The sequence below is a fragment of the Acinetobacter sp. AM genome, from assembly GCF_003105055.1.
Taxonomy (GTDB): Bacteria; Pseudomonadota; Gammaproteobacteria; order Pseudomonadales; family Moraxellaceae; genus Acinetobacter; species Acinetobacter tibetensis.
Window position 1 is genome coordinate 1 of record NZ_QETG01000027.1, and the last position, 48,694, is coordinate 48,694.

The 48,694-nt window shown below is 41.1% G+C and carries 49 protein-coding genes and 1 pseudogene; 10 read left to right on the forward strand and 40 right to left on the reverse strand.

Annotated features, from left to right (window positions below; genetic code table 11):
• The 5 genes from DCO44_RS13475 to DCO44_RS13495 all read right to left on the reverse strand — a co-directional run.
• On the reverse strand, positions 1-99 hold a 99-nt coding region (locus DCO44_RS13475; RefSeq protein ID WP_009586195.1), incomplete at its 3' end, for a GTP-binding protein.
• Positions 100-193: 94 nt separating this feature from the next.
• Positions 194-2,332 (reverse strand): elongation factor G, encoded by a 2,139-nt coding sequence (gene fusA, locus DCO44_RS13480; RefSeq protein ID WP_116762744.1) that lies wholly within the window; start codon positions 2,330-2,332, stop codon positions 194-196.
• Between the two features lie 130 nt (positions 2,333-2,462).
• Entirely contained in the window at positions 2,463-2,933 is a 471-nt protein-coding gene (rpsG, locus tag DCO44_RS13485; RefSeq protein WP_016167282.1) for a 30S ribosomal protein S7, read from the reverse strand.
• A gap of 177 nt (positions 2,934-3,110) precedes the next feature.
• Complete coding sequence (gene rpsL / locus DCO44_RS13490) at positions 3,111-3,485, reverse strand: 30S ribosomal protein S12 (RefSeq protein ID WP_002050319.1); 375 nt, start codon at positions 3,483-3,485, stop codon at positions 3,111-3,113.
• Positions 3,486-3,639: 154 nt separating this feature from the next.
• Entirely contained in the window at positions 3,640-5,085 is a 1,446-nt protein-coding gene (locus DCO44_RS13495; protein WP_116762746.1) for an EcsC family protein, read from the reverse strand.
• 271 nt (positions 5,086-5,356) lie between these two features.
• Here DCO44_RS13495 and DCO44_RS13500 point away from each other — a divergent pair, with 271 nt between their 5' ends.
• Positions 5,357-6,586, forward strand: coding sequence for a beta-ketoacyl synthase N-terminal-like domain-containing protein (locus tag DCO44_RS13500; protein WP_116762748.1), 1,230 nt, complete (start codon positions 5,357-5,359; stop codon positions 6,584-6,586).
• A 23-nt stretch (positions 6,587-6,609) separates the two neighbouring features.
• Positions 6,610-7,062: a CopD family protein gene (locus DCO44_RS13505; RefSeq protein WP_005011820.1), complete on the forward strand. Its 453-nt coding sequence runs from the start codon at positions 6,610-6,612 to the stop codon at positions 7,060-7,062.
• A gap of 81 nt (positions 7,063-7,143) precedes the next feature.
• Here DCO44_RS13505 and DCO44_RS13510 read toward each other — a convergent pair whose 3' ends face one another.
• The 5 genes from DCO44_RS13510 to DCO44_RS13530 all read right to left on the reverse strand — a co-directional run bounded on the left by DCO44_RS13510 (position 7,144) and on the right by DCO44_RS13530 (position 12,833).
• Positions 7,144-8,250, reverse strand: a complete 1,107-nt coding sequence (locus DCO44_RS13510; RefSeq protein WP_116762750.1) for an acyltransferase family protein — start codon at positions 8,248-8,250, stop codon at positions 7,144-7,146.
• 186 nt (positions 8,251-8,436) lie between these two features.
• The gene (locus tag DCO44_RS13515; protein WP_171304986.1) at positions 8,437-9,867 is read right to left on the reverse strand and encodes an amino acid permease; all 1,431 of its coding nucleotides are present in this window, start codon (positions 9,865-9,867) and stop codon (positions 8,437-8,439) included.
• Between the two features lie 186 nt (positions 9,868-10,053).
• Positions 10,054-10,413 carry a RidA family protein gene (locus DCO44_RS13520; protein ID WP_116762754.1) on the reverse strand — a complete coding sequence of 120 codons (360 nt, stop codon included), beginning with the start codon at positions 10,411-10,413 and terminating at the stop codon, positions 10,054-10,056.
• A 12-nt stretch (positions 10,414-10,425) separates the two neighbouring features.
• Positions 10,426-11,529, reverse strand: coding sequence for an alanine racemase (gene alr, locus DCO44_RS13525; RefSeq protein WP_116762756.1), 1,104 nt, complete (start codon positions 11,527-11,529; stop codon positions 10,426-10,428).
• Positions 11,530-11,573: 44 nt separating this feature from the next.
• On the reverse strand, positions 11,574-12,833 hold the full coding sequence (locus DCO44_RS13530; protein ID WP_116762758.1) for a D-amino acid dehydrogenase: 1,260 nt from the start codon (positions 12,831-12,833) through the stop codon (positions 11,574-11,576).
• A 140-nt stretch (positions 12,834-12,973) separates the two neighbouring features.
• Between DCO44_RS13530 and DCO44_RS13535 the strand changes: the two genes are divergently transcribed.
• Together DCO44_RS13535 and DCO44_RS13540 are read left to right on the forward strand one after the other, a co-directional pair.
• Positions 12,974-13,438 carry an Lrp/AsnC ligand binding domain-containing protein gene (locus tag DCO44_RS13535; protein WP_116762760.1) on the forward strand — a complete coding sequence of 155 codons (465 nt, stop codon included), beginning with the start codon at positions 12,974-12,976 and terminating at the stop codon, positions 13,436-13,438.
• Between the two features lie 112 nt (positions 13,439-13,550).
• The gene (locus tag DCO44_RS13540) at positions 13,551-14,294 is read left to right on the forward strand and encodes a sporulation protein (RefSeq protein ID WP_116762762.1); all 744 of its coding nucleotides are present in this window, start codon (positions 13,551-13,553) and stop codon (positions 14,292-14,294) included.
• Positions 14,295-14,354: 60 nt separating this feature from the next.
• On the opposite strand, the gene DCO44_RS13545 is transcribed toward DCO44_RS13540, so the two are convergent.
• Positions 14,355-14,999, reverse strand: coding sequence for an HAD-IA family hydrolase (locus DCO44_RS13545; RefSeq protein WP_116762765.1), 645 nt, complete (start codon positions 14,997-14,999; stop codon positions 14,355-14,357).
• 82 nt (positions 15,000-15,081) lie between these two features.
• On the opposite strand from DCO44_RS13545, the gene DCO44_RS13550 reads away from it, so the two are divergent.
• Entirely contained in the window at positions 15,082-15,849 is a 768-nt protein-coding gene (locus tag DCO44_RS13550; RefSeq protein WP_116762768.1) for a hydroxymethylpyrimidine/phosphomethylpyrimidine kinase, read from the forward strand.
• A gap of 54 nt (positions 15,850-15,903) precedes the next feature.
• On the opposite strand, the gene DCO44_RS13555 is transcribed toward DCO44_RS13550, so the two are convergent.
• From DCO44_RS13555 to rpe, 8 genes are all read right to left on the reverse strand, one after another.
• Positions 15,904-16,557 (reverse strand): nuclease-related domain-containing protein, encoded by a 654-nt coding sequence (locus DCO44_RS13555; protein WP_116762770.1) that lies wholly within the window; start codon positions 16,555-16,557, stop codon positions 15,904-15,906.
• A 36-nt stretch (positions 16,558-16,593) separates the two neighbouring features.
• Positions 16,594-17,076, reverse strand: a complete 483-nt coding sequence (locus tag DCO44_RS13560) for a methylated-DNA--[protein]-cysteine S-methyltransferase (RefSeq protein ID WP_116762772.1) — start codon at positions 17,074-17,076, stop codon at positions 16,594-16,596.
• A gap of 40 nt (positions 17,077-17,116) precedes the next feature.
• Positions 17,117-17,434: a DMT family transporter gene (locus tag DCO44_RS13565; protein WP_016167297.1), complete on the reverse strand. Its 318-nt coding sequence runs from the start codon at positions 17,432-17,434 to the stop codon at positions 17,117-17,119.
• Between the two features lie 253 nt (positions 17,435-17,687).
• Complete coding sequence (locus DCO44_RS13570) at positions 17,688-18,695, reverse strand: copper resistance protein B (RefSeq protein ID WP_116762774.1); 1,008 nt, start codon at positions 18,693-18,695, stop codon at positions 17,688-17,690.
• Positions 18,682-18,993, reverse strand: a complete 312-nt coding sequence (locus tag DCO44_RS13575; protein WP_116762776.1) for a hypothetical protein — start codon at positions 18,991-18,993, stop codon at positions 18,682-18,684. Before DCO44_RS13575 ends, DCO44_RS13570 begins: the two co-directional genes overlap by 14 nt.
• Positions 18,980-20,845: a copper resistance system multicopper oxidase gene (locus DCO44_RS13580; RefSeq protein WP_116762778.1), complete on the reverse strand. Its 1,866-nt coding sequence runs from the start codon at positions 20,843-20,845 to the stop codon at positions 18,980-18,982. The genes DCO44_RS13575 and DCO44_RS13580 overlap by 14 nt, the downstream gene beginning before the upstream one ends.
• Before the next feature lie 49 nt (positions 20,846-20,894).
• Entirely contained in the window at positions 20,895-21,350 is a 456-nt protein-coding gene (locus tag DCO44_RS13585; protein ID WP_133243161.1) for a hypothetical protein, read from the reverse strand.
• 381 nt (positions 21,351-21,731) lie between these two features.
• On the reverse strand, positions 21,732-22,418 hold the full coding sequence (gene rpe, locus DCO44_RS13590) for a ribulose-phosphate 3-epimerase (protein WP_116762782.1): 687 nt from the start codon (positions 22,416-22,418) through the stop codon (positions 21,732-21,734).
• Positions 22,419-22,574: 156 nt separating this feature from the next.
• Between rpe and DCO44_RS13595 the strand changes: the two genes are divergently transcribed.
• Positions 22,575-22,850 (forward strand): DUF2218 domain-containing protein, encoded by a 276-nt coding sequence (locus DCO44_RS13595; RefSeq protein ID WP_116762784.1) that lies wholly within the window; start codon positions 22,575-22,577, stop codon positions 22,848-22,850.
• A gap of 16 nt (positions 22,851-22,866) precedes the next feature.
• Here the strand turns inward: DCO44_RS13595 and fghA are convergent, their stop codons facing one another.
• The 7 genes from fghA to DCO44_RS13630 all read right to left on the reverse strand — a co-directional run bounded on the left by fghA (position 22,867) and on the right by DCO44_RS13630 (position 28,850).
• A complete protein-coding gene (fghA, locus tag DCO44_RS13600; RefSeq protein ID WP_116762786.1) occupies positions 22,867-23,703 on the reverse strand; it encodes an S-formylglutathione hydrolase in 837 nt (278 codons plus the stop codon).
• 13 nt (positions 23,704-23,716) lie between these two features.
• Positions 23,717-25,126, reverse strand: a complete 1,410-nt coding sequence (locus tag DCO44_RS13605) for a C13 family peptidase (RefSeq protein WP_116762788.1) — start codon at positions 25,124-25,126, stop codon at positions 23,717-23,719.
• A 117-nt stretch (positions 25,127-25,243) separates the two neighbouring features.
• On the reverse strand, positions 25,244-26,056 hold the full coding sequence (locus tag DCO44_RS13610) for a class I SAM-dependent methyltransferase (RefSeq protein WP_165815721.1): 813 nt from the start codon (positions 26,054-26,056) through the stop codon (positions 25,244-25,246).
• Positions 26,056-26,877, reverse strand: a complete 822-nt coding sequence (locus DCO44_RS13615; RefSeq protein WP_116762790.1) for an undecaprenyl-diphosphate phosphatase — start codon at positions 26,875-26,877, stop codon at positions 26,056-26,058. The genes DCO44_RS13610 and DCO44_RS13615 overlap by 1 nt, the downstream gene beginning before the upstream one ends.
• Positions 26,878-26,885: 8 nt before the next feature.
• Positions 26,886-27,554, reverse strand: coding sequence for a tRNA (adenosine(37)-N6)-threonylcarbamoyltransferase complex dimerization subunit type 1 TsaB (tsaB, locus tag DCO44_RS13620; RefSeq protein WP_116762792.1), 669 nt, complete (start codon positions 27,552-27,554; stop codon positions 26,886-26,888).
• A gap of 133 nt (positions 27,555-27,687) precedes the next feature.
• Positions 27,688-28,218, reverse strand: a complete 531-nt coding sequence (locus tag DCO44_RS13625) for a gamma carbonic anhydrase family protein (protein WP_116762794.1) — start codon at positions 28,216-28,218, stop codon at positions 27,688-27,690.
• A 2-nt stretch (positions 28,219-28,220) separates the two neighbouring features.
• Positions 28,221-28,850 (reverse strand): NUDIX hydrolase, encoded by a 630-nt coding sequence (locus DCO44_RS13630; RefSeq protein ID WP_116762796.1) that lies wholly within the window; start codon positions 28,848-28,850, stop codon positions 28,221-28,223.
• Positions 28,851-28,972: 122 nt separating this feature from the next.
• On the opposite strand from DCO44_RS13630, the gene DCO44_RS13635 reads away from it, so the two are divergent.
• Positions 28,973-29,521: an NUDIX hydrolase gene (locus tag DCO44_RS13635; protein WP_116762798.1), complete on the forward strand. Its 549-nt coding sequence runs from the start codon at positions 28,973-28,975 to the stop codon at positions 29,519-29,521.
• Positions 29,522-29,591: 70 nt separating this feature from the next.
• Here DCO44_RS13635 and DCO44_RS13640 read toward each other — a convergent pair whose 3' ends face one another.
• The 6 genes from DCO44_RS13640 to DCO44_RS13665 all read right to left on the reverse strand — a co-directional run bounded on the left by DCO44_RS13640 (position 29,592) and on the right by DCO44_RS13665 (position 37,772).
• Entirely contained in the window at positions 29,592-31,520 is a 1,929-nt protein-coding gene (locus tag DCO44_RS13640; protein WP_116762800.1) for a hypothetical protein, read from the reverse strand.
• 22 nt (positions 31,521-31,542) lie between these two features.
• Positions 31,543-32,904, reverse strand: a complete 1,362-nt coding sequence (filE, locus tag DCO44_RS13645; RefSeq protein ID WP_165815722.1) for a putative pilus assembly protein FilE — start codon at positions 32,902-32,904, stop codon at positions 31,543-31,545.
• 32 nt (positions 32,905-32,936) lie between these two features.
• On the reverse strand, positions 32,937-34,601 hold the full coding sequence (locus tag DCO44_RS13650) for an OmpP1/FadL family transporter (protein WP_116762804.1): 1,665 nt from the start codon (positions 34,599-34,601) through the stop codon (positions 32,937-32,939).
• A 12-nt stretch (positions 34,602-34,613) separates the two neighbouring features.
• Positions 34,614-35,708, reverse strand: a complete 1,095-nt coding sequence (locus DCO44_RS13655) for a hypothetical protein (protein WP_116762806.1) — start codon at positions 35,706-35,708, stop codon at positions 34,614-34,616.
• Positions 35,709-35,749: 41 nt separating this feature from the next.
• Positions 35,750-36,583: a C39 family peptidase gene (locus DCO44_RS13660; RefSeq protein ID WP_116762808.1), complete on the reverse strand. Its 834-nt coding sequence runs from the start codon at positions 36,581-36,583 to the stop codon at positions 35,750-35,752.
• Between the two features lie 199 nt (positions 36,584-36,782).
• Positions 36,783-37,772: a DUF6160 family protein gene (locus tag DCO44_RS13665; RefSeq protein ID WP_116762810.1), complete on the reverse strand. Its 990-nt coding sequence runs from the start codon at positions 37,770-37,772 to the stop codon at positions 36,783-36,785.
• A 257-nt stretch (positions 37,773-38,029) separates the two neighbouring features.
• Between DCO44_RS13665 and pabB the strand changes: the two genes are divergently transcribed.
• Complete coding sequence (gene pabB, locus DCO44_RS13670; RefSeq protein ID WP_116762812.1) at positions 38,030-39,367, forward strand: aminodeoxychorismate synthase component I; 1,338 nt, start codon at positions 38,030-38,032, stop codon at positions 39,365-39,367.
• Here the strand turns inward: pabB and hisC are convergent.
• From hisC to DCO44_RS13710, 8 genes are all read right to left on the reverse strand, one after another.
• Entirely contained in the window at positions 39,364-40,455 is a 1,092-nt protein-coding gene (gene hisC / locus DCO44_RS13675; protein WP_116762814.1) for a histidinol-phosphate transaminase, read from the reverse strand. The two genes, pabB and hisC, sit on opposite strands and share 4 nt — an antisense overlap.
• A gap of 157 nt (positions 40,456-40,612) precedes the next feature.
• The gene (gene hisD, locus DCO44_RS13680) at positions 40,613-41,914 is read right to left on the reverse strand and encodes a histidinol dehydrogenase (RefSeq protein WP_165495574.1); all 1,302 of its coding nucleotides are present in this window, start codon (positions 41,912-41,914) and stop codon (positions 40,613-40,615) included.
• Positions 41,915-42,032: 118 nt separating this feature from the next.
• Entirely contained in the window at positions 42,033-42,695 is a 663-nt protein-coding gene (locus DCO44_RS13685) for a DUF4272 domain-containing protein (RefSeq protein WP_116762816.1), read from the reverse strand.
• A gap of 138 nt (positions 42,696-42,833) precedes the next feature.
• Entirely contained in the window at positions 42,834-43,535 is a 702-nt protein-coding gene (gene hisG, locus DCO44_RS13690) for an ATP phosphoribosyltransferase (protein WP_116762818.1), read from the reverse strand.
• Entirely contained in the window at positions 43,532-44,791 is a 1,260-nt protein-coding gene (gene murA, locus DCO44_RS13695; RefSeq protein ID WP_116762820.1) for a UDP-N-acetylglucosamine 1-carboxyvinyltransferase, read from the reverse strand. Before murA ends, hisG begins: the two co-directional genes overlap by 4 nt.
• Before the next feature lie 6 nt (positions 44,792-44,797).
• Positions 44,798-45,049, reverse strand: a complete 252-nt coding sequence (ibaG, locus tag DCO44_RS13700) for a BolA family iron metabolism protein IbaG (RefSeq protein WP_016167324.1) — start codon at positions 45,047-45,049, stop codon at positions 44,798-44,800.
• 139 nt (positions 45,050-45,188) lie between these two features.
• Entirely contained in the window at positions 45,189-45,521 is a 333-nt protein-coding gene (hpf, locus tag DCO44_RS13705) for a ribosome hibernation-promoting factor, HPF/YfiA family (protein ID WP_116762822.1), read from the reverse strand.
• A 168-nt stretch (positions 45,522-45,689) separates the two neighbouring features.
• Positions 45,690-47,141: an RNA polymerase factor sigma-54 gene (locus DCO44_RS13710; protein ID WP_116762824.1), complete on the reverse strand. Its 1,452-nt coding sequence runs from the start codon at positions 47,139-47,141 to the stop codon at positions 45,690-45,692.
• A 473-nt stretch (positions 47,142-47,614) separates the two neighbouring features.
• On the opposite strand from DCO44_RS13710, the pseudogene DCO44_RS17010 reads away from it, so the two are divergent.
• Positions 47,615-47,713 (forward strand): annotated as a pseudogene (locus DCO44_RS17010) (transposase family protein); the annotation flags it as partial.
• A gap of 27 nt (positions 47,714-47,740) precedes the next feature.
• The gene (locus tag DCO44_RS13720; RefSeq protein WP_133243162.1) at positions 47,741-47,986 is read left to right on the forward strand and encodes a transposase; all 246 of its coding nucleotides are present in this window, start codon (positions 47,741-47,743) and stop codon (positions 47,984-47,986) included.
• The last annotated feature ends 708 nt before the right edge of the window (positions 47,987-48,694 follow it).

Genomic DNA, 48,694 nt, shown 5'->3' on the forward strand with positions numbered 1-48,694 from the left:
TGCAATCGCAGCAGTTAAAGTAGTTTTACCATGGTCAACGTGACCGATTGTGCCCACGTTTACGTGTGGCTTATTACGTTCAAACTTAGCCTTAGCCATTTGATTTTCCTTTTTAAACTACTCATGCAGGATTACTGCATGAGCAACTGGTTATTAACTAAAAAATTAGTTTGGGCTTATAGTAATCGAAAGATTACTCGTCGTCACCTTTTTTACCGCCAGATTGGAACTTAGCGATAATGCCTTCCGCCACGTTACGTGGAGTTTCAGCATATTTAGCAAATTCCATAGAGTAAGTCGCACGACCTTGAGACATAGAACGCATTTGAGTCGCGTAACCAAACATCTCAGCCAATGGTACTTCAGCTTTAATTGCTTTAGTTCCACCAGGTAAATCGTCCATACCTTGAACCATACCACGACGACGGTTTAAGTCACCCATGATATCGCCCATGTAGTCTTCTGGAGTTTCTACTTCAACTTTCATGATTGGTTCAAGCAAGATAGGATCTGCTTTCATGAAACCATCACGGAATGCGTAAGAACCAGCCATTTTGAACGACAATTCGTCAGAGTCGACATCGTGGTAAGAACCGTCAAATAATGTCGCTTTAATACCCACAACAGGGTAACCAGCCAAGACACCATTCTTCATACGTTCTTGAATACCTTTATCAACCGCACCGAAGAATTCTTTAGGTACCGTACCACCTACAACTTCTTCAGCGAATTGGTATTCTTTACCAGCTTCTTCAACATCCATAGGTTCTAAACGAACATATACATGACCGAATTTACCTTTACCACCTGTTTGACGAACGAACTTACCTTCTTGCTCAACAGTCTTTTTGATTGTTTCGCGGTAAGCAACCATTGGTTTACCAATGTTCGCTTCAACACCGAATTCACGCTTCATACGGTCAACGATGATGTCAAGGTGAAGCTCACCCATACCAGCAATAATGGTTTGACCAGATTCTTCATCTGTACGAACGCGGAATGATGGATCTTCCTTAGCCAAACGACCTAAAGCAATTGACATTTTTTCTTGGTCAGCTTTAGTTTTTGGTTCAACAGCCAATGAAATTACTGGCTCTGGGAATTCCATACGTTCAAGCGTAATGATGTTTTTCTCATCACATAATGTATCACCCGTTGTAACGTCTTTAAGACCTACACACGCTGCGATATCACCTGCACGGATTTCATCAAGATCTTGACGTTCGTTCGCATGCATTTGCACGATACGACCGATACGTTCACGCTTAGATTTAACTGGGTTATAAACAGGATCACCTTGTTTAAGAACACCAGAGTAAACACGTACGAATGTCAAGTTACCTACGAATTTGTCGTTCATGATTTTGAACGCTAACGCAGAGAACGGAGCTTCGTCAGATGCTTCACGAGATGCTTTAGTTTCAGCTTTGTCGTCAAGAACACCTTCAATTGCTTTAACTTCTGTAGGAGAAGGTAAGAATTGAATTACAGCATCCAACATACGTTGAACACCTTTGTTTTTGAACGCAGAACCACAAAGCATTACTTGAATTTCAGATGCTAATGTACGAGCACGTAAGCCAGCGATGACGTCTTCTTTAGAAAGATCGCCTTCTTCTAGGTACTTGTCCATTAATTCTTCTGAAGCTTCAGCAGCAGCTTCAACCATCTTGGTACGCCATTCATTAGCAGTATCAACGAGGTCAGCCGGAATATCGCCGTATTCAAACTTCATACCTTGAGATGCTTCATCCCAGATAATCGCTTTCATTTCGATAAGGTCAACAACACCTGCAAACGTATCTTCAGCACCGATTGGCACAACGATAGGAACAGGATTACCGCCTAAACGAGTTTTAACTTGTTCAACAGCACGGAAGAAGTTTGCACCAGTACGGTCCATCTTGTTCACGAATGCTAAACGAGGCACTTTATATTTGTTAGCCTGACGCCATACAGTTTCAGACTGAGGTTGTACACCACCTACCGCACAGTAAACCATGCACGCACCGTCAAGAACACGCATAGAACGTTCAACTTCGATTGTGAAGTCTACGTGTCCCGGTGTATCGATTACGTTGATACGGTGTTGTGGGAATTGGCTACTCATACCTGACCAGAAACAAGTTGTCGCAGCAGAAGTAATGGTAATACCACGTTCTTGCTCTTGTTCCATCCAGTCCATTGTTGCTGCACCATCATGTACTTCACCAATTTTGTGAGATACACCTGTGTAGAACAAAATACGTTCAGTCGTAGTTGTTTTACCTGCGTCAATGTGCGCAGAGATACCAATGTTACGGTAACGAGAAATTGGAGTTTGACGAGCCATGATTTCTAGCATTCCTAAATTTTGTTGTTAAAACAGGACGCTTTAAGCTGCTTAGCAACTTAAAGCGATTTGATGACAATTATGTGAAAACATAATTGTCATTGTCCTGATTAAGGCCTGTTTTATCCGCTTAGAAACGGTAGTGAGAGAAGGCTTTGTTGGCTTCAGCCATACGGTGCACATCTTCACGTTTTTTAACAGCTGCGCCTTTACCTTCAGCTGCATCAAGCAACTCACCAGCAAGACGTAAAGCCATAGTTTTTTCAGAACGCTTAGCAGCAGCATCTACTAACCAACGCATAGCCAAGGCAGTACGACGGGATGGGCGCACTTCCATAGGTACTTGATAAGTAGCACCACCAACACGGCGAGCTTTTACTTCGACCATAGGACGAACTTTTTCAAGAGTAGTCTCGAAAAATTCAACTGGGTCTACTTTGTTTTTTTCTTGAACGCGGTCTAAAGCACCGTAAACGATACTTTCAGCAATAGATTTTTTACCATCTTGCATTACGTGGTTCATGAATTTAGCGATTGTTTGGCTACTGAACTTAGGATCCGGAAGGATTTCACGAGCAGCAACTACGCGACGTCTTGGCATTTTAAACTACCTATAGATATGACACTTCAGGTTAATCCAGCAGTGGTACAAAGTGTCATGTACCTTCGCTGGCCTTACTACACGTCGCTTGAATTTCACAAAATAAATGCAGAAATCAGACAAGCGAGACGATAAAGGATTGCAGTTCTAATGAACTAAGATTTTAATCTCGAAAGATTATTTCTTAGGACGTTTAGTACCGTATTTAGAACGTGACTGGTTACGATCTTTCACGCCAGCACAGTCTAAAGAACCACGAACGGTATGGTAACGTACACCTGGTAAGTCTTTAACACGACCACCACGGATAAGAACAACACTGTGCTCTTGTAGGTTATGGCCTTCACCACCGATGTAGCTAGAAACTTCAAAACCAGAAGTTAAGCGAACACGGCAAACTTTACGCATTGCTGAGTTAGGTTTTTTAGGTGTAGTTGTGTAAACACGTGTACAAACACCACGACGTTGTGGACAAGCCTTCAACGCAGGAACTTTAGATTTTTCAACTAAAGTCGTACGACCCTTGCGGATCAACTGATTTGTTGTTGCCATATGGCAATTCTCCCGTTAATAAAAAGCCCCAAAAAATACTACTTTTTGAGGGCATGCAATTGTAAGTCAAGATGCAAAAATGGTCAACATTCGAGAGCCCTTTATCCGTAAACCATCTTGCTTTTCTTAACGTTTTTTGAACAATTTTCGAGATTTATTTTTCATTGGGCGGGATTGGCTTTTTTGTAACCCTTTTTATAGGCACCTTACGTGGACGCTTTGCAGCCACTGTTGGCTCTGCCAAAGGGTTTTCAATTTTTTCCGAAACACCATCCACAATAACCTCTATAGCATCACTACTTGAGGTTAATGCAGGCTGTTGAAGCTTTACTTCTGCCCGTGGTTCAACCAAATGATCGGCCAATTTTTCTAAGCCTTGCTCAATTTTCTGTTGCTGCTCAGCTTCATGGCTTGGTTTTGGCGTAGTTTTTTTCTTTACGTGAACTTTGGTAATATTTTTATTATTTTCCAATGTGGTCTCAACTACAGCATTGATGGACTCTGCCTCAAGTAAACTGGGTTGAACCGTTTCGGTAAATAGTTTTGGTGTCGCTTGTGACAATAACGTCAATGAACGTTCATAGGCAGTGACCACTGAGAGTTCAAGGTCTTTATGTTGCTGGATATATTGACGTGCTTGAGCAAAAACCACTTGTGCTTTTTGATTGACATCTTCTATTAGTTTCCAACTATATACTGCACTTAACGTTGCACTTGCAACAGGCGTCAATTTGCTTAGGAAGCTATAGTTCGGGACTTTATTCATCCAAGCCCATTTATAATCGCCCTGCTCATTGTGTAGCCATTTTCTAAGCATTTCAATGTCATTGCTTGAGCCCAATAAATACTGCAACTGCCCAATATCATGTGTTTGCAACATTTTAGACACGGTTTTAACCGCCATTAATAAGGCTTGCTTCTCTGCAATAATTCCTAAATCAATTTGTTTGAAAATAAATTGAATAATTTCTTGTTCAGTATCTTTATTCAGCTCAAAGCCATAAGATCGCCCGACCTGATAAATGGTTCTCAGTGACAAAATTAAAGACAATGGAATATCGACACTTGAGCCAATGGTTCCCGTTGCCCCTGTAAGCAGGCCTTGTAAAGATGCAATCCATTTATTTTGTTCTGCTAAAGCCTGACTAATGCGTTTAGAACGATCAATATCTTGCGTTAAGCTTTCCAGATCACGCACCCCAGCCTGATCCAAAACATCATCGACAGAACTGATATCTGAACTAAAGGCATTCAGTTTTTCAAAAAAATAGTCGCTAATTTTGTCGGTATATTGTGGTGCAACAAAATTCGCCACATTATTCACTTTTGAATAATGACGCCCTAAAAGTTGTCGGGAAACTTGCGGAAAATGTTCTCGTAAAATCTGCTGTGCATCTTGATATTTTTGGGTCTCAAAAGCAGATTTAGAATGTGCTTTCCCCTCAATAAACGCTGAATTTCCCACGCCTTGCGGATAAGCTGAAATAGAGCCTGGTGCAACATGTTGCAAAACATCGATTCCAGTTTGGCTGAGCTTTTTAGCCACTCCAAAGGCATTTGAGAGGAATCCTGTTGATTGTTTATTATTAGCTTCTGTCATTCTTGACCCTTCTTGTTCAATTCTTTCATTTCTCGCTAAATACTAGGTATAGTCTAAGTTTATCTCAACATCAAACTGTTTCTTTTAGTTAAGAACTTTGCCTAAATTCACTTTTTTCCTTTCTTCCAAATACACATCATATTTGCCATAAGAATTCAAAATTCTTTCTGCTATCATGATTGCAAATCAAACATATGAAGACTTGTAGCATAAAGGCTCTCCCCTGATTGCATACAGTCATGCGAAATATCACCATATAAGGGATCTGTAGATGAAACGTGTTGTAATTACGGGTATGGGTATCAACTCATGCATCGGTAACACTTTAGAAGATGTCACTCATTCATTGCAAAACGGGATTTCTGGAACACGTTTTAACCCGACTTATGCTGAACTTAATTTCAAAAGTCACATCAGCGCAGCAGCAGAACAAAATTTTGACCACATTGACCGCAAATTAAAACGCTTTATGGGCGTATGTGCAATGTATGCGTATAACGCTGCAGTTGCTGCGGTAGAAAATGCTGGTCTGACCGCAGAGCAAATTGGTGGCAATCCTCGCTACGGTATTGCAGGTGGTTCAGGTGGTGGTTCAACAGCATCTGTCATCGAAATGAAAGAATTGCTCGACACTAAAGGTGCGCGTAAAGTTGGTCCTTTCTTCGTGCCACGTAACATGTCGAACACCATCACTGCAAACGTCGGTGTGGCATTTAAAATGCAAGGCGTTGCTCATACCATTACTAGCGCTTGTGCAACCTCTGCTGATGCAATTGGTTATGCCTACAACCTGATTCAATTGGGTAAACAAGACTTAATGCTGGCAGGTGGTGGTGAAGAAGATCACTGGTCTCAAAGCTTGTTGTTTGATGCGATGGGCGCACTTTGCTCGAAGTACAATGACACGCCAGAAACAGCTTCTCGTCCATATTCAGCAGACCGTGACGGTTTTGTCATTGCTGGCGGTGGCGGTTTCGTGGTGCTTGAATCGCTTGAACACGCTCAAGCACGTGGTGCCAACATTTTAGCCGAAGTAGTGGGCTATGCTGCAAACAGTGATGGTGCAGACATGGTTGCCCCGTCTGGTGAAGGCGCAACACGTTGTGTACTTATGGCGCTAGAAGAAGCAAAACAACACGGCGTAGACAAGATTGACTATGTGAATACGCATGGTACGTCGACACCTGCGGGTGACGTGACTGAATTATTGGCAATGGAACGTGCATTTGGTGAAGGTCAAGTTCCTCCACTTAGCTCGACCAAGTCAATGACAGGTCATAGCTTGGGTGCTGCTGGTGTACAAGAAGCGATCTACTCAGTACTGATGATGCAAAATGACTTTATTGCACCAAACATCAACGTGACTGAACTAGATGAAGGCGCAAAACCATTTGATATCGTGCTTGAAAAACGTGACGCAAAATTGAATACTGTGATGAGTAACAGTTTCGGTTTTGGCGGCGTAAATGCATGTCTCATTTTCAAAAAGTGGGAAGGCTAAGCCGCCCATTTTAGGGTGACTTGATGGATGCTCCTTCTGATGCTTTCTTGTGGGTAAAAGCATTACATATTATTGCCGTGGTGTGTTGGTTCGCTGCATTGTTCTACTTACCACGGCTCTATGTTTACCATGCCATGAGTGATGATGCCGTTAGTCATCAACGTTTCGAGGTCATGGAACGTAAATTGTACCGTGGCATTATGTGGCCATCGATGATTGCGACATTGATCACGGCACATTTTTTGGTGGATTGGGGTGATGCAACGCGCCACTACCATGAAGCATTATGGTTTTACCTGAAAGTCGGCTTGGTTGGACTGTTGGTGATTTACCATTTTGTCTGCGGTTATTACCGTAAGAAATTAATTGGTCACGCACATTACAAGTCACACAAGTTCTGGCGCTTCTTTAATGAAATGCCGACCCTAATTTTATTTGCTGTGGTGATTTTAGTCGTAGTCAAACCGACATTTTAAAATCCCACAATTAAAAAGCCCCGATTGATTCGGGGCTTTTTAATGTCTGTAAAAAATCAACAGCACAGCTAAAGATCAGCGCTATGACCGTATCCAAGCTTGACGAATTTTTAAATTGAGCGGGGTCGAATAATACTTTTCAATCGCCCAACTCAAAATAAACACTGCGATAAAATAAACAGGCAACAACATCAGCTTTTCAGCCGCTACAGTTTCTTTGGGGAAATACACCACTTTCATTAAGCCGAGAATAATCAAATGAAACAGATACATTTCATAGCTACGCTGTCCAATCCAGACCAAACTCCGTGCCGCGTATGAGACAGGTTTAACTTTGGGATCTTTGGCAAAACATAATATCAGTAACGCCGTAAATAGCGCAAATACACTGATGCCCCAAGTACTTACCTCTTTGATCGGTGCATAAAAATATAAAGCAGCCATCAGTAATATGGTCACAACAACGATCACTCTTGGACTGTACATGGCAGCTTTAAAATGCTGTACATACATTGCGGTGAGGCAGCCAATCGCAATGCCATCAAAACTAGAAAAATAGTGATACAGATAAGCGCCGCTTTCCTCGCCAAAATGTAAAGTACGAAAATACGGAGCATAAGCGATTGCTGCGAGTAAAAAAACAATAAAGCCTTTGCCTCGACCAAGCCCTAAACACAGTACAGGAAAGACTAAATAGAAAACCTCTTCAACCGATAAAGACCACAATACGCCCAAAGCATAGTTGACCCAACCGTATTTGATAATCAGTAGATTCATCCAGAAGCTAAAAGCGGAAAGGACAGTCACAGCATAGGACACCTCTACGCCATTGGGCGACTGATTGAGAAAAGGTTGTAATCCTAAACTCCCAAGCACACTGACCATCACGACCAATAACACCAGACACGGCATAATTCGGGCAATACGACGGATATAAAAATCTTTCAGCTTAATCTGCGCCAAAGACCCACTGCGCTGCAAGGTATGCTGGGTAATCAAAAAGCCCGAAATGACAAAAAACATGGTCACACCATAGTTGCCATTTCTTGCAATTAAGGTACTGAAGCTTTCGCCCCCAATTTGGATGCCGAGAAAGGTATCGTGTAATTTATATGGAATATTAAAATGGTGAATCAATACCAAAAGGATGGACACTCCGCGCAGGATGTCGATTTTATAATTACGCATAAACCGTTGTTAAAATTTTAAAGTGCTTCATTAAAAGTTAAACCACCTGATTTAAACAGCTTTTATGCATAAAATCATACAATTATCTAACACTCCATTAGCATCTATTTATTCAGCTCAAACAAAAAGAAAGCCCTGCTTACGCGGGCTTTCTCTCAGATATCGCTAGTGAAGGATCAGTTTTACTTAGCTATCGAGTTGCTGTCTTAACATACGTTTTTTCACACGTGGTAAATACAACACACGATAAGTAGTGGCCAAAATAATTAACCACACTGGACTAATGATTAAGGCACGTAAAGTATCGGGTTCTAAACTTAAAATGACCAAGGTAAAGAAAAGGAAAATCAATACCACATAAGACATCCACACCCCACCTGGCATTTTAAACTTCGATTGTGCATGTAATTCAGGACGCAGTTTACGGTAGCGTAAATAGCACACCATAATGAGTCCCCAAATACTGATAAATAGAATTACACACAATGAACTTGCTAAGGTAAAGGCTTCCACCGTGTTCGGCACGAAATACTGCAGCGCTGCACCTGCCATAATAAAGATGCAAGAAAATAACAAGCCTTTGGCTGGAACCGCACGACTGGATAATTCACCCAAACCTTTAGGTGCTTGACCATCACGAGATAAGCCAAACAGCATACGACTGGTCGAAAACACGCCACTATTCATCGAAGACATGACGGAAGACAGTACCACCAAGTTCATAATGATGGCAGAAACTGGAATACCCGCATGTAAGAATAAGCTCACAAATGGGCTTTGATCCGCTGGAATCTGATTCCAAGGTGTTACTGACATCACAATAAATAACGCCAATACATAGAATAAAATGATTCGGGTTGGAATTGCATTCACCGCTTTCGGTAAGTTTTTTTCTGGATCTTTGGCTTCAGCCGCCATGGTTCCAATTAATTCCACACCCACAAAAGCAAAGAGTGCAATCTGGAAACCTGCCAAGAAACCACTGGTACCTTTAGGGAACATTCCACCATTTGCCCAGACATTACTAAAGCTGGCAACTGAGCCTTGTGGTGCTTGGAAATGACTGAACACCATAAAGCCGCCGATGACAATCAAGCCTAAAATGGCTAAAATTTTGATCAGTGCAAACCAAAATTCGATCTCACCAAAGAGCTTGACAGTTAGAAGATTCAGTCCAAGTACAAACAATACACAACCCGCACTGATCAACGCTTGCCCTATGGGCGTAAACGCCATATCGGGTGGTAACCAGAAATTCAGATAATTAATAATGGCCGCAAGGTCAGCTATACCGACCAAGACCCAACCTAGCCAATACGACCAGCCGATATAATAGCCCGCTGCAGGACCAATTAAATCGTGTGCCATATCGATGAAAGATTTGTAATGCAGATTGGAGAGTAGAATTTCACCTAATGCACGCATAAGGAAAAAGAACATACCACCAATGATCATATAGATCAGTAAAATTGAAGGTCCAGCGAGGGAGATGGTTTTCCCTGAACCCATAAATAAACCTGTACCAATAGCTCCGCCAATTGCAATCAATTGTAAATGACGATTAGAGAGCTTGCGTTGCAACTCGTGGGTCGCTTGTTCAGCTTTTGGCTCACGCATTGTGGTCATAACTCAACATCCTTTTTTAATTCCTTTATATGACTTAACCCAGATCTAGCTCCTCTCGAGCAATAACATTGATCTAGGGCTAAGCCCTTATCCTTAACAATGTAATCCTTAACCTTCGTGGTTAGTCAGTTGATCACTTTGCTCATTACTTGCGTCCTCCATTCCATGGATGATTACTTACTTTTGTGCCGCAATTACCGCAATTTCAATGAGCCATTTTGGATTGACCAAATCGGCTTGAATGGTAGCGCGTGCAGGCGTTGCATGGTCTTTTAACCAGTCAATCCAAATTTCATTCACCACTGAAAAATCAGCCAAATCTTTCAGAAAAAGTTGTGTCGACAAAATACGGCTTTTATCACTGTTGGCTTGTGCCAAAAGCTGATCAATGGTGTTTAATACATCTTGAGTTTGCCCCGTAATATCCAAATCAGGATTTTTAGGCACCTGACCCGATAAATACACCACGTTGTTAAAAACCGTCACAGCACTCATTACAGGAGTGGTATTAAAGCGCTGAATATCTTGTTGTGACATGGTTAAAATTCCTTATTCCTGAATTGAAAAATTGACGCGTGCAGTGACTGCACACATCAGTTCATAGCCAACGGTGCCAGAGGTTGCTGCAACCTCATCAATCGGCAATACCGCCCCAGTGCTCGATTGCCCCCACAACACCACTTCACTGCCAATTTGGGCATCCAGAATTGGATCAAGGTCAACGGCAAGCATGTCCATGCTGACACGCCCTAAAGTACGGGTACGAATGGAGTTCACCAGTACAGGGGTGCCTGTCGGTGAGATGCGTTGATAACCATCGGCATAGCCACATGCGACAATACCAACCCGCATTGGTCGGTCTGCGACAAAACTAGAGCCATAGCCAATACTGTCATTTGGATTTAACTGTTGAATCGAGATGATTTCACTGCGCAAACTCATACTCGGTTGTAAATTCCAGTCTTGAATCGTATGACGTGGAAAATCAGGAGAACTGCCGTAAAGCATGATGCCGCTACGCGCATAATCCGAGCGTAACTGGCTAGAGTATCTTAAAATTGCGGCACTATTACTGACCGAACATGGCCCTGGATACTGTTGCAAAATCTGCTGGAACACTTGATGCTGATATTCAATCCCAGATTGCCCTTGACGTTCACCATCGGCATCTGAGAAATGCATCATGTGTACCAAGTCTTTAACCGAAGCTAAACCTTTCAGTTGTTGCCACGCGTGTACGTAGTGTTCTGGCGTAAATCCTAAACGATTCATGCCATTGTTCATTTTTAAGAACACTTTAAATTGTGCGGCAACAGGAAACTGCTGTAACCATTGAATTTGCAGTTCATTATGTACAGTAAAACTCAATTGATACTGTGCACAATCATATAAATCTTGCGGCGAGAAAATACCTTCCAGTAACAAGATTTCTCCTGTCCAGCCCAAAGCACGAATACGTTTGGCTTCTTCGATATCAAGCAATGCAAAACCATCGGCAGATTTAAATGCCTGATATACGCGTTCAATGCCATGCCCATAGGCATTGGCTTTGACCACGGCAAAAACTTGGCTGTCTGGCATTGCGGCACGCGCAATTGCCAGATTATGTTTGAGTGCGGATTGATGAATCACCGCAGTAATTGGACGTGGCATAACCCTTCTTCCCTAAAGTTCAAACAATTCCCTGAATTCAGGAATTATGCTGCACTTAAATAACGTTCAATCGACAGACCATCAATGCTGATATCTGGTTTATGGTTCATCACCAAGTCACTGATCAGCTTGCCTGAACCACATGCCATGGTCCAACCTAAGGTGCCATGTCCTGTGTTCAAGAACAGATTTTTAAAGCGAGTCGCCCCAATAATTGGCGTACTGTCTGGGGTCATTGGGCGTAAGCCTGTCCAGAACGTTGCATTAGGTAAATCACCGCCAGGGAATAAATCTTTGGTCACCATTTCTAGTGTGCCACGGCGATCATCATTCAGTTTCAAGTTGAAACCGCTTAACTCTGCCATACCACCGACACGGATACGTTGATCAAAACGGGTAATCGCAATTTTGTAAGTTTCATCCAGTACGGTTGATTGTGGTGCAAATGCAGGATCGATAATTGGCACCGTCAATGAATAGCCTTTGACTGGATAGACAGGTAGATTTAACTCAAGTGGTTTTAAGAAATCACGTGAATAACTACCGAATGCCAACACATAACGGTCTGCGGTCAATACTTGACCATTCACCACTACACCTTTGATTTCATCGCCTTCAACCACTAAACGCTCGACGTTCTGGTTAAACAAGAACTTCACACCTTTGGCTTTGGCAATATCTGCAAGCGAATTGGTGAACTTATAGCAATCGCCCGTTTCATCATTTGGCAAGTGTAAACCACCAACCAATTTATCTTTGGCAAAGCCCAGTGCAGGTTCTACGCGAGCCAAGTCATCTTTCAATAACAATTCATGTGGTACGCCACACTCTTTTAATACTTGAATATCACGTTGTACCGCTTCTAATTGCGCTTCATTACGGAACACCTGTAATGTGCCTTTTGAACGGTTTTCATAACTGATTCCTGTGTCTTTACGCAATTCACGTAAACAATCACGGCTGTATTCCGCCACACGGGTCATACGTTCTTTATTGATTGAATAGCTTTGCGCATTACAGTTTTTCAGCATTTGTGCCATCCACTGTAACTGCCACATGCTGCCATCCATATTAATCGCCAATGGTGCATGATGCTGGAACATCCACTTCACGGCTTTAAATGGAATGCCCGGTGCTGCCCAAGGGGTCGAATACCCTGGCGAAATTTGCCCTGCATTACCAAAACTTGTTTCTTCTGCTGGACCTGCTTGGCGGTCCAATACAGTGACTTCTGCTCCCTGCTGCGCAAGATAATATGCACTTGCTACACCAATTACACCACTACCTAGAACGATTACGCGCATTTCCTTTCTCTCACTGCTTCACCAGTTTATTTAACTAGTATATTTCTACATCAATAGTGAATTTGACTGATTTAATAGGTATAGTTGAGATATATTCATGCCAATTTCACTAAATAAAGGCTAAAAATAGGGAAAAACTTATGCGTAAATTAGACCGTGTAGATCGCCTGATTTTGGATATTCTGCAAATAGAAGGACGGATTGCGATTAGTGAATTGGCTTCTCGGGTCAATTTATCCACCACGCCTTGTTCAGAACGAGTCAAACGACTCGAGCGTGATGGCATTATTACGGGCTATCACGCGCGGCTTAATCCTGCGCTGGTCGACCGAAATTTACTGGTGTTTTTAGAGATTAAACTCTCTGCCAAGTCAGGCGATGTGTTTGACCAAGTGGCACGTGATTTGGTCGAAATTCCTGAGGTTTTGGAATGTCACTTAATCTCAGGCGAATTCGATTATCTGGTCAAAGCACGCTTAAAAGAAATGAGTGCTTACCGTCGCTTACTGGGGGATTTACTCAAAAAACTCCCCTCATCTGCTTCATCGCATAGCTATATTGTGATGGAAGAAATTAAAGAAACTTTATATTTAGATATGCGCTAAGCCTCGCCTAAATTATGCTAATCTCGAGCAGCTTTATTTTAGAAATCACTTATTTTTCATTTTCTAATTTTTCTTAATTTTCATATCTTTCTTTTTTAGGAATTTTTGCATCATGTTGAATAAACTCATGTCGAGCCTAGGTCTACAAGGCATTCAGGTAGACACCCGCATACACAACAGCCAATTACAAGCAGGTCAAGTCCTGAATGGAGAAGTAATTTTTACTGGTGCTTCTTCCAATAAACATATCAATGGCATCTATTTAAAATTAATGACCACAGCCGAAGTCGAATCGAATGACTCAGAATACAACACCAATTTAACGATTGCGGAATGGCATATTAGTGGTGCATTTGAATTACAAGCCAACCAGACCCACAGCTTCCCGTTTTCAATTCAATTGCCTTTTGAAACGCCTTTGACCGATCTGGCTTGCCACAGCAATAAAACCCGTGTTTGGTTACATACTCATTTAGATGTCGATTGGGGACTCGATGCCACCGATAAAGACTATCTACAGATCACCCCGACGCCTACCATGCACAGCTTTCTTCAAGCCATGCAACAATGTGGTTTTCACTTGGTGACTGCCGATGTTGAAAAAGGGCAACTTCGTGGCAATGGGTTTTACTCGACCCTTGGCTGTTATCAAGAGCTAGAGTTTAAACCTGCGCAGTTCTTTAGCGGCATCAATGAAATTGAAGTGTCCTTTGTGGCAGAGCAACATCAAACACACGTGTTACTAGAAGTAGATCGTAAATTTAGAGGGGATGGCTTTAAAAGTTTTAGCATTCCACATCAACATGCCAATCCCGCAGTTTTAGCCAATGAAATTCGCAGAACATTAGGCATATAAAACCAAGCACCTTACTTTTCAACAAGGGAAAGTAAGGTGCTTAAATGGATCAATGATTGATTAAATCAGATTCAGCAAATCGGCAAAACGTTGAATTCGAGCCTTGGGTTGAGCTGCATCAAGTTCAGCCATCGAGCCATAGCCATATTCCACGGCAATGGTTTCAATGCCATTGCTACGTGCGCCGAAAATATCATGCTCACGGTCACCCACCATCAAACACTCTTCGGCTTGAAGCTGCTCTTGTTCTAGAATATAAGCAATTAACTCCCCTTTATTGGTTCGTTCACCATTCAGTTCACTGCCATAAGGGTATTCAAAATACTGTAATAAATCAAAATGATCTAAAATCTGACGTGCGTAAACTTCGGGTTTTGCCGTTGCCAAAAACAAGCGATAACCTTTGTTTTTTAATGTCGCTAAAGTGTGTGCAACATCTTCAAACACATGATTTTCAAATAAACCTGTGACCGAGAAACGCTCGCGATAACCCAATAAGGCTTGATCCGCCAACACATCATGGGGGTCAACATTTAAAATTTTAGCCAAAGATGCTTTCAGTGGTGGACCAATAATCCAGTCAATATTCTCTGACTCAGGAATCAGGTGTCCCACTTTTGCCAAACCATAACGTGCAGAAGTGGTAATCCCGACTTTGGGATCTGTCAGTGTTCCATCTAAATCAATCAAGATATTCTTAATCATTGTCCAACCCAATAAATTACGCTCGAGACTTCGCTCAAAGTTGCCTATACTATCGCAAATCTCATGAATGAAGGAAATGTACATGCGCCCGACTGTACTGTGCTTTTCGGGTTTAGACCCTTCTGGCGGTGCTGGCTTACAAGCGGATATTGAAGCGATTGGTCAAAGTGGTGCGCATGCCGCAATTGCATGTACCGCACTGACCATTCAAAACTCACAACAAGTCTTTGGCTTTGAAGCAACCTCCAAAGAATTACTTTTGGCCCAAGCACATGCCGTAGTCGGTGATCTACCGATTCAGTGTGTGAAATCTGGGATGCTCGGTACCACCGACAATATTGCCGCTTTGGCTGAATTTTTACGTGAACATCCAGAATATCGTTATGTACTTGACCCAGTGTTGGTTGCGAATAGCGGTGGTTCTTTAGGGGATCAAGAAACACTGGTCAAAGCTTTTGTCGAACTCATTCCATTGGCCACTATTCTTACCCCAAATACAGTTGAATTACGTGCTTTAACGGGCGAACAGGACTTGGAAGCGGCCACACAGAAATTGTTTGCGATGGGGGCAAAAGCAGTTTTGGTGAAAGGCGGGCATGAAGATACCGCCGACTATATTCGCAATGCCTTATATATCGATGGTGAGTTTGTGGCTGAAAGTCATTGCCCACGTTTGGCAGGTGAATATCATGGTTCAGGCTGTTCACTCGCGAGCTTTATTGCAGGTCGTCTCGCGATGGGCGATGAGTTAAAAATTGCGGTGCAACATGCAGAAACATGGTTATTTGGCGTATTAAAACAAGCCGAAACACCTGTTCCGAATGGACAGAAAATTCCAAAACGTTTCTAAGTTTTCGCTTTCATTTATAAACCCACAGCTCTTGCTTGAACTGTGGGTTTATTTTTATTCACTGTGTTTGATCTTTAAATTTTCAATATGTTGACGATTGGTTTTCCACGACTTTTCGAGTACTTCTTTTTCAATCCGCAATTGAATACGTTTCAACTTCATCGGTGGAATCGTAACTTCTTGAAAATTTTTCACATAATCCGTCCAACCCGCTCCACGAAAAACATGCTGTGGCATCTGGGTTTTAAATTCACAATCAGGCATAAATACCACTAGTGAATGAATGAACTGAGGCTCAACAATATCCGATAACACAGCTTCTAACACCTTTTGGTGTTTATAGTTTTGATGTAATGGATTTTGAAACTTAAAACTCTTTTTATAAATTTTCTGTGTCCACATTTTTTGATGCTGACTGCCAAAAATCCAGCCTTTATAATTTTTAGTTTCAATCACAAAAATACCAAAAGGACTCAGCAAAATATGATCAATTTGGGTGGTCTGGTTTTGCTCATCTGGCAAAGTACAATCATTAAGTAGCGTATAACGATCTTGATCTAAATAAAGTTTGGCATGGGCTGCAACGGCAAATTCCCCCATTTTTCCTTTTAAATAAGGTTTAAATGCTTTGATGATGCCTATAACGATAAATAGCAATAATATCCACCAAAATGTGGACAAGAGCGGTGCGAAAATCTGTGCAATCATTTTGACTAGTTATTTTCAAGAATTAAGTCATCAAGTTTATTGAAGTTTTTCTATTTTTAAAAGAATCTCTTTATTACTTAAACCACCTGCAAAACCCACCAATTTACCGCTTGAACCAATCACCCGATGGCACGGCGCAATAATGGAAATTGGATTTTTACCATTGGCTGCTCCCACGGCACGTACCGCTTTGGGATTGCCCAATTGTTCTGCAATGTCTTTATAACTGCGAGTTTCACCAAAAGGAATATTGAGTAAAGCTTGCCAAACCTGCTTTTGAAATTCTGTTCCTTCAAAATCTAAAGGCAGGTCAAACTGCTGACGTGTACCTGCAAAATATTGCATGAGCTGTTGTTGTGTTTGCAGCAAAATTGGATGATCGCACTGTTCGACCAATTCCGCCAATCGTACGCGTTTAGGATTTTCATTTTCCCAAAGTACTGCAACCAACGCGGTATCATGCGCAACTAATTTTAACTGTCCAACAGGAGAAGCCATATACATAAATGCAAGTTTCATTGTCTGCTCCTGCGGTCTTTAGAAATAAATAGAGGACTGATTATGAAGATGAAAGCTTCATCAATACAAGCCCTGAAATAATTAAGATGGCGGCAAGCATCCGCATAGCCGTCGCAGGCTCACCTAAAATAAAAATACCTACCAGAAAAGAGCCGATTGCACCAATCCCCGTCCAAATCGTATATGCCGTTCCCAAGGGTAAAGTGCGCATCGCATACGCCAATAATGCAAAGCTTAAAATCATAAAAATGAGGGTGATAATACTCGGACCAATTCGGGTAAAGCCTTCTGACAGCTTCATGGAATATGCCCATACAATTTCAAAAATACCCGCAAAAATAAGTACAATCCAAGCCATGACAACCTCCAAATTTGAATCAAAAATCAGGTCGTCCTGAGGAATTTTCTTGGTGCATCTTTTAAAATTTAAGCACCAAGGGAGGTCGTTCCTCCTTATAATTACGCTCAATTATACTAAATGCCGCGCTTTTATGGTGCGAAACTGTCATGCAATAACATTAAATACACCTATAAAAAATAAGGCTTTAAAACCGAAGTTTTAAAGCCTTATGAATTTATTAAACTGAATAAAACGTGAGTAAACTCAGATCTTAGAACTTAAAACGAATACCTGCACCATAGAGCCAGCCTTTTTCAGAGCCACTCTCGGTCTGCCAAGGTGTTGCATCGTTACCTTTTGAATATTCATACGCAATGTCAATATAAGGCATGACCTTTTTACTGATTTCATAACGGGTTTCCAAACCTGCTGTCACATTACTCAAGCCTGTTTTTTGGGCATATTTAGAATCATCACTAAACACAAGATCTACATCTAGATAGGGTTGGAAAATAAGCTTTTGTGTCAACAACAAGTCTCGCTCTGTTTCCAGACTCAAGCCTGAATAATGATCTTCACCTACATACACATAGGCATCTGTTTCAAAGAAATACGGCGCCAAACCATGTAAACCAATTACGGCATCCCATTTTTCTTCCGTATCTTTACGGTGCTGATCTAACTCAACTTTTTCGACACGGTAACGTGTACCCATTTGCACATCCCAAAAGTCTGAAATCATTCGGCTATAAAGTGCCTTAACCTCATATTCAGCCGCATGTGACTCATGCTTATCTAAGTGCGCTTTAATAAAAAGTTTATTTTCATCCGTACCAATACGGGTTTCAAATTCGGATTTTAAAGTGCCTGTCCCCCCTTCATCAATCAACCACTTATTATCAAAAGTATTGACCATATAAACCTGCGCACCGTGTTCTGCACGATGATCATGCCCTGAGTGCTTGTTTTCAGATGGTTCTTCTTTCCCCTGAATTTGTTGATGGTGTGAATGATCGGTTGATTGTGATGCTTGTACTGGTTTGACCGAATCAGGAGTTGGGGGCATGCTAGGAGATGCCATCGGTTGCATACTGGAATGATGCATACTCGGCATATTATGCTGCATTTCAGAATGATCCATTTCGGCCTGCTGACCCTGTGATTCGCTTTGCTGTTGATGCACGGTATGGTCTTGCTGTGCTTGTGCTAAGGTCAACTGACTCAGCAACAACAAAGAACCCGCCAGAACAGTCTGTGGAAATACATTAATGCTGCGCATGTTGATCTCCCTGTGCCTGCTGTTCAGTATTCGCTTTTTCAGTTTTAGCGTCGCGAGATTCTTGTTTTGAAGATGGTTCTTTCGAACTGACGGGCATTGTCATCTGCTGCATATTGGCATGATCCATATTGTGCATCTGATGCTGCATTTGAGAATGATCCATCTCAGCGTGATGACCCTTTGATTCAGTCATGGACTGATGTGCAGCATGTGCCTGTTGTTCTTGTGCGAAAGCCACTTGGCTCAATACTAATGAACTAAGGAGAACCATTTTTGGTAATAAATTAGTGATTTGCATGTTGCTCTCCTTGTTGTTCCGTATTTGAATTTTGAACTTTAGATTGGCTCGCTTCTGATAGAGGTGTGGTTGATACTTTGCCATCAGTCACATTGGCAACAATTAATTTATTCATCATGCCTGCGCTCATGTGATACAGCAAATGACAATGAATCGCCCATTCACCGAGTTCATCCGCAGTTAATAATACCGTCACAGTTTTTGCAGGTGGAACCACAATGGTGTGTTTATTCGGCATATCAACCGCTGCTTGCCCATTTTCCAATTGCATAAACATGCCATGTAAATGCATCGGGTGCGCCATCATGCTGTCATTAATAAATTTAATGCGAATACGTTCGCCATACTTCACTTTCAGTGGCTCAGCATCACTAAATTTTTTCCCGTTGATGGTCCATATATAGCGTTCCATGGTGCCGCCCAAGCGAATCACCAGTTCACTGCTTGCTTCACGGGTATCTGGCTGTGGGGTTAATGATTTTAAATCACTATATTGCAAAGCCTTATCACCTGTGGGTGTAGAAGCATTTGCCCAACCTTCAACCACAGTATTTTTCTGAGTTGATGTTATCTTTTGATGCTGTGAATGATTCGTTTCTGACATTTCAGTATGATTCATCTTTGAATGATCCATACCTTGCATCTCTGCATGATTCATTTTCGAGTGATCCATATCTTGCATCTCTACATGATTCATCTTCGAGTGATCCATGCCTTGCATTTCTGTATGATTCATCTTCGAATGATCCATACCAGAAGATTGATCACCACTGCCATGTCCCATGTCTGCCATATTCAACAAGGCACGCGGTCGAGCTTGTGGTATCTGTATAGCAGGCTTCACAGGAGCAAGTTCATTCTGCAAGGTCCCAATGGCAAAACCAGAACGATCTATAGATTCAGCCTCAATTTGATAATCCGCTTGTTTTGGCTCAACAATTACATCGTAGGTTTCCGCAGTTCCAATCCTAAATTCATCGACATTCACAGGCTGAACAGGTTGACCATCCGCACTGACCACCGTCATTTTTAAATTTGGAATCCGCACATCAAAAAAGGACATGGCAGAGGCATTAATAATGCGTAAACGGACTTTTTCATTTGGCTTAAACATGCCTGTCCAGTTTTGTTCAGGCGTTTTACCATTGACCAAAAAGGTATAGCCCGTCACATCGGACAGATCCGTTTTCAGCATCCGCATCTGGTTCCACATGGAACGGTCAGACCATGTAGATTTGAGTCCATCACGTTGAATTTGCTGCCATACACTCCCCAAAGTTTCGCGTTGGTTTTGATAATATTCGGCAGAAATTTTTAAATTTTTCTGGATTTGGTCACTTTTTTGTTCATGAAAATCCGACAGCATGACCACATAATCACGCTCAGTTTTTTCATGCTTTGCTAAAGGTTGCTTATTTTTTGGGTAAATGACCAGAGCGCCATATAAACCATCTTGTTCCTGTCCTTTGGAATGGGCGTGATACCAATAAGTTCCATTCTGGCGGACTTTAAAACGGTAGACAAAATCTTGATTGGGTTTAATGCCTGTAAACCCATTAAAGCCAGGTACACCATCCATCAAACCAGGCAACAACAAACCATGCCAATGTAGGGATGAATCCTGATTTTTTAAATTATTATGTACGTGAATGACTGCATCATCACCTTCTTCAAATTCAAGTAATGGCGCTATAAACTTGCCATTCACGGTAATACGTTTGAGTGGTTTTCCAGTAACATTGACCAAACCTTCATCAATGGTCAGGTGATATTCCCTAACCGCAGCCAACGTCCAAGAAGATGAAAATATACATAGCCCAATCAAAAGGCTTTGACGAAATAAAATAGACATGACTTAACCTTTATTCGAAATTAATAAAAATTTTGCTTTTTGAATAAAGTTAAGCTTTGGGAGGGCGTAAAATTTCTTGCCAATAACCAATCAAATGCTGAGCCGTATAACGGCTATGTAGATTGGTTAATGTATCTGGATGAAAATATTGAAGCGGATCAGTGACAGCCGTATCAAGCCAGACGCTTAAGGTCTGGCAATGTAATTGAGCACAGTCGGCACATTGTTTGCCTGCACTACCATGTAAACCACTTTCGCAATGATTCTTTTGAGCATCCATATTATGCTGCTGATGCTGTACGGCTGCTGTTGCTGAGTGACAATCAGATTGTGTCTTATACTCATGTTCAGGAACAACAACTATAACTTGTTGCACATCCGCCATTTGCTGTTGCAGCATTTTGGCATGCATCGGCATTGTGGATGCAAACACTAGACTACTCCACCCCATGACAAAAGCCATGAAGCAAACAAACCAAGACTGTCTGCGGAGAGTCGTTGACACTTTAAGATTCCTAAATGAGGACGGTCATTACAGCAAAATGCATATATACAGCATACTCAAGAAATGAGTGAGACACAATTTTTTCTCATTCTTCACTCACAATGACCGTTCTATTCATTAAAAAATTTCACTCATCTTTGTTATTTTTTAATCTGTATGCTTTTTAAGCTGAGCTGAATAAAGCAGCTATTTTTTCAAGGCTTAATAACAATAAAAAAGAGCACAAATGTGCTCTTTTTATACATATAAAGTCTAATCTATAAACACTTGATGCGAAATTGTTTATTGTTTAAACGAGTTATCCATATGGTTATCTACATAGATATCTACAAGCTTACCCACAAAGTTATCCACAACTTGCACAACTTTTATTGATAAGACTTAAACTGTAACTGAACCGACTTTGGTAAGTTCATCACGCATTTCATCAATCACAGCTTTATAATCAGGTTTACCAAAAATGGCTGAACCTGCGACAAACATATCCGCACCTGCTTCTGCAATTGCACGAATGTTGGCTGGACCCACACCACCATCGACTTCTAAACGAATATCACGACCTGAGGCATCAATAATCTTGCGCGCTTGACGTAATTTTTCCAAAGTCATTGGAATAAATTTTTGTCCGCCAAAACCTGGGTTTACGCTCATCAATAAGATTTGATCGACTTTGTCCAAAACATAGTCAAGATAATGTAAAGGTGTTGCTGGGTTAAAGACTAAACCTGCTTTAGCGCCGCCTGCTTTAATCAACTGTAAAGAACGATCAATATGGTCAGTGGCTTCTGGATGGAACGTAATAATATCTGCCCCTGCCTCCAAGAAATCACCAATCATACGGTCTACAGGAGAAACCATTAAATGCACATCAATCGGCGCTTTAATGCCATAGTTTTTTAATGCCTTACATATCCCTGCACCGAAGGTTAAATTCGGCACATAGTGATTATCCATCACATCAAAATGCACCACGTCAGCGCCTGCTTCTAATACTTTTTCAACATCTTCACCTAGACGTGCAAAATCAGCAGATAAAATAGAAGGTGCAATTAAATAAGGCTTGGACATGGATTAACCTGGCTGTTCATTAATTTAATGGCATCATTATAGCAAACTGCGACCGAGGTCTGTGACATTTCATTTTTGCAACATTGCGTTGCAGTGATACGCTATGCAAGCTTGCTAGATTTGTTATGGTAAAGTTCCAACCTCATGATGAAAAAAATGAAAAGCTCGAGCCAAATTGCCACACTAGAATCTGCCCGTATTGCCAAACGTTTATATAATCACTGGAAACATAAATTTGAAGTGAAAGAAATTGAACAGCAATTTGAGATTATTATGCCTGAAGCACAGGTCAGCCTTGTGCCACAAGCAGAATACTTAGCGGTTGAAATTACTGCGTCCGCAGAAAAAATGGATCACTTGGAAAAAGTGGTGCTGGATCATTTAAGCCGTATGGCACAGCAAGAATTCGAAACGGAATGGCAGCGGAGTTAAACTCCGCCCATTTGGATTAAGATTCAAGTTGGACGGCATGGAATTGTAGATGATCATCCATAAAACTTTGAATAAAATAATAACCATGATCATAGCCTGCATGCTCACGTAAGGTCAGAGCTTGCCCGACTTGCGCACAGGCTTGTTGGAATAATGCAGGATTTAACTGGCTATAAAATTGATCATCCAAACCTTGATCAATCAATATCTCATTAAATAAAGCACCTTTTTCGCCCACCAATACTGTCGCATCGTGCTGCTTCCAAACCACTTGATCCTTACCTAAATAGTTTGAAAATGCTTTTTCTCCCCAAGGGCATAGGCTTGGTGCACAGATAGGTGCAAATGCTGAAACTGATTTAAATTTTTCAGGATATTTAAATGCTAAAGTTAATGCACCGTGCCCACCCATTGAATGCCCAAAAATACCAATACGGTTTTGCTGAATCGGGAATTGTTCCGACACTAGATCATAAAGCTCATGAACAATGAAGCTTTCCATTTGATAATGTTCAGCCCATGGTGCTTGTGTCGCATTGATATAGAAACCCGCGCCCTGACCGACATCCCAGTGATCACCTTGCGCCACTTGCTCACCACGCGGTGAAGTGTCAGGCATAATCAGAATCAAACCTAATTGTGCTGCCATGCGTTGTGCATGTGCTTTAATGGCAAAAGTTTCTTCAGTACAGGTTAAACCCGCAAGATAAAATAAGGCAGGACAAGCCTCTCCCTCTAATGCTTGTGGAGGTAAATATACTGCAAAACGACTATCACCTTTTAGGGTTTGGGAATTAAAACGATAAATGCGTTGCTCACCATCAAAACAGCGATTTTTTTGTAATAATTCCATCTTGAATTCCTTTTTAGGGTGTATGCGCAACCGCTTGCGCTTGAACTGGTGGTGTCGTTGTTGTCGGTGGAAACAAACGCTGCTCCAATTGTGGCAGCATCAATTCCATATTTTTACCAATCGACCATTGCGGTTCAGAGGGATCAAAGCCCTGAGCACTTTCCCATTGCGCGACGGTGTCTTTGGCTTGTGCAAAAGCATCTTTCATCGAATGCTGTTCACGCATAGCCTGATCAAAGAAAGCGCGACCAAAATAGGTATAATCCGCTTCATTTGAGCAACCAAATGAAGCCCGATCGGCTGCAGAAGCCGTAATAATCAAGGTATTATCATTTTGTAATGCCGAGACAAAACTACCTGAATAACAGGCTGAAATCACAATGACGCGCCAACGAATGCCAGAGCGGTCTAACGCATCTCTTAACCATTTTGGATCAACTTGTGCCAAATCGAGTGGTGCATTTTCCATTTCAAACTGATTCTGCAAACCATGCGAGGTCATATAAAGGAAAAGCACATCACTTTCACGGTTCATCTGCTGACCAATACGCTTTAATGACAGTTCCATACTGGTTCGTGAAGCAATTGGAATTTCAGTACGTGTCGCAGGATTATTCACCAAAATCATGGAACGACCAAAGGTTCCAAAACGAGTATCAAATTGTTCACGAATGCGTTTCACCTCAGACATAAAGACATCTTGGTAACTGGCACCCGCCACCCCTAGAAAGTACCAATGTGACTGAGCAAACTCTCCATATTCAATGGCTTGTAAATTCTTATTCAGCAGTCGACTTTGGGCGTAAAAGGCATCTTCAGCAAAAGTTGGCGGGACATCTTCAACTTTCCAGATCGGTTGACTTTTCACTGACATCTGCCACACCACCAAAGTAAACAGTGTTGCCAACATAATCAGCGCACGTTCCCACCACGGCCATTTTAATTCGCGGGCAAACACCCACACCACAGCCAGACTTTGCCAGACAAACAGCACCATAAAAATGGTCGGCAAATAATCATAAAAAGCATAAGGCAAGATATCAATCATGCCCAAATATTGGATAAAACTTTGTAACAGTGCGATATGGGTATCTAAAACCAACCACAATAAAGCAGGAACCAACATTAAACGTGGATTATTTACCCGTTGGGACAGGAAAATACCGACAATCAGTGCAATGAAAGGCCATAGCGCATAACTGACCAAACCTTGCGAGTTAAACTCACCGACTTCACCTGCACTGAGCCAACTAAATAAGGTATTGGCACAACCGCCTAATATCCCCCAGAAAATCAACTGTAAAATTGAAGGATGGACAATTTGTAATGCACGTCGTGAACCCAAAAACAGCCACAATCCCGCCATTTGGTTGCTTTTAAAATCGTGCCAAAAATTAATGGAGGGCTTAAAATCAATCTTCATAAGGTTTTCAGGTGGCTAGTGCTACTCGCTTCATTGCATAGCTAGTTTATGCTTGATCGGGTTTTTATCAATATTATTTTTAACTATATAACAAATCTTTGCCCAATATTGAAGCAATTATCCTAAGGTCTGATGATCAAGCTGAAAGTACGCATCAAAACGGCAAGCATCCCCTTGCCATTGCGTATCGGGTTGCTGCTCATTCAAAAATACCGCCAAACGAGGTCGTTTGACCACTACACGTTTTGCAATCTGTTGAGCTAGAGGCAACAGTTGATCCCCCAAATCCATTTCGCCATGCTCTGGTAGAAGTAAATGCAGCAATTGCATCTGCTTTTTGACCTGAGCTTGCTTTTTAATGGCTTGTTGATTCTGATCACGTTGCGGGAACATTGGATCTAAATACACCACATCACTGTGCTGCTGTTGCTCTGCACATTGCTTTAAATAATCTGCTGAATCCGAAAAAACCAAATGAATCCGTGCTGCAATCGGGGCAAGATAAGAATCGGTCAATGCTTGCTGTCGCGTATCTTCTAGCAGCGTAAATAAAATCGGGTGCCGTTCCACCAAAGTAACCGTTGCACCCAGTGCAGCCAACAATAAACTGTCGTGCCCTAAACCCGCAGTCGCATCAATTAAACGTGGTTTTTCCGCCAACTGACAAGCACGGGCAATCATTTCTGATTTGAGCGATGCACGTTTTAAACGCGGAATTTCTGCCTGCCAGTCGGGCTGCATTTTCATGCCATTGGCACATAACCAAAGCCCTTGTTCATCGACACACAAGGCCAATTCAGGGTTCAAACGTAAAAAACGAGCATTCAGTTTTTCAATTAATTCAAGCTGAACCTCAACACCGCGTGATCCAAGCACAGCCGCATAGTGCTGTGCCTGAACTTGAAACTGAGGTTCTGTAAATAAATGCATTACCAAGTGACCCAACCTGTCCACCAAGTTGCCAAAATAAATAGACCAAAGCCAATACGGTAATACGCAAATGCAGTGAAGTCGTGTTTAGATACATAACGAATCAAGGCACGAATGACGATAAGTGCAGAAATAAATGCCACAATAATCCCAACAGCCAAAACAGCCATATCATTACTGTGCAAATCAGCTCGCATTTTATACATATCCAGTAAACCTGCACCCATTAAAACAGGAATACCAAGGAAGAAAGAGAACTCCGCTGCTGCTTTACGCGATACACCTAAAAATAAAGAGCCAATAATGGTTGAACCCGAACGTGAAGTCCCTGGGAACAGGGCTAAACATTGAATTAGACCAATTAAAGTCGCTTGTTTATAGGTTAAATCGTCAACTTCTTGCGTTTGAATGGTGTGTGGACGGCGTTCAGCCCATAAAATAATAAAACCACCGACAATTAAAGCAATCGCAACGGTAATCGCATTAAATAAATAAGCTTTAATAACATCGCCAAAAGTTAAGCCCACAATCACAATCGGTATAGAGGCAATAATTAAGTTAATGCTTAAACGGCGACCTTGCTCTTGGCCTTTTAGACCACCAATTAAAGCGCCCCAAAGTTTACCCCAGTATTCATAAATCACGGCTGCAATCGCACCAATCTGCACGGCAACAGCAAACATATCTCTTTTTTCAATAGACCAGAAATCTAAAAGTTGACCAGCTAAGATTAAGTGCCCAGTACTTGAAATCGGTAGAAATTCAGTAATCCCCTCTACCAAGCCCATTATGGCCGCTTTAAATAATAATAAAAGATCCATATCTAACCTTAAGTTGCTTTAATTTGTTCTGGAATTTTTTTCCACGCATTATCACGTAAATACACAGGTAGGGCTTCTTCTGCCTTGACCCATTGTGCTTTGAGCGCCGCTGCACGTGCAATTTGAGCAATATCTTGTGCTGTTGCAACCACATTTTTGAATTCTAAAGCATCAGGCTGAATTAAAGCTGAACCTGAACCCACCAAGGTAAATTGAGTGATGCTGGCGGCCTGTTGATAATCTAATAATTGTTCTTCATCAACCGCCTGCATAATGCCTTGATCGTTCAGTTGAAAACTCGCGATATAGACTTCATTCATACGCGCATCAAGTACTGTCGTCACAGCCGTCAAACCATGCAGACGATAAGCAGCTTGCGCTAAAGCTTGTAAAGTTGATACAGGAATCACAGGCAAATCATGTGCCCATGCAAGTGCTTGGGTCACGGCTGCGTTAATACGCACGCCACTGAATGAACCCGGACCACGACTAAAAGCAATCGCAGTTAAATCTTCTGTCGTTACACCTAATTGAGCATAGCCCTGTTCAATCATCGGTAAAATGGTTTGCGTTTGAGCCTTTGCACGCGTATCTAATTGGAAAAACAGCTCTTGATTTTCATCTACGATAGAAACAGAACACTGTTCATTGGCTGTTTCTAATGCCAGCAATTTCATGCTCAACCTTGCTTCAACTTTATCTTAAAAAACGAGGGCTATCATACTCTACTCACTTCTTGGACGCGAGAATTTCCCCATTTAGATACAAAAAAACCAAGCATTCGCTTGGTTTAAAAAAACAACGCTTTTGTTAGAATTCAAAAACTTCCAGTTGGGTAAATTTTTTATAATGTTCAGCATAATGCAATGCACTGAGTTTTAATTTCGCTTCTACATCACTCTCTAAAGTTTTCACGACTTTACCAGGGGATCCCATCACCAACGAATTATCTGGAATCACTTTTCCTTCTGGAATTAAGGCATTTGCGCCAATAATACAATTCTTCCCAATCACCGCATTGTTTAAAATCACCGCGTTAATACCAATTAAAGAATTATCGCCTACCGTACAGCCATGTAGCATGGCTTGATGTCCAATAGTGACGTAATTTCCAATGTGCATTGGAATACCCGCATCGGTGTGCAAGACCGCATTTTCCTGTACGTTGGTAAAATCACCCAAGTGAATACGACAGTTATCTGCGCGAATCACCGCCCCAAACCAAACACTGACCTGTTGCCCCAATTCAACTTGACCAATCACGGTTGCGTTGTCCGCCACCCAACCATCAAAAGGAACATGCGTGGCTTTGGGTGCATGTCCGGCAAATTTGTACATCATGTTCAATTACGTCCTTTGGTTTTGAGTAATGCCTGCTGGGCATAGAATAATGGCGAATTTAATAAAAAAGGCCATTCTTTTTGATAATTCAATCCATATTGAAACAGTGAAATGAGCATTCTTGCCGTGAGCCCCCACACAATTTCATCTTCAACCTGCATGCTTGGAAAATACAGCGATTGTTGTGCATAACGGACTTCATGTGGCGTTGGCGGTGCTTCCATTAAATTTTGTAGAGAAGCAAAAAATATTCGATCAATTTCTGAAGGCTGAGCGATCAGTTCAACCTGAGGTGGAATAAGCCCAACAATCGGTTTGACCAACATACCATTGCGGGCTTTTTGCATGGGTAAATCCCCGAGCAAGCGTACATCAAACGGGTTTAAAGCTGTTTCTTCTTGGGCTTCTCTCAGCGCAACCACAATATTACTGGTGTCTTGCGGATCTCGTTTGCCTCCAGGAAAAGACACTTCACCTGCATGATTGGACAAGTACACTGAACGGCGGGTTAAGAGCACTTTGGGGTCAGCTTCATCAGTAATCGCAATTAACACGGCAGCTTCAGCTTCTCGCTTTCGGGTCGAAAATCTTAAATGCTGTTGTAACACATGTGTTAATGAACGATTATCCATATCACTCACCTCTATTCTTCTTCATTTCATCATAGCTGAATTTTGATCGGATTGGAGAGAATAGATGTCAAACTTGTTTTTTTCAGTTATGCTGAGTGGCAACTTTATCATTGATGATGAATATGGACTTCTGCGGAAATTGTGGACATAAAACGACTGAAAAAATTCCACTTGGCGATCATCAATTACGTCGCGTTTGTACAGAATGTGGTCATATTCATTATGTAAATCCCAAAGTTATTTGTGGTGCTTTGGCACTGTGGGACAATAAAGTTTTGCTTTGCCGCCGTGCAATTGAACCGCGTTATGGTTTATGGACATTACCCGCAGGTTACATGGAACTTTTTGAAACCATGGAACAAGGTGCTGCACGTGAAACTCGTGAAGAAGCACAAGCAGAAGTCGAAATTGAACAACTTTACTGCATGTACAATATTCCACGTATTGGGCAAATTTATGTATTGTTTAAAGCCCAACTGATCAATGGAAGCTTTGGTGCGGGCGAAGAAAGTATTGAGTGCCGCCTTTTTGAAGAACATGAAATTCCGTGGACAGAATTAGCATTCCCAAGTGTAGAACAAACGCTGAAACATTATTTTGCCGATCGGAAAACCAATCAGTTTGTCACCCATTTAGAAACATTAGGTACACGCTTAGACCATACTGGCTAAACCAGTTTACCGCAGTCATAAAAAAAGCCGATTCAAACGAATCGGCTTTTTTTATTCAGAATCTCAAGATTTAGCTTTTGGCTTTAACGCTATAGCAAGGTGCTAAACTCATTTCTAAAGTTCCACCGCTCAATTTCGCTAAAGCGGTGTCATAACTTGTTTCATCGGTATTATTGGCATTATAAACCTTTTGGAAACTGGCATAACTGTTCGCCCATTTGACTGCATCGCCAGCAGAATCAGTAAAGGTGATACGTCCTGTACTTCCCGTCGATGCATTTAATAAATTCTGTAAATGAACTAAAGCGCCACCCACCACTATACTTTCACCTATAGCAGACGTTTGAATCGTTGAGTTTACCCCGACCAAAGCACCATTGACTGACTTTAATGCTTCATCGCCTAGAATCATACGAATAGAGATCGCACGATCATCAATAAATGCACGTGAGGTTGTGCCTAAGCGATATTGCTGCACACCATTACTGTCTTTCAAATTACTTCCGACAGTTAAACTACAGCTTCCTGTACTCATGTCGGTATCGGTCGCAGCAGACTTCATATTGGTTCGAATATCGCCTTTCTCATCAATCACAATACCCAGTTTTAGACTTGGCACACTGCTATCAGTGAATTTGAACGTCAAATCTGCATACAATGGGAAAATGTAATTTTCACCTGCCGAGACATTGTTACTCGATTTAAATACTTGTTTATCTAAATAGGTAATTGGATAAACTTTAAAAAGATCTAAGGAACCCTTAAACGTATCTGAGACACCATAACGCTGTTGCCATTGTCCAAGATCTTTCAAGTCCTCAGTGGTCACCGTGGTTTTTTGTGTCAATAATTTATAGAATTTTTCCTTACCCGCAATCATATAATCGTTATACAACTTGCCTTGATTGATAATCAGGTCATCAGAATTCGGGTCATCCACACCAATATAATAATTTTGATCAATCCTTTTATTCAATGGGTTAATCCAATGATTTTGTGGCAATGCCGTCATACGGGTGGGTTTATAGCTTCGTAGTAATTCGGCATTTACTCCAGCTATCGAAGTCAATCCTGATTTTGCCAAACCTCTCCATTGCAAACCGCTGCCAAACGTATAGCCTTGGCGGTCCGTCAACAACATAAAATGCCCAAACAAATGTTTGGTGGTTGTGTCATTTGCAGCACAAACGTCTTTATTACAGCCCGTTAAGCCATCCGACCCCGTTAAACTACTCATCACACTGCCAGAAGTAGAGAATAGAGAAAATTCCGGCTGATACACCGCGGCATTGCTAATATTCAATAATTGACTGACCACCGCAAAAGCTTCTGCATCTGAAATGACAGAGACATCCAGCCACGGTTTAATGATGGCGGCATACTCTCCATTCACCATCTGTTGCGCGGTCACAGAGCTGGTAATTTTATCTAGACTTTCACGGATCGAATCACTCATGTACAGCGCTTGAATATCCGTTTTATTGTTAATGCTTTTTTGCTGTAAAGCCAATGTCTGAATAATTTTGACTAAATTCATGGCGGTTTTGACTGTGGCATCACTTGGATCGAGCACGGTCGCATCGCGGTTGGTCATCCCTTTGGCAATATCTAATACCGTCAAACGTGGAATTTGATTGGTACTGACCAAAGCAATATTACTGATTGGGAAAGACCCTAAAGCAATCCGTTTATCCGCTTTACCCAATAAGAACACATTGACTTTATCACTATAATTACAGGTGCCTGTGGCAACGCCATTCTTTAAATCCATTAAAGTCACAAAGGTATTCTGTGTATCACTACTACAGGAAAAATTTAAACCATCAAAAGGATAATCCAGTGCGAACTGAATACAATTGGTCGCACCCGCAGTACAACTCCCATTCACCGTGCTGTTATTATTTTTCTCTGGAATAATATTGGCACTTTCCCCACCACAAGCAGTCAGCCCTGACATTAACGTTGAAAGTGCGATGGTTAATAAATATTTGTTTTTCATTCCTATTACTCTATTTTTCCAACTAACGAACCGCGGTCAGTTTGATTTGTCCTTGATTGCTTAACGCTTGCTCTTCAACATCCACTGCTGAAAGTAAAGGGGTCATAAAAATATATCGGGTTTGTGCAGGTAGCTGTAACATGCCGTCTATCACAGCATGGCGATATTTGTTTTCAGCACGGTCCTGATTTTTAAAACCCGTCACGCCTTCAATGACACAGCCCGATTCATCCAGAAAAGCCACAAAAGGCCAGTAATAACTCGGTTGATTTTGACTCGATGCATAAGAACTGAGTTGCACATTTTTAATACCCGTCTGCACTTCCACCACTTCATAATCAAAATGATTCTTTAACGGTTGGCGAGGCCATAAATTGACGTCTTGCTGAGCTTTGAGTAATTTTGCTTTTTGTATTTTTTTATCGCGATAACAACTTTGACCCAAGCTTTGTACCACTTGATCTTTTGCAATTGGATAATACTGGGTCGATAAAGTAATCACTGAGTTTTCAACTGGATGATGCTTCTTAAATAATCGGTCGAGTACACCTTGATTCACCCCTTTTTCACGTTCAACCACTTGCAAACGAGGTGGGCCTAACTCTTTATCGACCACACCTTCTGGCATGATGTAAAAACGTTTTTTATTTTCTAAATTAAACTCTTGCCCTTCTAAATATTCATTTTTCACATAACGATCCCCATTGATGTCTAAAAATCCATCTTGCAAGGGTTTAGAAGACATCGAACTGGTTTCTTGTTTGCTTTTTAATTGTGTGGCTTTTTCAATGGCCATATTGGTTTCAATTTTATGAAGCGCCCGCTCAACCTGTGCAGAAGTTGCTTTCTGGGTAAGAGATGATTGCGCCAAATCCACGGGGGGTGTTTGAAGCGCGGTAATTTGCTGACTGAGCTGCTCATTCGCTTGTTTTTGAATTTCGGTGGATTTTGTTATGACAGCAACTTTCGACTCAACAGACGTGACTTTTTTTGCATGATCTGCTGATGCAATGGGTTTAGGGTTATCGACTATTTTAGGTTGTACAATGACAGGATTTTTTTGTACTTCAACAAGTTGAGGTTTAGTTTTTACTTGAGATTCAACTTTTTCAACGGCAACAGTCGGTGGTACCACAACTTGTACTTTTGGTAACGGTTGAACCACTTGAACAGACGGCGCATTCCTCACTACTTTCATTTTTTCTTGTTCTGTTTTTGGCTTTGATGGTAGCTCAACCTGAGATTGAGCTTCCACTTTTGCGGTTTCAGCAGGCGCACGAGGAATCACCATTGGACGACCATCTGGCCCAATGATGGTATAAAACTCGCCCGCATTTGCGGACAGTGCCATCATCCCACATAAAACCCAAGTCGATGATGACACCCACGTAAACCGCTTAGCTGTATTGTTTTGTCTTACCATTTTGTACGATAACTCAAGCCTAAAATAGTGATATTGGTTTCGGTTTTTACATTTAAGCCCGCGTATGGGTTGAGTAAAATATTATTCACCCCAGTTTGGTTCGATAAAGTACTGGTATTGGCAGGAATACTGTCTTTACTGCGTAAATAACCAATGGATAAATCTAGGTCTGTATCGGCATCGAAGCGATAACCCACACCCAAACCAAATAATTGCGCATTATTAATAGGCACCATGGTATTTCGTTTGTCATTAGGAATGGCGCTGGTTCTTGGTTCATATCCAGCTCGTAACTTCAAACGATCAGTTGCTGAGTATTCAATCCCGATGCCATAGTTCCAAGGTGAGTCAAACTTCAAAGGCAATGACAAACTGTTGTCGGTAATATCTGGCGAAAGGAGTTTGGCAATTTTTAATGCCGAGATAGAGCGGTCAAACTCAAATTTGAACTTGTCCCATGCGCGATAATCTGTCCAACCTACATCCACATTCACTTGTAAATCAGGCAGAAGCATATATTTAATTCCCGCCTGAATATGCTGTGGATATTCAAAATCCATCGACACCAAACCAGATTCCGTCGCAGGAATACTTTGTGGAAAACCTAAAATTGCCGCAAGAATCTGCCCTGTCGGTGAAGACATCAAACCATTGATCAACTCACGTGGCGCTTTTGAGTTATCAATCGTGTATTTCCCCTTCAAACGCATTTTTGAAGCACTTTGATACACCATACCAAAGCTAAATTCGTCGGTGGGTTCCCACATGACCCCAAGGTTAAAACTCGGACTCAAGGATTGCTCCATCGCGACTTCCATCCGACCAAAACGGCCAAATGGATTCATTCCTTCTTGAGCATTACAAATCCCGAGTAATAAAATATCGGTTATCACATCCGAGTTGTCTTTAAATGGAGTACAAACCACCTCATCAATCATGCGTAACATCCCAATCATTTCATTCGGGAAACGCAAATCTGTTTTTAAGGCAAAGGCTTGATAAGACATGCCCACGGATGCACCAATGGAAAGTTCATCATTGACTTCATAGGCGATAGATGGCGACAAATAAGTAAAGCGTTCCAATGCCACCTGTTGTCCCATAAAGTTACTTGGATTGCCATTTTCTGCACCGAATCCAGCCACTAAGGGTGCATAAAATGCTGTAGCAAAAGTGGTTTTAGAACCGGGTGGTTTATATGCTGCGCCCGCCGTTGGCGCGAGCATTGGCATCCCCTCACCTAAATCGACGACTTTCTTTAAAAAAGGCACATAAAGACTGATATATTCTACATCACCATTTACAGGGCCTTTGTAATCTGTACAGATGTCTGAAGCCACTTCAGGACCATCATTACACACCAACGGGTCATCTGAATAACCAAAAACGTTATAGCCTTCAGGTACTGAATACTGACGTTTGATATTAAAGTCTGCCAGAATCCCCTGTACATCGGTTTGCAAACCTTCAATTTTCGTCAATGCCGCAGGGTTATAATGTACTGCACTTACCCCTGGAGGATCGGCTGTGACCGCATTCCCCATCGCAAGTGATCGAATATCTACTGACAAATTTTGCCCGAGTTGAGCAAAAGCCATACTTGAACAGCCCGATAAAACTATCGCTGAAACTAACGGGCTAAGTCGTACCTTGTACATGCGACTGCCCTCTTAGCTGATTTTTTTACCGAAACCTGCAATATCTAATGGGAAGGACAAACCTAAAGATACATCGGGTGCATCTTCAGTTAAGCCAATGCCTAAAGTGCCATTCACAATGGTTTCTGGTGAAACACGTACCCCCAATGAAATCGCAAAGGTTGAACTGGTTTGATCGGCTGGTGAGTAACTTTCACCCGAGGTATATGTAAATTCTGCACCCGTATTGAAACTCTGCTGGTATGACATGGTCATAGATACATCATAGTTAAATGAGTAGGCGAAACCGAATGAAAAACCTCCGCTAATGCCGGGATCAAATTCTTCAATGACTCGCGGACCACGACGCTGATCTAAACCCGATTCTTTGAAACCATAGTTGGCAGATACAGAAGCAAAAAGTACCACAGGATCAATATACTTACGTGTGCTCGCACCCACACCTGCTGAATAATAACCTTTACCTGTGGCTAAGTCGGAAGTTGGATTAATTTCATAAGGACTATCGCCTGTTTTGGTCGAGATGTTTCCAAATAAAATCAAAGGTAAACGTCCAGTTTTAAGCGGGAACGGTTCCCAACGTGTACCTAAAGAGATATCCCCTAAACCTGCGGTGGAGGTGTCTTTTAAATTGTCCGTCTTTGCAACGAGAGGTAATGAAGCCGTGAAGGTTAAATTATCGAGTACCCCATATTGCATGGTAAAAGTATTGGTTAAGGTGTGGCTGGCATTTTCCTGTACGCGTAATTGATACAGACTACCTTGTGCCATTTCTAAATCTAATTGGGTATCACGATAATAGGTATAATCCACATCATAAAATGCAGAAATATCCCCTTTTTTAATTAAAGAATATTGACGCTCGTTTGAGGTAAATACTTCTTCAAGATTGGTCTGTTTAGTCGCATCACCTTCTTGTTGCTGCAAGGCACTCGAAGCTTGTTGTGGTGGTGTGGTATTGGTTTCTACACTTGATGCAACTGCTGTTTCTTGAGTTCCAACGGTTGTTCCCTGTGTTTCAGCTGTCGTATCGGCTGCATAAGCAGTCCCCATCAAAATTTGAATACTCAGCACCAATAAAGTTTTATTCATCCATTGATTTTTCATTTCCGTCCACTCTATTCTTTTTTTATTTGCTTTAAACCGCTCTATTTGCTCTTGTAATATAGGCGTAAATGTTGATCGACATATTGGCCGTTCATCTCTGATTCTGGGTTATTATTGACAATTCTCGAGATCGTCGCCCCCCGATCCGCCAATTTTTCCATATAAAACTGAGGATATTGAATATCAACCAGTGCATAACGGTTTACTGTTGCATCCTCAACATGGCGCATATCACTATCCTGTAATGCCAATAAATTTTTACGTTGTTCTGGTGGAACACTAATTAGAAATAAGGTGTTATTTTCCCAAACTTGCTTAAAGCGTTCTTCATCAAAACTAATGTTCCCCAAAGCTGGGTCAGCCACGTAAACACGCCCATCCTTGTAAGCCTTAAACACCACAAAATGTTTAAACCCCGCATATGAGATTGGAACAATGGCTGGCTGTCCTTGCGCCACTAAATCTGAGAACTCACCTTTATAGCCCCCACTTTCTAAACCTAGTGCAGCGACAAAACGCTTCATATCCAGTAGTGAAAAGCTGCGACGCTCAATAATCCGTTCTGACTCACCGAACTTGAGTAAGCCAGTCATGGTCTGTTGTTCCGTCAACTGTGTGCCGACATAACCATTGAGCAATGTCGTTAATGCAGCAGAACCACAGCTATAGTCATAGGCTTGACGTACAATGCCACGAAATTGATCGATTAATGCAGGTTGAATTTGAACGGTTTCACGGTGCATGCGGGTAAAGGAATCTTGCCGTGAATCCAATGTTTCAGTGTAATAAACTGCCTCAGGAGGTTTTTCTTTTATTTCAAAGGCTTGCGTGGCAAAATAATACATCAATGCCGAGCCAAATGCGATCTCTAACATATTCCCTAACTTTCTGGTGTTCGGCATGACGTGCCTGAAGTTTATTATTTTTCTAGAGTAAACACTCTATACTTCCTTGTATTTTGACAACATACCTGTTTTTTCAAAAATAAACAGCTTTTTTTTACTTTTTCGATACTTTTCATAAGTTTTTTGTAAAAAAAAGCGCGTGTATTCACGCGCTTTTCTTAGAAAATGATTAGTGACCTGAAATCGTAATCACAGCACCTGGTGTGTAAACACCCATTGACGGGCTGTAATAAGTTTGTAGACCTTGTACTTCTACATCCCCAATTGACGCAGCCGCTTGGCTACCCAAATGTACACCTTTCACATAGTTATCGACTGCACCACTAGAGCTAATGATACGTAAATAGCCTTTGTTTGCACCTTCTGTACCAATCACACTGATGGATTGATTCAAGGTTAAATCCTTCGCATTTGCATCTGCAACTTTAATGCTGTCTACGAAGATTTGACCTGCTGCACGGTTACCCGTCGTACCATCACCAGTGCCTTGTTTGGTTGAGTTATCCAAAATACCAAGGTTGGTAATTTCTAGACCACCGATCATCTGTGCATTCAACTTCACCATAGCTCCTTGTGGCGCTGCACCCAATTGAATATTGGCAGACATAGGACCCGTTTTTAAAGACAGACCCGATAAAATTGCATTGTAGTTGGTATCATCTCCACCACGACGAATACTGGTTGAAGCTGCTGTTGGAAGCGCACCTGAACCTGTTACCCCAATTTCCCCAATTTTAATATCTAAACCAGAAACCTGAGCACCAATGTTCAGGAATGCACCGCCTGTTCCTGTTGTGCCTGCATCAGTATCAATGGTTAAGTCTGCAAGGTTACGTGAAGCAAGTAAGTATGCACCAGCATTATCGTAGTTGGCACCAATCACAATACCGTTGGTTTCATTGGCATCACCTGTTTTGCCATTGCCCTTAATCACGATTGCACCCGCGGTTGAAGTACCACCCAATGCTGTTGTTGCCAAACCATCATTGTCGTGAATGAATAATTTTTCAATTTCAACCTTAGAAATGCCAATTCCGATATTTAAACCATCTTGACCCGTTGTCGCGCTTAATGAAGCATCGTCCATTGCTTGCATAGCCATCGCATTCGCGCTAATAGCCATTGAAGAAACTAAAACAAGTTTAGTTAATTTTTTCATGTTCCACTCTCCCAAGAGTATTCTTTTTCTTTAATGTCAACCACTCGATGCATCTGTTGTTTTATTTGTTTTTCGACAACAGTACATAGTTCCTTGAGTGATCCGTTGGCACCCATAACGTTATAGGTCTGTTATTTTTTGTTCAACTGCTGTTGGTCGTAATGTGAATCTTGCCGACAAACGGTATTTACTGTGTTGTTTCCTTCACATTCGAGTAAAATATAGAATATAGTTTTAATGCCAGCTTTATTAAGCATATGACCAGCCCTTCTCTTTTCCAAAATGTGATTTGTGATCAACCTGTTAATGTTCAAGAAATTCTTTCATGTCTCGATGATCTTCCGCATTTAATTTATTTAAAAAACAATCAAAGCCCGGTCATTGCTTTTCTTCCAAATCAATTTGAATGTGTAAAAAATGGCGTCCGTCAAACTTACCAAAGAACACAGCTTGACCAATATATCTCCATTGAATCCAGTTTAAGTTTTAAGCAGTCCGAAAATAATCAATCCAATTCTGATGGATTTCAGGGCGGATTAATGGGCTTTATCAGTTATGATTTTGCCAGTGCGCAACATGTGAAGGTTCACTCAAAAGATCAACCTAGTTTTTGGCTGGGTTTGTTTCAAACTTATTTAAAATTTCAGGATGATGCTTGGTATTTTTATAGTGATGAGCCTGAAGCTGAACAAATTTTCGCATTCATTCAGAACAAATTAGAATCTACATCCAAAGTCACTCCATTACAGCTTACTCAAACCTGTCAAGCACGTTGGAATAAGCAACAATATCAACATGCTTTTACGCAGGTACAAGAATATATTAAAGCGGGAGACTGCTATCAAATTAACCTAACCCAAGAATTTAGCGGACAAGCCGAAGGACGTTTACTTTCCGTGGCACAAGAGTTCTGGCAGTTAACTGATGCACCGTATTCAGGTTATTTAAAAACTGAAGATTTTGAATTACTGAGCTGCTCTCCTGAGCTTTTTATCGAGTTTTTAGCAGAAAAAAAACTGGTCACTAAACCGATTAAAGGCACTATGCCACGTTATGCAGATGCAGCGCGTGATGCGCAATCTAAACACCAATTACAACACTCTCCTAAAGATCAGGCTGAAAATGTCATGATCGTAGATTTGTTACGTAATGATTTAAGTGTTTATGCAGAAACAGGGACGGTTAAAACACCAAAATTATTTGAAATTGAATCATTCAATCAAGTTCATCACATGGTCAGTGAAGTCACAGCAACCCTGAAACCCGATGTCAAAGCGTTAGATGTATTGTTGGCGGCCCTACCTGGTGGCTCAATTACAGGCGCACCTAAAATTCGTGCCATGCAAATCATTGAGGAATTAGAAGGCGCACCACGTGGGGCTTACTGTGGCTCGCTGGGTTATTTTAATTTTGATGGCACAGGTTCATGGAATATTTTGATTCGCTCTATTCAGAAATATCAACAGGATATTTCTCTATGGGCAGGTGGTGGCATCACGATTGCCTCTGACTGCGACGCTGAATACCAAGAATGTTTTGATAAAGTTTCTGCCATGCTGGATTTGCTCAACACATGGCAGAAACCCCAATCTTAAGCCAGAATATCTTGCTTTAAGGTTTCAACCAAACGCTGATTTTGCTCATCGGTACCAACGGTAATACGCAAGAATTGATTAATGCGTGGCTTATTGAAATAACGCACGATAATGCCTCGTTCACGTAATTCAGCGGCTAACTCACCTGCATCTTTATGTGGTAAAGATGCAAAAATGAAATTGGCTTTAGATGGCAATACCACAAAACCAAGCTCTTGTAGTTCATTGACCAATTTTTCACGGCTACGAATGACCTTTTCACATTGCTGTTCAAAATATGGCTGATCTTCAAAAGAGGCCACGGCTGCGGCAATCGCAAAGCGATCTATTGGATAAGAGTTGAAACTATTTTTCACTGCTTCCAATGCAGCAATTAAATGCGGTTGTGCAATGGCAAAACCAACTCGTAAACCTGCCAATGAACGAGACTTAGATGTGGTTTGGCAAACCACCAAATTCTCATATTTTTCCACTAATTTAACAGCAGATTCAGCACCAAAATCGACATAAGCCTCATCAATCACCACCACCGAATCTGGATTGGCTTGCAAAACTTCTTCAATGGCTTCCAACCCTAAAGCAATACTGGTGGGTGCATTCGGATTGGTGATAATAATGCCGCCATTGGCTTGCTTATAGTCATCTACCACAATTTCAAAAGCATCGTTCAAGGGTAAAACTTTGGTTTTGACACCAAAAAACTGGCTATAAACAGGGTAAAAACTGTAGGTAATATCAGAATAAAGGATGGGTTTATCTTGGACAAAAAAAGCCTTAAAGATATGTGCCAAAACTTCGTCTGAACCATTACCGACAAAAACATTCGCGACATCAATCTGCTGCTGTTTAGCAATTGCTTGCTTTAATGCAGAAGCATCAGGATCTGGATATAAACGTAAAGCATCCGCAGAATCTACTAGTACCGCTTGTACAGCTTCTACCACCTTCGGAGATGGCGGATACGGGTTTTCATTGGTATTTAATTTTAATAAATTTTGAATTTTGGGTTGCTCACCTGGTACATAAGGTTCTAATTCACGTACTTCAGGGCTCCAAAAACGCATTTGTGCTGGACTAATATTTGACATTTTATTTCTCTATATTTCCTTTCCTAACCTCTCTTGCGCTTCACCTTAAAGGAATCCTTAAAGCTTACTCAGCGAGAGGAGTTACGCCTCATTATTGATTTCATCGAGGCGTTCTCTCTCCTTTTAGGAGAGGTTTAGGAAGAGGTTTTAAAATAATTTATTGATAACGATAACGTGCTGAGCGGGCATGGGCATCTAAATTCTCTTGCTGTGCCAAGATATCTGCCGTTTTTGCCAGAGGTTTTACCCCTGCTTGAGAGCACATAATCAAACTTGAACGCTTTTGAAAATCATATACACCAAGTGGTGATGAAAAACGCGCCGTACCCGAAGTCGGTAACACGTGGTTCGGGCCAGCACAATAATCACCAATCGCTTCAGGTGTATATCGCCCCATAAAAATCGCACCAGCATGGCGAATCTCTTCGGCCATTTCCTGTGCTTCATCTAAGCAAAGCTCTAAATGCTCTGGTGCAACCTGATTAATTAAATCAATCGCTTCTTGACGATCCTTTACCAAGACCAAAGCCCCTCGATTTGCAATTGAAGTGCGCGCAATTTCAGCTTTGGGCAATACCGCTAAATGCTCTTCTACCGCTTGAGCAACTTCATTCAATAGTTGCTCATCAGGCGTAATGAAAATGGCTTGAGCGACGGTATCATGCTCAGCTTGAGACAATACATCCATAGCCAACCATTTCGCATCATTTTCACCCTCAGCATAAACCAAAATTTCTGAAGGACCTGCAATCATGTCAATGCCAACTTGACCAAACACCGCACGTTTCGCAGCAGCGACAAAACGGTTACCGGGTCCAGTGATTTTATCTACACATGGAACCGTTTCCGTACCATAAGCCAAGGCAGCAACTGCTTGCGCCCCCCCAATAGTAAACACGCGAGTTACCCCAGCCAAATGTGCCGCAGCAAGGACCAATGGATTCAGCTCACCATTCGGTGCGGGTACGACCATAATAATTTCAGGGACACCTGCCACATGAGCTGGCACAGCATTCATCAATACAGAAGATGGATATGACGCCAAACCTCCGGGCACATAAATACCCACGCGATCTAAAGGCGTAACTTTTTGACCTAAGGTATTGCCCAAAGCATCCACATAGGTCCAACCCTCTTGTTTTTGCGCTTGGTGAAACTCTCGAATACGTTCTGCGGCAAACTCCAGTGCTTCACGCACCTCCGAGTTTAAACCCTCAAATGCAGCTTTTAATTCAGCTTGAGTCAGTTCTAGATCTGAAAATTGATGCGCTGGATGTCGATCGAATTGTTGGGTAAGTTTAAGAACATGAGCATCACCATGCTGACGAACATCAGCAATGATTTGGTCTACAGTTTTTAAAAGTTCAGGATCACTTACAGTTTCAAAAGCTAACAAGTCAGCAAAAGCTTGCTTGAAGTTTTGATCTTGAGTCGATAAACGTCGCATCAATTTACCCACAAGGTTTGAATTGGAAAGCGTTAGTTTACCTTGTTTCCATGAAGTTGTGGGTAAGATAACATCAGCATTTCAACTTAGTCTCATCGGAAATGACTTTCATCAATATAAAAATGCTGGATTAGGTGTTCACATCAGGATGATCCCAATCACCATCGCGCTGTATTAACCAATTTAAAGCACCATGCCGCTCTAATACAACCGATGCATTTAAACCCGCTGGTGCTTGCTGATCTTTAAGTCTAGCATCGACACATGCCCAGTCATAACGATAGATCAAATCGGCTTCATCTAATAATGCTTCAATATTTCTCAGTTTTACTTGTGCCATAAATCCATCAAACGAGTCACATGAAGAAACTGCCTGAATCGCAAAATCACAATCTGCAATGTTTGCAGGATAATTTAGCTCATTGACCACACCTAGTGCCCAAAGTAACGTCCAATAGGCTTCATATTTCCAGATCATATTAATCACATCTTGTGTCGTGCCCTCACGATGGATGATCGCCAGTTCTTTTGGCGTCAATTCAGACCAAACATCAAATTTCTGTATTAGATCTATGATAAAAGCTTGAGTTTCATCATCAAACTGATCATGGTTAAGATCACAGGCAGCCTGAATCACCAATAGACATGCGATCGCGCGTTTTGCAATTTGTTCTGCTGACATTGGTTCAATCTCATCCGCAGCTTCAATATAAGGTAACCAATCAATATAAGGCACAGATTGTGATTGTAATTTTAAAATGGATGCTTGCTTTCTTTGTTCTGGTGTTTTCATATGACTCTTCATTATTCAAAAAGTGCTAGGGCATTAAACCATTCATATGTCGTTAAGTCAGTCATTTATACAACCTTATTTCCTTCGGTTAAAAAATAAAAAACCGCCCCAAAGGGCGGTTTTAGAATATCGATTAAATTAAGCTTGTTTTGCTTTTTGACGTTCTTCAACTGCTATTTCTAACTGTGCAAGAATCGGATTTAACAAGGCTTGTTTACGCTTAAAACTGGCTTTGTTTACAATCAAACGAGAAGACACTTTACAGATTTCGTCTAAAGGTTCTAAACCATTAGCACGTAGCGTATTACCTGTATCGACAACATCGACAATGTAATCACCTAAACCAACTAAAGGTGCTAGCTCCATAGATCCATAAAGCTTGATCACATCGACTTGCTCACCTAAGCTGGCATAGTATTGACGCGTTAAATTGACATACTTGGTCGCAATTTTCAGACGACCTTTTGGACGCTCCATGCCAACCTTGCCTGCGGTCATCAATTTACAGTTGGCAATTTTAAGATCCAATGGTTCATAGACATTTTGCGCGCCATGTTCCATAAGCACATCTTTACCCGCAACACCTAAATCTGCCGCACCATTTTCCACATAAGTCGGAACATCAGAAGCACGTAAAATTAAAATACGGACTTGCTTATGTGTAGTTGGAAAAATCAATTTACGGGATTTGTCTGGATCTTCGAGTAAATTGATACCCGCTGTTTCAAGTAAGGGTAAAGTTTCCTTGAGAATACGCCCCTTACTTAATGCCAATGTTAAACCATGATCAAAATTGCCCATTACATTGAAATTAGGATCATCGTTTCTCATGTCACTCATGCACTTACTCGCTTAATTTGAGCACCTAAACCTTGTAATTTTGCTTCAACATCTTCATAACCGCGATCAATATGATAAATACGGTCAATCAACGTTTCACCTTCAGCAGCCAATGCAGCCAAGACCAAAGAGAATGATGCACGTAAATCTGTTGCCATCACGGGTGCCGCAGAAAGCTTCTCAACACCTGTTACGATTGCATCATTTCCTTCAACTTCAATATTTGCCCCCATACGAGACAACTCAGGCACATGCATAAAACGGTTTTCAAAAATCGTTTCTGAAATGGTCGCAAAACCACGACCAATCACGTTTACGGCCATAAGCTGAGCTTGCATATCGGTTGGAAACTCAGGATGAGGAAGCGTACGGAAGCTCACGGCTTTTGGACGTTTACCCAACATATCCAATTCAATCCAATCGTCGCCACGAGTCACTTCCGCGCCCATTTCTTCAAATTTTTCCAGTACTGACTCCATTAAACTTGGATCAGTATGCGTGGTCTTGACACGACCACCTGTAATCGCAGCAGCAGCTAAATATGAACCTGTTTCAATACGATCGGCGACAACGGCATATTCACAACCATGTAGACTTTCTACACCCGTTACAACAAGCGTATCTGTATCCAAACCTTCAATTTTTGCCCCCATCTTGATCAACATTTTCGCAAGATCGGTAATTTCAGGTTCACGTGCAGCATTACGAATAGTCGTTACACCTTCCGCGAGCGCAGCTGCCATTAAAATATTTTCTGTTCCACCCACAGTCACCATGTCAAAAACGACTTCTCCACCTTTTAGGCGACCATCGACTTTGGCATGCACATAACCATTTTCAACTTCAATCTCAGCACCTAATGCTTCAAGTGCTTTTAAGTGCTGGTCTACTGGGCGTGAACCAATTGCACAACCGCCTGGTAAAGAAACTTTAGCACTACCATAGCGAGCAACCAACGGACCAAGCACTAAAATTGAAGCGCGCATGGTTCTAACCAATTCATAAGGGGCAAATTGGTTGTCTAAAGTTGAGGTATCTGCAGTAACCGTATCACCTTCATAGTTCATTTGAATGCCTAAACCAGCAATCAATTTTACTAAGGTATTTACATCTTTTAAATGCGGTACATTGGTCAATTTGATTGGTGAATCCGCCAAGATCATGGCTGCAAGCAACGGCAATGCTGCATTTTTTGCACCCGAAATTCGGACTTCACCTTCGAGCTTAACGCCACCTTGAATCAAAAATTTATCCATTAATTTTTAAGCTCCAAAAAGGCTAGCTTTGCGCCATTCTTCTTTTGTCATTGCGCGAATGGTCACAGCATGGACTTCACCACTTGCGATGTAAGAGTTCAGCGGAGCATAAACAGTCTGTTGACGTGCAACAGGACGTTTTCCCTCAAACTGATCATCAACAATTCGGAGGTCAAACTTGCCCGCTTGCCCACTAACTGCAACTTCAGCTTCAGGAAAAGCAGTTTTTAAAATTTCAGTGAGCTGTTCACTATTCATGACAAAGACCTCTATACAGGACCAATGGTGTAAAACCCGCCATTTTACTATAAATCAGGAAAAATAATGCATTCATCGCACAATTTTTATATATAAAAAAAGGAGGTTTATCACAAACCTCCCTCAATTAAAATCTAGATCAAGCTAAAAGTGGAGTATGATCCATCTGCAATTCTCGATATTTATGTAATTGTCGTTTTAATTTTTCTGTTAATTTTTTAATCGAAGTGTACATATCATCTGCCGTGGCCTGTGCAAACAATTCAATTCCAGGTAAACGAATAATCGCTTCAGCTATATGGTTCGCACTACCTTTTTTTGAATGTTTATCAATTTGATGATCCTTGGACAGCTTCACCTGCATACTATTGACTTGATCTAAATGCTTCGTCATTTCGGCAAATTTTTCACGAATATTCTCTTCAATTGCAGGGGTGATAGTTAAATGATGACCACGAATTGTTATTTGCATAATTCTATCCCTCACCTTCTTTTAGGATTAGCAAAGGTACAGCCGAAATGTTTCACAGCCAGAAAAGAATCTGCACAATCTGATCAAATCATTTCAACCGTCCTTTAAAATAAAAAGAGATTCATTATTTCGTAATAATGAATCTCTAGAATAGTCATACTTTAAATTTTAGATCAAGACTTTTCGCTCAGAAGAAGATGGAATGTGTAACGACTCACGATACTTTGCGACCGTACGTCGTGCCACATCAATTCCTTCATCCTTCAACATATTGGCAATCGCATTATCAGACAAAGGCTTACGCGTATTTTCTTCTGCAATCATTTTCTTAATTTTCGCACGTATCGCTGTGGAAGATGCTTCCCCACCCGACGTTGTCCCTACGTGACTTGAGAAAAAATATTTCAATTCGAATAGCCCACGTGGTGTCAACATATACTTATTGGTTGTCACCCGCGAAACTGTTGACTCATGTAACTCAACCTCTTCTGCAATATCACGCAGCACCAAAGGCTTCATCCCTTCAGCGCCAATCTCAAGAAATGTTTTTTGATGTTCGACAATACAAGAGGCCACTTTCAATAAGGTTTTATGACGTTCATCTACACTTTTAATAAAATTCTTGGCTTCCAACATTTGATTACGTAAATATTGATTTTCATCACTTTGATCTGCTCGACGGATCATGCTGGCATAAAATGAATTTACTCTTAATTTAGGCATCACATCAGGATTCAATTGAACTTGCCAATGATCATTGCGCTTCATGACCACAACATCAGGAATTTGGTAATCAGAATCTTTGTCTTCAAACTCAAGTCCCGGATGTGCTTTCAATGTTTTTAATAAATTCACCGCAGATTTGAGTTGATCTGTATTTAGCCCTGTCTGTTTGAGTAACTTTGCAAGTTCGTTAGAAATCAACAACTCATAATGTTTAAGCAAAATCATCGCTTCATGACGATAAGTCATTTGAGCAGGTAAACTTTCCAGTTGAACCATTAAACATTCCGCCAGATTTCTAGCACCAATTCCAATTGGATCAAGACGTTGGATATGTTTTAAAACCACAATGACTTCGTCATCTTCTATAACTTCATCATAATCCATAGACGCTAAAAGGTGTTGGACTGATGCCGTAATCTCTGAAATTTCGACATCCAAAAACCCCTTATCATCCAATGAGTCGATAATGCAGTAGGCAATCAAACGATCAATCTGAGAAAAATGAAGCAAATTAATTTGCTCAAGCATATGCTCTTTTAAGCCTCTATGACCTTGGCGATTATCCTCTCGCTCTTCAAATTCAGGGCTGCCCAAACTGGTTGATTGGTGGGTATAAACATCATCCCAATCCGTATCTACAGGCAAGTCATCAGGTAGATGATCTGCATTTAATTCATTGGTTAAATCACTATTTTCATGCTCTTTTTCTAAGCTTGATAAACTTTCGACACTATTTTGTTCTTCTACTTTTTCTAATAATGGGTTACTGTCGAGTTGAATTTGAATCTCTTGTTCCAACTCTAAACTAGACAATTGAAGCAAACGAATGGCTTGTTGCAACTGAGGAGTCAACGACAATGAGTTCGCAACTTTAAGTCCAACCGATAACTTCATATAATCCTACTCATTACTAATTATTAAATACAAGCAATTTTTATGCCGATTTATATTTTTATAGCATAGTTTTAGTAAAAACCATACAAAATTTTGCTGCGCTTAAGTTCCCCGATAATTTTATGCCATTTCAAACTTAATCATTCATTCTTAAATCACGAATCATTTGCTCATATTAATATCACCTCCAGTAACTCATGTGATAAAAATAATGACCTAACATGATTAGGTCTCTTTTATAAATCAAAAAGTGATCATCTTTTTGATTTATATTTGTACCGTAGATTTTTTGGCATTCGTGCAAAATCTGCGGATGAAATACATCGATTTAAAGAAGCTTTCTCAAACACAGTTTAAGCGATATACAGGCATCTCATACTCAACCTTCTATTAATGGTTGAGCAATTAAAGAAGCATGTTGCAACTCAAGGCAAACCACCGAAGTTAAGTGTGGAAGATAAATTCTTCTCTGCCTGAGCTATTGGCAGGAATACCGAACTTTATTTCACATTGCAACGAGTTACGGGGTTTCAGAGCCAACGACTTCTAGAATTGTTCGTCAAATTAAAGATACTTTAATTCAGTCAGATTTGTATAATTTGTCCAAAGATATTCCTGAAGGTGAAGGGATAGACTGGAATGTTGTAATCGTAGATGCGACTGAAATTTCAATTCAAAGACCTAAAAAACAGAAGAAAAGCTATAGTGGTAAGAAAAAGGCTCAAACATTTAAGGTACAAGTGCTCATGCACTATAAAACTCAGAAAATACTAAGTTTATACATGAGCAAAGGCGCAGTACATAACTTTGAACAGTTTAAATGCAATCTGCATTTAATCCCCTAAAATTCATTTATCCTTGCAGCTAAAGGGTATCAAGGAATTTATGCTCTATATTCCAATAGCCTATTACCCACTAAGGCTAAAAAACGATGTGTATTAGGTCCTTTGTTAAAAACACATAATCGAGAAATTAATACAAGAAGAATAGGCATTGAGCAAATATTTACAATTTCGAGCTTAGTAAAATATGATTTATGAAAGAAGTCTATTAGATGTTTTTAAAATCACTCCCTCATCTCCCATACAGTACAATAGATTGATTTTTTAAGAATATTTTAAAAATTCCTATAACAAGACCAATTTCTACTCTCAACCTTTAGATTGCTGCACCAATAACAAAGAAATTGATTAAAAACCTAAGCTCACCTTACTAAAATCGGTAGAATTGAACTGGCGTTAAAATCTTTTGAAGTTAGATTTTTGGTTAGCTTTAGCACGAAATGCCTAATATTAAGTTTTATTTAAGGCTATTGTAATCCAAGGTAATTATTTTCCCAAAAGAAATAAGTCAATCCCACCAGACAGTTGCAATATGGTATTCAACATGATCATCTTCTTTTAATAATTTTCATCTTTTATTTATTAATATGCAATAAAAAACACCCCCTAACGTTGGTTAGGGGGTGTTTGAATAAATGAGCTGGCGATGACTTACTCTCACATGGGTAACCCCACACTACCATCAGCGCTAAGAGGTTTCACTTCTGAGTT

Coding starts and splice junctions, on each gene's coding strand:
- hpf (WP_116762822.1), bottom strand. CDS start 45,521: ATGCAAATAACAATTCGTGGTCATCATTTAACTATCACCCCTGCAATT.
- DCO44_RS13605 (WP_116762788.1), bottom strand. CDS start 25,126: ATGAAGATTGATTTTAAGCCCTCCATTAATTTTTGGCACGATTTTAAA.
- alr (WP_116762756.1), bottom strand. CDS start 11,529: ATGCCACGTCCAATTACTGCGGTGATTCATCAATCCGCACTCAAACAT.
- murA (WP_116762820.1), bottom strand. CDS start 44,791: ATGGATAAATTTTTGATTCAAGGTGGCGTTAAGCTCGAAGGTGAAGTC.
- tsaB (WP_116762792.1), bottom strand. CDS start 27,554: ATGAAATTGCTGGCATTAGAAACAGCCAATGAACAGTGTTCTGTTTCT.
- DCO44_RS13545 (WP_116762765.1), bottom strand. CDS start 14,999: ATGATTAAGAATATCTTGATTGATTTAGATGGAACACTGACAGATCCC.
- fusA (WP_116762744.1), bottom strand. CDS start 2,332: ATGGCTCGTCAAACTCCAATTTCTCGTTACCGTAACATTGGTATCTCT.
- DCO44_RS13570 (WP_116762774.1), bottom strand. CDS start 18,695: ATGCGCAGCATTAATGTATTTCCACAGACTGTTCTGGCGGGTTCTTTG.
- DCO44_RS13710 (WP_116762824.1), bottom strand. CDS start 47,141: ATGAAGTTATCGGTTGGACTTAAAGTTGCGAACTCATTGTCGTTGACT.
- pabB (WP_116762812.1), top strand. CDS start 38,030: ATGACCAGCCCTTCTCTTTTCCAAAATGTGATTTGTGATCAACCTGTT.
- DCO44_RS13640 (WP_116762800.1), bottom strand. CDS start 31,520: ATGAAAAACAAATATTTATTAACCATCGCACTTTCAACGTTAATGTCA.
- DCO44_RS13530 (WP_116762758.1), bottom strand. CDS start 12,833: ATGCGCGTAATCGTTCTAGGTAGTGGTGTAATTGGTGTAGCAAGTGCA.
- rpsG (WP_016167282.1), bottom strand. CDS start 2,933: ATGCCAAGACGTCGCGTAGTTGCTGCTCGTGAAATCCTTCCGGATCCT.
- DCO44_RS13610 (WP_165815721.1), bottom strand. CDS start 26,056: ATGCATTTATTTACAGAACCTCAGTTTCAAGTTCAGGCACAGCACTAT.
- DCO44_RS13520 (WP_116762754.1), bottom strand. CDS start 10,413: ATGTCACAACAAGATATTCAGCGCTTTAATACCACTCCTGTAATGAGT.
- DCO44_RS13535 (WP_116762760.1), top strand. CDS start 12,974: ATGCGTAAATTAGACCGTGTAGATCGCCTGATTTTGGATATTCTGCAA.
- hisC (WP_116762814.1), bottom strand. CDS start 40,455: ATGTCAAATATTAGTCCAGCACAAATGCGTTTTTGGAGCCCTGAAGTA.
- hisG (WP_116762818.1), bottom strand. CDS start 43,535: ATGAGTGACATGAGAAACGATGATCCTAATTTCAATGTAATGGGCAAT.
- DCO44_RS13560 (WP_116762772.1), bottom strand. CDS start 17,076: ATGAAACTTGCATTTATGTATATGGCTTCTCCTGTTGGACAGTTAAAA.
- DCO44_RS13540 (WP_116762762.1), top strand. CDS start 13,551: ATGTTGAATAAACTCATGTCGAGCCTAGGTCTACAAGGCATTCAGGTA.
- DCO44_RS13555 (WP_116762770.1), bottom strand. CDS start 16,557: ATGATTGCACAGATTTTCGCACCGCTCTTGTCCACATTTTGGTGGATA.
- fghA (WP_116762786.1), bottom strand. CDS start 23,703: ATGGAATTATTACAAAAAAATCGCTGTTTTGATGGTGAGCAACGCATT.
- DCO44_RS13625 (WP_116762794.1), bottom strand. CDS start 28,218: ATGATGTACAAATTTGCCGGACATGCACCCAAAGCCACGCATGTTCCT.
- DCO44_RS13660 (WP_116762808.1), bottom strand. CDS start 36,583: ATGTTAGAGATCGCATTTGGCTCGGCATTGATGTATTATTTTGCCACG.
- DCO44_RS13495 (WP_116762746.1), bottom strand. CDS start 5,085: ATGACAGAAGCTAATAATAAACAATCAACAGGATTCCTCTCAAATGCC.
- ibaG (WP_016167324.1), bottom strand. CDS start 45,049: ATGAATAGTGAACAGCTCACTGAAATTTTAAAAACTGCTTTTCCTGAA.
- DCO44_RS13650 (WP_116762804.1), bottom strand. CDS start 34,601: ATGTACAAGGTACGACTTAGCCCGTTAGTTTCAGCGATAGTTTTATCG.
- DCO44_RS13615 (WP_116762790.1), bottom strand. CDS start 26,877: ATGGATCTTTTATTATTATTTAAAGCGGCCATAATGGGCTTGGTAGAG.
- DCO44_RS13505 (WP_005011820.1), top strand. CDS start 6,610: ATGGATGCTCCTTCTGATGCTTTCTTGTGGGTAAAAGCATTACATATT.
- DCO44_RS13565 (WP_016167297.1), bottom strand. CDS start 17,434: ATGGCTTGGATTGTACTTATTTTTGCGGGTATTTTTGAAATTGTATGG.
- DCO44_RS13655 (WP_116762806.1), bottom strand. CDS start 35,708: ATGAAAAATCAATGGATGAATAAAACTTTATTGGTGCTGAGTATTCAA.
- DCO44_RS13595 (WP_116762784.1), top strand. CDS start 22,575: ATGAAAAGCTCGAGCCAAATTGCCACACTAGAATCTGCCCGTATTGCC.
- DCO44_RS13550 (WP_116762768.1), top strand. CDS start 15,082: ATGCGCCCGACTGTACTGTGCTTTTCGGGTTTAGACCCTTCTGGCGGT.
- rpsL (WP_002050319.1), bottom strand. CDS start 3,485: ATGGCAACAACAAATCAGTTGATCCGCAAGGGTCGTACGACTTTAGTT.
- DCO44_RS13630 (WP_116762796.1), bottom strand. CDS start 28,850: ATGGATAATCGTTCATTAACACATGTGTTACAACAGCATTTAAGATTT.
- rpe (WP_116762782.1), bottom strand. CDS start 22,418: ATGTCCAAGCCTTATTTAATTGCACCTTCTATTTTATCTGCTGATTTT.
- DCO44_RS13500 (WP_116762748.1), top strand. CDS start 5,357: ATGAAACGTGTTGTAATTACGGGTATGGGTATCAACTCATGCATCGGT.
- DCO44_RS13665 (WP_116762810.1), bottom strand. CDS start 37,772: ATGAAAAAATTAACTAAACTTGTTTTAGTTTCTTCAATGGCTATTAGC.
- DCO44_RS13515 (WP_171304986.1), bottom strand. CDS start 9,867: ATGCGTGAGCCAAAAGCTGAACAAGCGACCCACGAGTTGCAACGCAAG.
- DCO44_RS13575 (WP_116762776.1), bottom strand. CDS start 18,993: ATGCAAATCACTAATTTATTACCAAAAATGGTTCTCCTTAGTTCATTA.
- DCO44_RS13510 (WP_116762750.1), bottom strand. CDS start 8,250: ATGCGTAATTATAAAATCGACATCCTGCGCGGAGTGTCCATCCTTTTG.
- DCO44_RS13685 (WP_116762816.1), bottom strand. CDS start 42,695: ATGAAAACACCAGAACAAAGAAAGCAAGCATCCATTTTAAAATTACAA.
- DCO44_RS13580 (WP_116762778.1), bottom strand. CDS start 20,845: ATGTCTATTTTATTTCGTCAAAGCCTTTTGATTGGGCTATGTATATTT.
- DCO44_RS13635 (WP_116762798.1), top strand. CDS start 28,973: ATGGACTTCTGCGGAAATTGTGGACATAAAACGACTGAAAAAATTCCA.